Genomic DNA, 44,238 nt, shown 5'->3' on the forward strand with positions numbered 1-44,238 from the left:
GAGGGCGTCGCGGAACAGCGCCGCCAGATCGACGAGCGCGCGGTCGAGCACGTCACGCGAGACCCGGGTGGCCCGGGACTTCTGCTTGCGCTCGAGTTCCTTGAGCGCACCGGCGGTGCCGCGCGGCGGCCGCGCGGTGCCCTTACCCGTTCCGCCGGCGCCGAGCGCGGTCTTCATCTCCTCGGTCTCGGCCTCGTCGAGTTCGGCGCTGATCGCCTTGGCCGCAGCCTCGGCCGAGCGGACCAGTTCCTCGGCCGCCGCGTAGGCGGTGGCGTCCCGGGTCGCCGCACGGGCCAGGCCGAGCGCCTTCTCGCGTTGTGCCCGGGCGTCGGGATCGGTCGCGAGTCGTTTGGCCCGGCCGATGTGACCGCCGCACACCGACGCCGCCCACGCCGCATCCTCGGTTGACAGACCGTCACGCTCGACGAGCACCCGCTCGATGTCGGCGACCGACGGGGTGGTCAGCGCGACGTGCCGACAACGTGACCGCAGGGTCACCGAGATGTCCTCCGGATCCACCGACGGCGCGCACAACAGGAACACCGTCCGCGAGGGCGGTTCCTCGACGACCTTCAGCAACGCGTTGGCCGCCTGCTCGGTGAGCCGATCGGCGTCCTCGACGATGACGATCTGCCAGCGCCCGGTCCCCGGCCGGCGGGACGCCGTCTGCACGATCTCGCGCATCGAGTCCACCGACAGGCTCAGCCCCTGCGGCACGATGTGCCGGATGTCGGCATGCGTCTGCGCCATCGCCGTCACGCATGCCCGGCATTCGCCGCAGCCGACCTCGTCGTCGGAATGGCACTGCAGGGCCGCGGCAAAACAGGTCGCGGCGACCGACCGGCCGCTGCCCGGCGGCCCGGTGAACAGCCACGCGTGGGTCATGGCCGCCCGGGACTGTCCGTCCGGGGCGGCGCCGGTGTCGGCCGAGCCGTCCGAGAACATACTGAGCGAACCCATGTCGGCCTCATCGAGTCGCGCGGACACACCACGCGCGGCCCACGCCGCCGCGCGCAGCTCGTCGGCCACCGCCGACTGACCGATGAGGCGCTCGAAGACATTCGTCACATCGACACACTAACGCGCAGATCAGACATGTCCGGATGTCGCGCGTGTTTAACAATTGCAAGCAGCCAGCTATTTTAGAACGTGTGGTTGAACGTCGGTCCCGGTGGTCAAAGGCCCAGCACCTGGGTCGTTGGCTGGTGCACACCCCGTGGCCGATCCTTGCCCTCGACATGCTCCGCGCGAACGTCATCGGGGCCCTGTTCACCTTCGCGTTCCTCCGGTTCGGCATGCCACTCGAGGATTCGATCCGGTTCGACGAGATCACCGCACTCAACCAGGCGATCTTCGCGATCTACCTGGTGGTCGCGATGCTGGTCGGCGCCATCGCGTCGATCCAACTGTCGCTACCGGTGCTCATCTGGCATCGGCGACGGACCCGGCTCGACAACGAGACCGCCCGTCGCCGCGCACTGAAACTGCCGTACCTGCTGACCGTCGTGAACGCGGCGCTGTGGGTCATCGGCGGTGTGCTGTTCACCCTCGTCAACTTCGCGGTGTCACACAAGGACGCGTTCATCGTCGCGATGGCGTCGGCGATCGGTGCGCTGGTGACCTGTGTGCTCTCCTACATGCAGGCCGAGAAGGTCCTGCGGCCGATCACCGTCGCGGCGATGGCCAACGACCCCGATGCGGCCGTCGCGCCCGGCGTGACCACCCGTATCGCGGTGTTCTGGGTGATCAGTGTGGTGGCGCCGCTCGCGGTGATCATCGGGTTGATCACCATGCAGCGCCTCGGATGGATCGACACCGATGCCACCGGGCTGCAGCGTCCCATCCTGTGGATGTCGGCGTCGGCGCTGGCGTTCAGCCTCATCGCGATCGTGCGCGTGGTCGCGGCCATCAACGACCCGATCAAGCAGCTGCGTCGTGCGCAGAGCAAGGTCAGCGACGGCGACCTGAACGTCGCCGTGAAGATCTACGACGGCAGCGACCTCGGGCTGCTGCAGGCCGGCTTCAACGACATGGTCGCCGATCTCCGGGAGCGGCAGCAGCTGCGCAACCTGTTCGGCCGCTACGTCGGCGAGGACGTCGCCCGCCGCGCGATCGAGACGGGCACCGAGCTCGGCGGCGAGGAACGCTACGTCGGGGTCCTGTTCGTCGACATCGTCGGCTCGACACGGCTCGCGGTCAATCGGCCGCCACGCGAGGTCGTCGAATTGCTCAACGAGTTCTTCCGGGTCGTGGTGGCGGTCGTGGGCCGGCACGGCGGGTTCGTCAACAAGTTCCAGGGTGACGCGGCCCTGGCGATCTTCGGTGCGCCGCTGGACCTCGACGACTTCGCCGGCCGGGCCCTGGCGTCGGCACGCGAACTGCGCATCGAGCTGTACCGGACGCTCGGCGACACCGACATCGGCATCGGCGTCTCCGCCGGCAAGGCGATCGCCGGACACATCGGCTCCGAGCAGCGGCTGGAGTACACGGTCATCGGTGACCCGGTGAACGAGGCGGCCCGGCTGACCGAACTCGCCAAGGACGAGCCCACCCGGGTCCTCGGGTCGGCCCGTGCGGTGTTCCTGGCGTCACCGGAGGAAGCCGAGAACTGGGACATCGGCGAGGGTGTCGAGCTGCGCGGCCGCGGGATCGAGACCCTGCTGGCCCGCCCGCGGGTGGACCCGGTGGACACCAGCCCGATTCCGGTCACCGTGGCGAAGTAGCCGGGCATCCGGTTCGGACGCGCGCCGGCGGGCTGCTGAGATTGGCCCCGTCAGCCCGGTCCGAGGGGATATGCCCCCCGGTGGTCGCTCACGGCGCTGATCTCAGCCGCCGACGGGATTACTCCGATTCCGGTGCCGCCTTCTTCGCCGTTGTTTTCTTGGCCGCCGTCTTCTTGGCCGCCGTCTTCTTGGCCGCGGTCTTCTTGGCCGCCGCCTTCTTCGCGGGCGCCTTCTTCTTGGCGGCCTTCTTGACCGGGCCACGCGCGCGACGGTCGGCGAGCAGTTCCATCGCGCGTTCCGGCGTGATCGTCGCGACCTCGTCGCCCTTGCGCAGGCTGGCGTTGGTCTCACCGTCGGTCACGTACGGGCCGAAGCGTCCGTCCTTGATGACCATCGGCTTCTCGCTGACGGAATCGTTGCCCAGTTCGCGCAGCGGGGGTGCGGCGGCCTGCCGGCCGCGACGCTTGGGCTCGGAGTAGATCCTCAGCGCCTCCTCGAGCGTGATGTCGAAGAGTTGCTCCTCGCTCGTCAGCGACCGCGAGTCGGTGCCCTTCTTGAGGTAGGGACCGTAACGCCCGTTCTGCGCCGTGATCTCCTCGTTCGAAGCCGGATCGACGCCGACCACCCGCGGCAGCGACAGCAACTTGAGCGCGTCGTCGAGGGTGACCGTGGAGATGTCCATGGTCTTGAACAGCGATCCGGTGCGCGGCTTGGGACCGGTCTTCCGCCGTCCTGAGCCTGTCGAAGGGTTGGCAGCCTTCTTCGCGGTCTTCTTCGCCGTCTTGGTGGCCGTGCCACCAGCCGAGGGTTCGTCGTCGAGCGGCACCACCGCACCGTTCGCGCCGGCACCCCCGTCGGTCGGGGTCGGGCCCGCCGAGACGGTCGCCGGGGCCGAACCGTCGCCGTCGTCGTCGGACGGCAGGATCTCGGTCACGTACGGACCGAAGCGGCCCTCCTTGGCGACGATCTCATGTCCGGTCGCCGGATCGTGGCCGAGCGAACGGCCTTCCTGCGGCGTCGCGAAAAGCTTCTCCGCGACCGAGAGGGTGAGCTCGTCGGGGGTGATGTCGGCGGGCAGATTGGCCCGCTGCAGGTCCGGCTCGGCATCCGGCGACGCGACATTGCGCTCCAGATAGGGGCCGTACCGGCCCACCCGGACATACACGGGACGGCCGTCTTCGTCGTCGAAGAGGCGGATCGAGTTGACCTCGCGTGCGTCGATCTCCTCGAGGTTCACGCCGACGAGCTGCTTGAGGCCGCCGTGCTTGGCGATGTCGGAGCCGGCGATCTCGGAGTTGTGTTCGGCGTTGGGCGCGTCGTCGCCGAAGTAGAACTCGGTCAGCCACCGCGTGCGGTTCTCGCGGCCACTGGCGATCTGGTCCAGGTCGTCCTCGAGGGACGCGGTGAAGTCGTAGTCGACGAGGTTCTGGAAGTAGGCCTCCATCAGCCCGACGACGGCGAACGCGATCCACGACGGGACGAGGGCGTTGCCCTTCTTCACCACGTAGCCGCGGTCCTGGATCGTGCCGATGATCGACGCGTACGTCGACGGGCGGCCGATGCCGAGTTCTTCGAGCACCTTGACCAGCGACGCCTCGGTGTAGCGGGCGGGCGGGTTGGTGGAGTGACCGTCCGCGGTGACGTCGGTGGCGGTGAGTCGCTGACCCTCGGTCAGCTGCGGGAGGCGGTTCTCCTCGTCGTCGGCCTGGCCGCCGGTCTGCTCGTCGACGGTCTCCACGTACGCCGACAGGAAGCCGGGGAAGGTGATGGTCCGGCCCGACGCCGCGAAGGTGGCGCGCTCGCCCGTCGACGCGGTGCCGGCGATGCGCAGGCTCATGGTGGTGCCCTTGGCGTCGGCCATCTGGGAGGCGACGGTTCGCTGCCAGATCAGCTCGTACAGGCGGAACTCGTCGGCCTCGAGCTGACCGGCCACCTGACCCGGGGTACGGAAGCTCTCCCCGGCCGGACGGATCGCCTCGTGCGCTTCCTGCGCGTTCTTGACCTTGCGGTTGTACTGGCGCGGCGTCGGATGCACGAACGCGCCGCCGTACAGTTCGCGGGCCTGCGCGCGGGCGGCGTTGATGGCCGACTCGGACAGCGTCGTCGAGTCGGTACGCATGTAGGTGATGAAGCCGTTCTCGTAGAGCCGCTGCGCGATGCGCATGGTGCGGTCCGACGAGAAGCGCAGCTTGCGGCCGGCCTCCTGCTGCAGCGTCGAGGTCATGAACGGCGCGTACGGACGTCGGGTGTAGGGCTTCTCCTCCACCGACGTGACGGCCATGTCGGCGTTCTGCAGCGCCTCGGCCAGCCGGGTCGCGCGGGCGCCGTCGAGCACCACGACACCGTCGGACTTCTTGAGACCACCGCGGGCATCGAAGTCACGTCCGGTCGCGACGCGGGCGTCGTCGAGCGAGACGAGGCGCGCCCCGAACGTGGACGGCTTGACCGAGTCGCCCGCATCCATCGTGGCGGCGATGTCCCAGTAGTCGGCGGACACGAACGCCATCCGCTCGCGTTCCCGCTCGACGATGATCCGTGTCGCCACCGACTGCACGCGGCCCGCCGACAGCTTCGGCATGACCTTCTTCCACAGCACGGGCGACACCTCGTAGCCGTAGAGGCGGTCGAGGATGCGGCGCGTTTCCTGGGCGTCGACGAGGTCGATGTCGAGGTCGCGGGGATTCTCGGCGGCCGCACGGATCGCCGGCTCGGTGATCTCGTGGAACACCATTCGCTTGACCGGAATCCGGGGCTTGAGCGTCTCCAGGAGATGCCAGGCGATGGCCTCACCCTCACGGTCACCGTCGGTGGCGAGATAGAGCTCGTCGACGTCCTTCATCAACGACTTCAACTCGGAGACGGTCGACTTCTTGTCCGGGGACACGACGTAGAGCGGTTCGAAGTTGTCGTCGACGTTCACGCCGAGCCGCGCCCACGGTTCGCCCTTGTACTTGGCCGGTACGTCGGCCGCGCCGCGCGGCAGGTCGCGGATGTGGCCGCGCGAGGATTCCACCACGTAGTTCGACCCGAGGTATCCCGCGATCTTGCGGGCCTTGGTCGGGGACTCGACGATCACCAGTCGTCGGGTCGGGCTCCCAGTCCTGGGAGTGGCGGTGCTGGTCTCGGCCACCGGGCGTCCTTACGTCGCTTCGCTGCTCATTGAGCTACTCGTTGAGGTTTGTACCTTATATATAGGGCTGTTTGCACATCCGTATTCCGCGCAGATTATTCGCCGCCGGTCGGCGATGGCCACGGCGGAGGGCATCAGCGCAGGTCAGAGCCGCTGCGCCTGGGTCACGTTGCCGACTCCACGACGTGGGTGTTGCGACACATCCCGCGACTGCGGATGCCGAGCGTACCGGGCTCCCTTGTTCCCATGACGCTGCAGTATGCCGCACCGGTGACGTCGGGACTGGTCAAACGTCCAGGTTTGTGCGGAGGGCAACCGCTCAGAAGCCCGCGACCACTCAGAACCCCGCGACGATCGGCCAGTGTGCGAGCGCCTCGGCGTTCGCGGGTGGTTCACCGACGTACTCGATGAGATGCGTCAGTCGGCGCTTGCCGGCGATACGCAGGGCGGGCGACTGACCGCGGGTCCCGACAAGCGTCGGGGCGATCCCCACCCGCATGAGTGCCGTCGCGAGCGCCGCATGGGTCTCGGGGGCGTGCGGATCGAGGCCGAGGAGATATCGATCGCCCTCCCGATCGCCCGCGGCGATGGTCCACAGTCGCAGCGCGCGAGGCGTCGGCACCCAGCCGGCGGGCATCGCCTTGACCGCTCCCGCCGACCAGCGGCGGTGCAGCTCGTCGAGATCGTGGGTGTGCACGGTGCGGGCGATCGGGCTGCCCTCGTCGGTGGTCGACACCTCCGCATCAGCGCCCGTCTCGGCGATCTCCGCGACGAGAGCCCGTGCGCGCCAATCTTCGGCCACGACAATTGAGACCCGCGTACCGGTCTCGGAGCGGACCGCATGGCCATGCGCAGCCATCAATCCGGCGAGATCGTCGTACGCCGGTCGGTCGATCTGCGCCGAGAAGAACGACAACTGGCCCACACCCCGACATTACTGCGTCCAGAGTCCACAGTCGGGGCATGCGGCACGCGGGCCACGGCGTAAATGCACCGCTCCCGGCCACCATGCGGTGACCGGGAGCGGCGTTGCTCAAGCTCGCTGTGCAGCTTGTTGGGAGTGATTACTCCTTAGACGGCGCGGACGCCGGTGGCCTGCGGACCCTTGGTGCCCTGTCCCACCTCGAACTCGACGCGCTGGTTCTCCTCGAGGGTGCGGAAGCCCGAGCCCTGGATCTCGGAGTAGTGGACGAACACGTCATCGGACCCCTCGTCAGGCGCGATGAAGCCGAAGCCCTTTTCCGCGTTGAACCACTTCACAGTTCCCTGTGCCATTACTGCATTCCTTTTCATACATTCCAACTGACGCGACACGATGGTCTCGTGTCGTGGTCGGTTCCGACCGCCATACCTCGATGGACCCCGCGGAGAACCCGCAAACCAGCTTCAGTACCACGGCCACAACACGATCTCGCCTGACGACCGGGTCTCTCCGGAGTCTCACGAAAGCTGCGACCGCCACTAGTCAACCATGTCCGCGCCACATGCGATAGTCGCCCCAACCAAAGTGCACAAAAACCTGGTGAATCGCGGCGTGTCGGGGTCCGGCAGTACCATCAAAGTCCACATCGGCGAGCGCCGTCGATCGTTGAGTAAGCACCAATGCAGAGACACACATCGTTTGGCTCCGAACTCCTCGCCCGCAGCCTGGCCGGCACCGACAATGCCGCCGACTCGCTCACCCACCTCTCGGTAATCACCTCTCGGCCAGCATCTTTCGCCGACTGGCCGGAATGGGTGCCACCAGATCTGTTGGCTCTCTACCGTGAATCCGGAATCGAGAAACCCTGGATTCACCAAACGCTCTCCGCCGATCACGCTTTTCGCGGAAATCACGTCGCACTGTGCACCGGTACGGCCTCGGGAAAGTCATTGGCGTACCAGTTACCCATTCTGACCTCGATGATGAACGATCCGAATTCGACGGCGTTGTATCTTTCACCGACCAAGGCGCTCGGCGCCGACCAGATCCGTTCGGTGACTTCACTACTCACGGCACCGGGCCCGACACCACGCGGTCGTCCGTTGTTCACACATCTGCAACCTTGCGCCTACGACGGCGACACCGATCCGGAGATCCGGCAGTGGGCCCGCGCGCACTCCCGGTGGATCTTCACCAACCCCGACATGCTGCACATCGGCATCCTGTCGGGGCACGCGCGGTGGCGGCACTTCTTCCGGCACCTGCGATACATCGTCGTCGACGAATTCCACCACTATCGAGGCGTGTTCGGGTCGCATACCGCACTTGTATTGCGTCGCCTGTTGCGGATCGCACGGTCTGCCGGTGCCGATCCGGTCGTGATCGGCGCCAGTGCGACGATGGCCGAACCGGCGGCCGCGCTGACCCGGCTGATCGGTGAAACCGCGGTCGAGGTCACCGAAGACGGTTCGCCCCGGGGCGAACGGACCATCGCCCTCTGGGAGCCGGGTTTTCTCCCGGCCGTCACGGGCGAGAACGGAGCACCGGTGCGTCGCTCGGCGGGTGCCGAATCGGCCCGACTGCTGGCCGATTTCGTCGTCGAGGGTGCGCGCACCCTGTGCTTCGGCCGCAGCCGGCGCGGCGTCGAGGTGACCGCCCGACAGGCTCGACATCTGCTGTCGCAGACCGCGCCCGAACTGGTCGGCAAGGTCGCCGCCTACCGCGCCGGCTATCTCGCCGACGACCGGCGGCGACTCGAGCAGGCCATCACCGACGGCGACCTGGTCGGTGTCGCCACCACCAACGCCCTCGAACTCGGCGTCGACATCAGTGGCCTCGACGCGGTGATCGTCGGTGGCTATCCCGGGACCGTCGCGTCGTTCTGGCAACAGGCCGGGCGCGCGGGACGTCAACGCACATCGGGCGATTCCCTCGTGGTGCTCGTCGCGCGCGACGACCCGCTCGACACCTATCTCGTGCACCACCCCGAGGCGTTGCTGTCGCGCCCGATCGAGACGACGGTCACCGACCCCACCAACCCGCACATCCTCGCACCGCATCTGCTCTGCGCGGCAACCGAACTGCCCCTGCGCGACAGCGAGATCGAGGCCTGGGGCGCCGTCGATGCGGTCGCCGAGTTGGCCGCGGACGGAAAACTCAAGCACCGCAAGGCGGGCTGGTACGTGGCCGCCGGACTCGACCCGCACGCCGACATCGACATCCGCGGCGGCATCGGCGGTCAGGTCCTCATCGTCGACAGCACGTCGTCGCGGTTGCTGGGTACCGTCGACAGCGGTCGGGCACCGTCGACGGTGCATCCCGGCGCGCTGCACATCCACCAGGGCGAGTCCTATGTCGTCGACGAGCTCGACCTCACCGACGGTCTTGCCCTCGCACATCCGGAGGAACCGGACTGGACCACGTCGGCCCGCGAGATCACCGACATCACCATCACCGAGGTCGTGGAGCGCCGCGAGTGCGGCGCCATGGCGGTGGCACTTGTCGACGTCGACGTCACGCACCAGGTGATCGGCTACCTGCGCACCCTGCTCACCGGCGAGGTTCTCGACGCGGTGGAGCTCGACATGCCGCGGCAGACGCTGAGCACCCGTGCGGTGATGTACACGGTGCCGCCCGAGGCGCTCGATGCGGTCGGCGTGACGGCCGGTCTCGTCCCGGGGGCGCTGCACGCCGCCGAGCACGCGGCGATCGGCATGCTGGGCCTGGTGGCGTCCTGCGACCGCTGGGACATCGGCGGGCTGTCGACCAACATGCATCCCGACACCGGACTGCCGACGGTCTTCGTCTACGACGGCCACATGGGTGGCGCGGGTTTCGCCGATCGGGGCTTCGCCGCTTTCGAGATCTGGATGACGGCCACCCGCGACGCGATCTCGAGCTGCCGCTGTGACAGCGGCTGCCCATCGTGCGTGCAATCCCCGAAGTGCGGCAACGGGAACGACCCGCTCGACAAGCCGGGTGCGCTCGCGGTCCTCGGGCTCGTCGGCCGGGAGTCAATCGACCGGCCCGGCGCGCGCTGAGGCCACGGCCTGCCGCAACCCGAAGGGACCGAGCGCCACGCGGACTCCGGCGCGAACCACCACGTCCGCACCGACCGCCCCGCAGCTGACGAGCTCCGCGCCGGTCCGTTGTTCGGCGGCCACCGCCCGAGCCGTGGCGCACGGGTCCGCCGCCCCGTCGACATGGCGCATCGCCGCGGCGAGGGCGGCGAGATCGGCGGCCGACTGGGCCCGATGTCGGGCGAGGACGGCGGCGCCGAGATACAGCCCCGCGACGATGGCCGCCATGAGCGCCGCGATCGCGAATGCCCCGAGGACCGTCGCGACGCCCCGATCGTCTCGCCACACCGTCATGGCGCCGAGGGCTCCTTGATCGCGACGGCATGCGCCGACAACTCGACGGTCGGCAACACGGGCATCGACGCCCGTACGTCCACCGTGACGCGAGACCCGTCGTCGGCGACGAGAATCCGCGCGTCCGGTCCGGCGATGCGGACGCCGGCGTCACGGGCGCGTGCGTCGCCGGCCGCCGTCAGGCGGGCGATCTCCCGTGCCGCGTCGGTGCAGCGGATCTGCGTGGTCACCCCGATCACCGCACCGACGCCGAGGACCACCACCGCGACGACCGCCGCTATCGCGTAGGCGGCCTCGACGGTCACCATGCCGCGATCGTCGCACCAGATGCGGAACGGCGACAATCGCTTACGGACTCTGCCCACCGTCAGTTCACCGACGTGTTCAGCGCCTTGGTGATGATTCCGGTGAGCGCACTGACGACGTTGTCCCCCGACACGACGGTGTACAGAATCGCGCCGAAGGCGGCCGCCGCGATGGTGCCGATGGCGTATTCGGCCGTCGACATGCCCTCGTCGTCGGCGATCAACCGCCGGACCCCGTCGCCGAGGGTTGCGAAACGTGTACGGAAAGGGTTGTGCTGCACGATGTTCAACCTCCTCAGGCACCCTGTGCGCCTTGTACTGATTAGACGCACGAACTCCCCGATCGGCTCCATCGGAATGCGCCCCGGTTCACCCGAGGATGCCGCCCGCGAGTCCCACCACGACGGGCACGATCCCGAGGCACACGAACGCGGGCAGGAAGGAGAGCCCGAGCGGCCCGCTGATCGCGACGCCGGCACGTTCGGCGGCCGCGGTGGCGGCGTCGTGCGCGCGGCGCCGGGTCTGCTCGGCGAGTTCGACCAGGCCGTCCGACACCACCGATCCGGCACGAGCCGACCGGCGGGAAAGTGCGGACATCCGCTCGAACGTCTCTGCCGCCAAACCGGATTCCCCCGATACGGTGCCGACGGACGGACCCCAGGCCTGCTCGGCGTCCGCCCCGAGTTCCAGCAGTTCGGCCGTCCGGCTGAGACGCTCGGCCAATGGCGACGGCGCCGACGCGGCGGCGATGACCAGTGCGGTCGGCGTGGGCAGCCCGGCGCGCAGGCACACCGCGAAGAGGTCGATGGTGGCGGCCGTGGCGAAGTGGTCGTCGCGGGCGGCGCGAGGCCACAGCCGGTGGCGCACGCCGGACCGCGCCGACGGCATCGCGATCACCCGATGCAGCGACCATCGCGACGACGGCCACACCCACAGTGCACCCGCCAGCGCCGCCAGCATCATCGGCGAGACCGTCACACCGCGACCGCGCGATCGACGATCCGGTCCGACCACAGCAAACCCGTTGCGGTCAAGAATGTTCCGACGATCAGAAGCATGCCGCCCCACCCTCCGCCGAGCAGTACCGCGATCGGATGCGCTCCCATCAGCTGGCCCAGGACGATGCCCAGCAGCGGCAGACCGGCCAGTACCGCGGCCGTCGCCCGAGGTCCGGCGAGGGACGCGCGTGTCCGGTCGGCGAACCGACGCCGGGCATGAAGATCCGCGCGCACCGCCTCGAGCAGATCGACGAGAGGCAGCCCGTGCCGATCCGCGAGTTCCCACGCGCGCGCCACCCGGTCGCGGGCCTGCCCGGAGTCGCCGCCGCTCCCGATCTGCCCACCGAGTTCCGCGCGTGCCGCCATCGAGGCCAGATACTCTGCCACAGAATGATTCTCGAGAGCCGAGTCCCTCAACTCGGCAGCCGCCGACGAGCAGGCCCGGACCGGCGGTGCACCCACCGACAGTTCGGCGATCATCACCGACAAGCCCGACACGAGGGCAGCCGCTTCGGCCTCCAGCGCCCTCTCGGTCAGCCGACGGCGCCGCCGACGCACCATCAGGCCGACCGCCACAGCGGCCACCACGGCCGGAGCGATACCCGAAACCACCAGCGTGACAATCGGGATGGAGATCGCCACGGGCCATCCGGAGACACCCCGGTGTCGGCTCGACGTGGCCTGGAGCGATCGCAGGCGATGCTCTGCGCGCGTGGCCGGCCACCACAGGACACCGACCGCACACGCCAGCAGTACCAGGCTCATCGCGCCGCCGTCCGCGAGGCACACAACCGTTCGAAGTCGGCGAGCGCACCGGTGAACCCACCCGTCCGGGTCCACACCGGACGAATCGTCACCAGCGCATCGGCCCCACGCTCGACCACCCCGATCTCGGTCAGCCCGCGCACACCATCCGGCGATCGCGAAACCGCTAGCACCACATGGCAGGCCGCAGCGAGCTGACTGTGCAGGGCAGCCCGGTCCATCCCCCCGAGCGCGGCCAACGCCTCCATCCGGGCGGGGACCTCGGCCGACGAGTTCGCGTGCAGTGTGCCGGCCGAGCCGTCGTGACCGGTGTTGAGCGCGGTGAGGAGATCGATGACCTCGGCACCACGGACCTCGCCGACGATGATGCGGTCGGGCCGCATCCGCAATGCCTGCCGCACCAGGGCCCGGACCGGAACCTCGCCCGCCCCTTCGACATTGGCGGTACGCGCGACGAGTCGGACGACGTGCGGATGCGGCGGGTCGAGTTCTGCGGCGTCCTCCACACAGAGAATGCGCTCGGCCGGGTGCATCGCGCCGATGAGCGCCGCGAGCAGCGTGGTCTTGCCGGAGCCGGTGTTGCCGACGACGAGGAACGCGAGCCGCGCCGCGAGCAGCGCCGTCAGCAACCCGACCACCTCGTCCGGGATCGCTCCCAGCGCGACCAGATCGTCGAAATCCCGGGTGGCCGTGCGCAACACACGCAGCGAGATACACGTGCCGTCTGCGGCCACCGGAGGTATCACCGCGTGCAACCGGACCGCATACCCGTTGCGGCCGACATCGGCCAGTTGTCCGTCCACCCAGGGCTGGGCGTCGTCGAGGCGCTTCCCCGCGCCGAGCGCGAGTCGTGTGGCGAGCCGCCGGACCGAATCGTCGTCGTCGAAGGTGATCGACGTGCGTTGCAGACCGCGCCCCCGATCCACCCAGACATGATCGGCACCGACGACGAGGATGTCGGCGACGTCGGGTTCGGCCAGCAGATGCTCGAGCCGTCCGGCGCCGATCAGCTCGGTCTGCAGGAACCGCAGTGCGGCAAGCAGATCCGTGTCTCCCAGCACCCCGCCCGATTCGGCGCGAATGGCGTCGGCGATCACCTCGGCGGTGGGTTCGGCGGCATCGGCCGCCAGCCGGTCCCGGACGCGATCGAGCAGGTGGCGGTGGGCTGTGGTCATGCGGCGACCTGCTGCGCCGCGAAGATCCGACGGCAGACGACGTCGGCCGCTCGTGTGAGGCCCTGTCGTGGGCGCAGCCGCAGACGGCCCGATTCCAGCCGCCCGGGTAGTGACGGATCGGACCGATACGCCGTCAGCAGCGGCAGTCCGATGGCGGTGGCGACGTCGGCGCCGCGCAAGCCGCCGGGTGCGGGCCCCCGCACCACCACCTCGGTCGGGACGTCGGCGCCACACACACGCCCGGCGACGGCTCTCGAGGATGCCACTCCGTGGACGGTCGCGGTCGTCACCACGACCACGAGGTCGACGGATTCGATCACCTCGCGCACGGCCTGGGTGTCGCCGCGTGGCAGGTCGACGACGACGGTGTCACCCTCGGCACGGCCGGCATCCATCGCCGCCCGGATCGCCTCGGGTGTCACCGCGCTGTGCACATCCCGGCGCGGTGCCAGCACCGACAGCCGGTCGGCCACCTTGGGCAGCGCGTCGTGCAGTGTCTGACCCCGCACGGTCCCGCCCCGGATCGACAGATCCTGCCACCGGAGTCCCGGCTGCGTCTCGATGCCGAGGACCAGGTCGATGCCGGCACCGAGGTCGTCGATGTCGAGCAGCAGCACCCGCCGGGCATCGTCGACGCCGACCAGCGCCACGGCCGCCGCCAAGGTGGTCGCGCCCGCGCCGCCGTGCCCACCGATGATCCCCACCGCGCCGCCCGGGCGCCGCCGCGGTGCACGCATGCCGGTCAAGGTGCCGACGAGTGCGGTTTCGTCGGCGGGGAGACCGAACGCATCATGGGCGCCGAGGCCGAGTGCGAGTCGCCAGGTGTCGGGCCGGGGTTCGGTGGCGCTGACCACGATGAGCCGGTCGCGTCGCGGCGGATGCAGTACCGCCAGATCGGCGACCGCGTCCGGATCGACCGCCACCGCGGCCGCGCGGAGCCACTCGCGCCGACAGTCGGCGGGGTCGGACACCACCATGCGGTACCCGGCGGCCGCAGCGCAGCGCGCGAGTGCGTCGCGAAGGTCGGGATGGACCAGGGCGAGGAGCTCATCGGTCATGGATCCGATGGTCACCCCTTCGTCGCACACCGCGACGACCCGCGGTGCACGAGACGGGGAATCTGTGGAATGCGGTCAGTCTGTGGACAAGGTGTCACCCGGTGATCGGCGGCACGAACTCGCACGGCACCCGCACGGGATGGGCCGGGTCGAGCGCATTGAGGACCATGTACGCCGCCCGTCGCGAACCGGCGAGCGCCGCATGTTCGCTGTAGTCGATCGGGCACCCGTCTTGCACGACGATGTTGCGCACCTGGTCACCGGGACGCCCGGGAACCTGCCCGCTCGTGTACGGCAGCACCAGTTCGTCGTACCGAGTGGAGATGTTGGTGTAGCGGATGCCCTTGACGTACGGGCTTCCGCCGCGCCAGATGGCCCGGTTCATCTCGCTCCCGGCGAGCATCTGCGAGCAGGCCCCGCACAGCGGGAGACCGGCGTCGCCGAGCACCCGCTGCGTGATCGGGGTGATCGGTGAGTCCACGAAGGTGCCGCGCCAGAGCGGGGCCAGCGAGACATAGTTGGTGACCTTCTTCGCACCACCGAGGTACTTGACGTAGTAGGTCGGCATGTAGGTGCCCTGCGAATGCCCGACGATGTCGACGGACTGCGCGCCGGTCGCCGCGAGGACGCGGTCGACGAACCGGGACAGCTGCGCGGCACTGTCCTCGATCCGGCCCATCCCGCCGATTGCGGACACGGGCCAGGGCGCCCCCGGCAGTGCGCCGTAGGTCGGCGCGAAGACGCAGTAGCCGCGGTTGGCGAGGGTGGCGACATAGGCACCCCAGTTGGTCTGCCGGGATCCGCCCGTGCCGTGCACCAGGACGACCGGGCGCGGGTGGGCGGCGCTCGGCCGGCAGGAGAGATCGTTGGAGCCCGGCAGTGAGCCGCCCGGATGCGCGAGCTCTGCCGGGATACCGGAGAGGAAGCTGTAGGTCTCGGGCAGCGGCGCCGCCGGGGCCCGCCCGGTCCCGAGACTCACCACCCCGCCGATGACGACGACGATGGCAGCAGCCACCAGTGCCATCCGAGCCCGAACACGCCGATGCTGGAACATCATTGATTCCTCCCCCTGCTCGACCCTGAACCTAGCAAGTGCTTGGTCGGGTGTCCATGGTGTCGCACGCGCAGCATCGAGTACGGCTCCGGAAGAGCCGACGGCGAGGGGAAGAAGGAGAAATCGGGCCCAGAAAGAGGACGACCCCGGCCAGGGGGGGAGGAGGCCGGGGTCATCGCGTTTCAGCCCCGGGGGGTCGGGCTGAAAGGCACCGGTTATTAACCGGTTGAGCCGACTATACACACGGGGCTCTGATCATTGCAACTACAACAAACACCCACCCCAGATCACGTTTTCATATCGCTGCCTGGGCATTCACGCTGCAATGCCGTTGCATCAGGGACTGTCACACGGGCCACCGGAGGACGTAGGCTGAGGCCGATGACCGACATCGAGGGGACCGCATCCGACTCGGATCAACCGGAGTCCGCCAGTGATTCGACGACGCGGGTCGCCGCGTTCTTCGATCTCGACAAAACGGTCATCGCCAAGTCCAGCGCACTCGCCTTCTCGCGTCCGTTCTTCGACGAGGGACTGATCAATCGGCGCACGGTCCTCAAGTCCAGCTACGCCCAGTTCATGTTCCTGGTGACCGCCGCCGACCACGATCAGGTCGAGAACCTCCGCCGGCACGTCACCAGCATGTGCCGGGGCTGGGATGTGGAACAGGTCCGCGAGATCGTCGACGAGACCCTGCACGACGTCGTCAACCCTCTCGTGTTCGCCGAGGCCGCCGAACTCATCGCCTCCCATCGGGAGCGCGGCCATGCCATCGTCCTGATCTCGGCGTCGGGACGCGAGATGGTCGAACCCATCGGGGCGCTGCTCGGGGTCGACCACGTCGAGGCGAGCGACATGCAGGTGGTGGACGGGCACTACACCGGAGAGCTCGACTTCTATTGCTACGGAGAGAACAAGGCCGCCGCCATGGTCGCTCTCGCCGAACGGCTCGGCTACGACCTCGCCGCGAGTCACGCCTACTCCGACTCGATCTCCGATCTGCCCATGCTCGCCGCGGTGGGACATCCGGTGGCAGTGAACCCCGACCGACAGCTGCGCCGCCACGCCGCCGATGCCGGCTGGCCGATCCTGGGCTTCAATCGGCCCGTGCCATTGCGCCGCCGCATCCCCACACCGTCGGTGCGCATGGCCATCGCGATCGCGGTCGGCGTGGGAGTCGCCGCGGCCAGTGCGCTCGTCCTGCGCTCGATTTCGGTACGGCAGAACCACTTCCGCCGATAGCCGGGTGTTTGTTCGCGCACCGGCCCGGTCCGAACATCACCACTCGATATTGGTCCGAAAGACCCTTGATGTGACTGCGGTCACGGTGTACAAAAGGGGTACGGAATCTCGGAAGGCCAAGTCCGAACCGGAAGAGAAGGAGCGGACCCCCACGCCGAGCACTTCCCAAGCACGGGCGGCAAGCACCCACGCGGAGCACGCCGCATAGAGGCAAAAGTGTTGTGCGCCTGCGATATCGCAGTTGGCACGGATACAAACCAGTGAACCGGAACAGCGGGCCGTCAACGGAGTTCACGGAACTCCGGTAGGGAACATGAGGAGTTCCCGTCGAGCCGGACGAATCGATCTGGTCAACGACGCACCATCTGATGCGCCAGACAGAACGAATCGATCCCAACCAACGCTCGATTCGATTGCACGGCACCAGCATTCCGTCCGGCGCAACCACTGGGGAGGCCGAGTCAGCGGACGGTCCCTCGCCGAGGCGATCCCACAACCCACCAAGCACGCTTGGTAACTTGAGTCCGTGCTTCGCGGGCGGCAACCCTGACCGATGATGTCGGTCGAGGTGGCCGCCCGCAGTGCGTTATCTCCTTGTCGTGCAAGTCATCCCGCTCGCGCGGCGTCCGCGATCGAGCGTGCCTCGCCGGCTCCCGACTCCAGCGCCTCGCAGCAGAGCACGATCCACTCGCCGATTCCCTTCGCGTCGCCGGCGGCGAAACGTGTGGACAGCGCACGGTACTCGTCGACTCGGCGCAACCACGTCACCTCGGGCACACCCAGGTTGTGCGGGTCCAATCCACTCGAGGTACACACCAGCCGGGACGCGGCCCGTGCGACCACGCCGTTGGCCGTCGGGAATGCAACCAGCCCCAACAGTTCGCCGTGCACCACGGCAGCGAGTACCGGAGCCGGTGCCGAGGTGGCGCCGGTGATCAACTGCCCGAGCAGGTCGAGTCGCTCGGCCACCTCCGGCGACGATCTCGGCCGGCCGAGGTCGTCGCGGTCTGTCACCAGATCGGCGGCCGCGAGCATGTGCAGTCGGGCGAAGGCCTGGGCGGGTGCGCGCCGGAACACCGCCGTCATCTGCTCGAGCGAATCGCCGTCGAGCGCCTGGGCCACGCGCATCGCACCCGCGAGGACCGGATCGTCGAAATCACCGTCGCGGCGCAGTTCGACGCTGCCCCCGTCGATGGCCGCCGACGACCGACCGGCCCGCCACGAGGCCTCCGTCGCGGTCTTGTCCCAGCCGCGCAGATTGGTCGGATGCCGGTGGACCGCGCCAAGGGCATCGCGCGCCCGCTCGGCCGCGGCGGCGACCCCGGGCAGCTCCAGCAGCGGCGCCAACGGATCGGAGGGGTCTCGGGAGGTCACGACTTCACACGATAGACACCACCACCGACACCACTCGTCGCGCGCTGCCGACCACTCACCGCGCATACGCGGTCGATGGCCGGACAGGTACCTGCAACGGGGTTCCAACGTGACTACCCTCACAATGAGAACCCGGCATCAATGCTCGTCACTGCCGTCTGTCCATCGAACGCGAAAGGCCCCACGCCAACGATGTCTCCGTCACCGATGTCTCCCGCCACCACGTCGTCCGCAGCCGAGGGTTATCCGCCGTCGAAGGAGTTCGCCGATCAGGCCAACGCCGGCGCGGAACTCTACGATCGGGCGGACGCGGACCGTCTCGAGTTCTGGGCCGAGCAGGCCCGCCGCCTGGATTGGGCGACCGATTTCGACCAGGTCCTCGACTGGTCGGACGCCCCGTTCGCCAAGTGGTTCGTCGGGGGCAAGATCAATGTCGCCTACAACTGCGTCGACCGCCACGTCGCGGCCGGCAAGGGTGACCGGGTGGCCATCCACTGGGTCGGCGAACCGGGCGACTCCCGCGACATCACCTACGCCCAACTCAAGGACGAGGTGTCCAAGGCTGCGAACTACTTCTCCGCGATCGGCCTGACCGCGGGCGACCGCGTCGCCATCTACATGCCGATGGTGCCCGAGGCCCTGATCTCGATGCTCGCCTGCGCGCGGCTCGGCCTCACGCATTCCGTCGTCTTCGCCGGCTTCTCGGCCGGGGCCCTGCGCTCCCGCGTCGACGACGCCTCGGCCAAACTCGTCATCACCACCGACGGGCAGTACCGCCGCGGCAAGCCCGCCCCGCTCAAGACCGCCGTCGACGAAGCCCTGGGCACCGGCGACGACGCCGCGGAATCGGTGGAGAAGGTGCTGGTGGTGCGCCGCACCAACCACGACCCGAATCTGCCGTGGGTCGACGGACGTGACGTCTGGTGGGATGACACCGTCGGCGAACAGTCCCCGAACCACGAACCCGAGGCGTTCGACTCCGAGCACCCGCTGTTCCTGCTCTACACGTCGGGCACGACCGGCAAGCCGAAGGGCATCGTGCATTCCTCGGGCGGCTACCTGACCCAGGCCAGCTACACGTTCCACTACGTCTTCGACCACAAGGAAGGCCGCGACGTCTTCTGGTGCGGCGCCGACATCGGCTGGGTGACCGGCCACTCGTACCTCGTCTACGGACCGCTGTCGAACGGCGCCACCGAGGTCGTCTACGAGGGCACCCCCAATTCGCCTAACGAGCACCGGCATTTCGAGGTCATCGAGAAGTACGGCGTCACCATCTACTACATCGCCCCCACCCTGATCCGCACCTTCATGAAGTGGGGCCGCGAGATCCCCGACGCTCACGATCTGTCCTCGCTGCGGCTGCTCGGCAGCGTCGGTGAGCCGATCAACCCCGAGGCCTGGAAGTGGTACCGGGAGGTCATCGGCGGTAACAAGGCTCCGATCGTGGACACCTGGTGGCAGACCGAGACCGGCGCCATCATGATCTCCCCGTTGCCGGGCGTCACCGCCACCAAACCCGGCTCCGCGATGGCACCGCTGCCCGGCATCTCCGCCAACATCGTCGACGACAACGGCAAACCGGTCGGCGCCGGTGAACAGGGCTACCTGGTGCTCGATCAGCCGTGGCCGGCGATGCTGCGCGGCATCTGGGGCGACGACGAGCGTTTCAGGGAGACCTACTGGTCCCGGTTCGCCGAGCAGGGCTGGTACTTCGCCGGTGACGGCGCCCGCTACGACGACGACCACGCCCTCTGGGTGCTCGGCCGTGTCGACGATGTGATGAACGTGTCGGGGCACCGCATCTCCACCGCCGAGGTGGAATCGGCGCTCGTCGGACACTCCGGGGTCGCCGAAGCCGCCGTCATCGGCGCCATCGACGAGACCACCGGACAGGGCATCGTCGCGTTCGTCATCCTGCGTGAAGGCATCGAGAACACGGGCGACACGCTCATCGCCGAGTTGCGCGAACAGGTCTCCATCGAGATCTCGCCGATCGCCAAGCCCCGCGAGATCAACGTCGTGCCCGAGTTGCCCAAGACCCGCTCGGGCAAGATCATGCGCCGCCTCCTCAAGGATGTCGCCGAGGGCCGCGATCTCGGTGACACCTCCACCCTGGTCGATCCGTCGGTCTTCGAGGCGATCCGGCAGCGCAAGGCCTAACCGTATAGACAGAGGCTCGCCAAAGACTGGAAGCCTCACCACCCAACCCACGCCACGAAGGTCGAGTGGGCGCTGTTTTCCGTCGAGTGGGCGCCGCCATCACGCGGACGTACCCAGTCATCGAAAGTCGGCGCCCACTCGACGGAAAACAGCGCCCACTCGACCCGATTCGACTCACCCGCTATCCGCCAGATGGCACGCGGCATGGCAACATGACTCGAGACACCGCGATCGGAGGATGCTGTGAGCCGAAACGAGCCCGGCCTGCCCACACGAGGCACCGGATCGGTCCCGTCGATTCCGTTGTCGGATCCGAATCTCGGCCGCGACGGTGAACCGACCATCGGGAACCTGGTCAAGGACGCCACGGCGAGCGTGTCCACGCTCTTCCGGTCCGAGGTCGCGCTGGCCAAGGCCGAACTCGTCGTCGAGGCGAAGAAGGCCGGTGCCGGCACCGGCCTCCTGATCGCCGCCGGTGTGATGGCGCTGTACTCCAGCTTCTTCTTTTTCTTCTTCCTCGCGGAGCTGCTGGACAACTGGATGCCCCGTTGGCTGGCGTTCCTCATCGTCTTCCTGCTGCTCGTGCTCATCACGGTCGTGATGGCGCTCGTCGGTTACCTGTTGTTCCGCAAGGTCCGGGGACCGAAGAAGACGATCGAGAGCGTCAAGGAAGTACAGACGGTGCTCCCCGGCAAGCACCCCTCGACCGTGCCGGCCTACACCCGGACCGGAGTCCCGGCCCCACCTGCACCGGCCACGAAGGCCGACACCTCCTCGGCTCCCCCGGCGGCGAGTACCCGGACCGACTCGCCCGACACGGCAGCCGAGACCGTCGCGGCGCCCACCACCACCGAGCACCCGGAGATTCCACACGCCCACGACCCCGAGCGGGGGTGAGCGTTGGCGGGGCCGCCCGATCCGTCGAGCGTCCGGATACCCGGTGATTGGCGTCATTTCGATGTCCGTGCCAACGGGCTGCGATTTCATGCGGTAGAGGCCGACCGCGGGTGGCTCGGCGACCGTCCGCTCGTGCTGCTGCTGCACGGTTTCGGCGAGTTCTGGTGGAGCTGGCGGCATCAGATCGGTGCGCTCAGCGACGCCGGCGTCCGCGCGGTGGCGGTGGATCTGCGAGGGTACGGCGACAGCGACAAACCGCCACGGGGCTACGACGGCTGGACGCTGGCCGGCGACACGAACGGCCTGATCCGTGCGCTCGGGCATACCGACGCGACCCTCGTCGGGCATGCCGACGGGGGTCTGGTCTGCTGGGCCACCGCCACCCTGCACCCGCGGGTGGTGAACCGGATCGCGGTCATCGCGTCTCCGCATCCGCGCGCCCTGCGGCGCGAGGTGCTCCGCAACGGCGGGCAACGGTCCGCCTTTCTCGGCGGATTCCTGCGCAATCAGCTGCCGCGGACGGGTGAACGCCACCTGACCCGCGGCGACGGCGCCTTCGTAGAGCAGTACTTCCGCGAACGGGCGTCGACGACGTGGCAGGGTACCGACGACTTCGCCGAAGCCGTCCGGCGCAACCGGTCGGCGATCCAGATCCCGTATGTCGCCCACTGCAGCCTGGAATACCAGCGGTGGGCGTTCCGCTCCCAGTTCCGGCCCGACGGAATGCGGTTCATGGATCTGATGAACAAGCGTCTGCACATCCCGGTGCTCGCGTTACGCGGCCACGACGACCCGTACATCCTCGATCACCTGATGGCGGCGAGTGATCATTGGGCCGATCACATGACCTATCAGCAGGTCGAGGGCGCGGGGCACTTCGTGCACGAAGAGCGGCCGCAACAGGTCACCAAGCAACTCGTCGAACTGGTGACCGCCGGCTGAGACCGGCGCGTCACGCGTGCACGCAGGACTCGGTACTCACCCGCGCCGACCGGCGTTCGGAGTCGACGAAGTTGGTCTGCACCTGCTTGGCGGTCAGCACGAATCCCGTCTCGTCGGCGGTGTCCTCGGCGGCACCGAACACCACCCCGAGGACCTCACCGTCGGAATCGACCATCGGACCACCCGAGTTACCCTGCCGGATCACGCCGCGGACCGTGTACACCTGGCGCAGGATCTGGCCGGTCCGGTAGATGTCCGGGCCGGACAGGTTGATCACCTCGCGCACCCGCACGGGACTGATGTTGAACGGTCCCGCCTCCGGATAGCCGAGCACCAGGGCGTCGTCGCCGGTGCGTGCCGGTTTGTCGGCGAATCTCAGTGCGGGAGCGGTCAACCCGGGGACGTCGAGGACGGCGATGTCATTGGTGGCGTCGAACAGCACCACCCGGGCGGGCAGCTGTTGCCCGGCCGGTGACGTCACGACGAGACGCCGGGTGCCGGCGACCACATGTGCGTTCGTCATCACCCGCTCGGGCGAGACGACGAATCCGCTGCCCTCCAACGCCTGCCGGCAGCTCGGCGCGGTGCCCTCGATCTTCATCACGCTGGGCTCCACCTGCCGCACCACCGGAAGCTGCGCCAGCGCGGCATCCGGTGGGCCGACGTTGGTCACCGGGGTCCGGCTGAACGGGCCGATCACGTCCGGCAGGCCCGAATTGTCCAGCAGCGCACTGAAATCGCTCGGCAGATCGCGCAGCCACTGGGGCGCCACCGAATCCACCCCGGAGAGCACCTTGGAGTCGCGCACCGACGTCGCGAGTTGCGTCTCGGAGGAACTGCTCAGCGGGATCGCGAGCAACCAGGCGGCGGCCAGGACCGCGCACACCTGCAGCACCGAACCGATGGCGCTGTCGACGCGGCGCACTCCCCGCGATCGGATTCCGCCACGCGCCGCGCGGCCGAGGACCATCCCCGAGACCTCGCCGACGACGATCAACCCGATCAGCAGCACGACGCCGACCAGCAGACGGGTGGTTCGGTCGTCGACATGTGAAATGACATGCGGGGCAAGGAGAATTCCGGCGACAGCACCGAGAATCACCCCGAGGAAGGCGAGCGCGGAGGCGACCGCGCCCTGCCGGTACCCGCTCACCGCGGCGAACAGCGCGACACCGAGCACGATCAGGTCGACCCACCCGGATCCGCTCACCGGGCGGCCTCCCCCGAGGTCGGGTCGTCGGCCCGCGGGCGCATCGAGGGCGGCAGGACCGCCGACATCCCGATGTGCTGGCGGCTGCCGGACGCCTTGATCGCCTCGTCGAGTTCTCGCACGTCGTCGTGGTCCCAGGGGACGTCCCATCCCGACGCCTCGGTGATCGCCGCGATCAGGCCTCCGGTGAAACCCCACACGAACAGGCCGTCGACCTGGAAGGCGGGGCCGCGGTAGGCGCCGACGCCGAGCACCGAGCGCTGCACCTGGAAGCGGTTCTCCGGCGCGAGCAGGCTCCGCAGGTTGACCCGCGCCACCCGCGCGGTCTCCGCGGTGTCGACCACGCGGACCGGGCCGGGACGAGACCAGTGCGCCAGCACCGGGCTGACGTCGAAACCGGACACCGGCACCGGGAACGACGGCAGATTCGCGAGCACGTCGACCCCGTCGGCGATCAGTCCGGTCTCCTCGGCGGCCTCACGCAACGCGGTACCCACGGGGTAGTCGTCGTCGGGATCCATCGCGCCGCCGGGGAACGCGACCTGCCCACTGTGCTGCCGCAGCGTCGGAGCCCGCTCGGTGAGCAGGATCTCGGCGTCGGCCGGGAGCCCACCGGGATGATCGTGGGCCGCCTCCCAGCTGCCGGCGATCAGGACCAGCACTGCCGCCTCGCGCTTGTTCCGCCCGATCAGCGACGCCCACCGCGTCCGGTCCCCACCCCGGTTGAGCACCGAGTCGGTGACCGCCGCGACATTGCCGGTGAGCTGCCGCATCCACGGCGGGATCTGCTCGCTCGGCACCAGCGGCCCGACGTGCGGGGAGAAGTCGTCGTCCGGGTTCATGTCCGCACCCCCAGATACTCGTCGACGGCCGCGGCGATCTCGTCGGGATTCTCGAACACCTGCGGCAGCACCTTGGCCACGGTGCCGTCGGGCCGGACCAGGATGGTCGACGGGAACACGCGCGGGGCCGCCAGCGCGGTGGCCACCTGACCGCGGGTGTCGAGGACCGTGGCGAGCCGCACGTTGTTCTCGATGAGGAACTGCAGCGCGAGATACGGATTCTGCGCACCCTCCTGGGCGTGCACGGCCAGCACGGTCACCCGATCGCCGGCACGCCGCGCAAAGTCGGCCACCACCGGGAGTTCCCGCCGGCACGGCAGGCACCAGACGGCCCACATATTGACCACCAGGGGTTTTCCGGCGGTCCCGGCGCCCACATCGTAGGTGCTGCCGTCTGCCAGACAGGACGCCCGAACGCCGGCAAGGGCGGCGTCGCGCCCGATCGCCAGGCCGGTCGTCGGGCAGGCGGGCAGCGCGGCTTCGCGACGTGCGGCGGCTAACTGTGCGTCGGAGACCTGGGCGTCCATCGAGTTCGGCCCCGACGGGGCAGCCGCGGTGACCGCGCTGTCGGGGACGTCGTCGCCCGAACCGCGCGGCCAGATGGCCACGATCAGCGCGATCATCACCACGACGAACACCAGCGTCCACCGCAATGCCGACGGGAAGCGGCTGCGTCGCCGGGCGTTCGGGGGGACACCGGGATCGGTGTTCGCCGGATTCTCGCCGGCGCTGGTCGGGGTGTGGTTCACGTCGCCGGCAGTCCCGCCAGGTCCAACAGGTGCGCGGTCTCCGGGCCCTTCACCAGCTTCGCGGCCTCTTCCTTGTCCATCGGACCCGTCCCGACCGACGGGCAGTCCTTGGCCAGGATGCAGACGCCGCACGCCGGTTTGCGGGCGTGGCAGACGCGCCGTCCGTGGAAGATCACCCGGTGGGACAGATCGGTCCACTCCTTGCGCTCGATGAGTTCGCCGACCGCGTGCTCCACCTTGACCGGATCGGTCTCCTCGGTCCATTCCCAGCGCCGGACGAGCCGGCCGAAATGGGTGTCGACGGTGATCCCGGGGATGCCGAATGCGTTGCCGAGGACGACGTTGGCCGTCTTACGGCCGAATCCCGGCAGCGTGACCAGGTCTTTCAGCCGGTTGGGGACCTCGCCGTCGTAGCGTTCCACCAATGCCTGGCCGAGTCCGATGATCGAGTTCGCCTTGTTCCGGTAGAAGCCGGTCGACCGGATCATCTCCTCGAGTTCGGTTCGGTTGGCCTCGGCGTAGGACTTCGCGGTCGGGTAGGCGGCGAACAGGGCCGGCGTCACCTGGTTCACGCGCACATCGGTGCACTGCGCCGACAGGATCGTCGCGACCGACAGTTCGAGCGGCGTGGTGAAGTCCAGTTCGCAGTAGACATGCGGGAAGGCGATCATCAGCTCGCGATTCATCCGGCGAGCACGGCGCACGAGACCGAGGTGGGTCTCCGGCTTGCGTGGACGCCGAACCGACGACGGTGCCGGTGCGTCGGTGGACTTGCGTGCGCTCACCTGATTCAGGTTAGCGATGGAATGCTGCACACCCACCTCGCGCACCCCCGGACCAGCCCTCGGGGTGATCTAACGCATAGGTAACAAGTCAGTGAAGGGACCCGTTCTGGCTAGGTGTGCCGAAGCCCGATTGTGTTTACTGTTCCCCATGCAAGGTCTCGCCGCGCTTCTGTTCCCGGCTGTCCTGATGCTTTTCGCACTGGCGATGGAGAAGGTTCAGGCCCGGATCGACCGCCACACCGTTTCTCGCGATCACGTCGAGGAGTTCCTCGAATCGGCCGACGCACATCAAGTGGACACGCTGGTCAAGGAGGGTTTCCCGGCGGCACTCGACGAGTTCCGCAGCCGCCGCACGCGCAGTGCCACGACAGTTGCAGCGCCGGAAGCGGTGCTCGACACCCCACAACGGGCCAGTTGAGGGCGGGCGCCCCCGGCGCCGCACCCGACTCGCGCAATGAACGGCCAGTGACCCATCCAACACTTATGCTGGGGGCGAGGGTAGCGTTGCACAGGGCAACACGGCACCCCAGCCACCACCTCTGAGCACGCCAAATCGGAGGTCGGCAGTTGTTCCGGGAGTGCGTATTGGACAAGAAAGGTTCCTAGGTGGAGGAAGTACTGGCGCGGGCGGGCATATTCCAGGGTGTCGAGCCCTCGGCGGTCGCGGCGCTGACCAAACAACTTCAACCGGCCGATTTCCCGCGCGGACACGTGATCTTCCACGAGGGTGAGCCCGGTGACCGGCTCTACATCATCCTGTCCGGCAAGGTGAAGGTCGGCCGTCGCTCTCCCGACGGTCGCGAGAATCTGCTGACGATCATGGGTCCGTCGGACATGTTCGGTGAACTGTCGATCTTCGACCCCGGACCCCGCACGTCGTCGGCGACGACGGTGACCGAGGTGCGTGCGGTCTCGATGGACCGGGACGCGCTGCGCGCGTGGATCAAGGATCGCCCGGAGATCGCCGAGCAGTTGCTGCGGGTGCTCGCCCGTCGTCTGCGTCGCACCAACAACAACCTGGCCGACCTGATCTTCACCGACGTGCCCGGTCGTGTGGCCAAGCAGCTGCTGCAGCTCGCGCAGCGCTTCGGCACCCAGGAGGGCGGCGCGCTGCGCGTCACCCACGACCTCACCCAGGAAGAGATCGCGCAGCTCGTCGGCGCGTCCCGCGAGACGGTGAACAAGGCGCTGGCCGACTTCGCCCAGCGCGGCTGGCTGCGCCTCGAGGGCAAGAGCGTGCTGATCGCCGACTCCGAGCGACTGGCCCGCCGCGCACGCTGAGCGTCAGGCTGCCGAGGGGTCTCGATACGCTCAGCTGTTGTGCCGCAGGTACTCCAGCTGGGCCTTCACCGACATCCGCGCGGCCGGCCACAGCTTCTTGTCGACGTCGGAGTAGACACGTTTGACCACCTTCATCGGCTTCGCTTCGTGCGGGGTGGCACCCATGTCGGCGAGCGCGGCGCGGATCTGATCGATGCGTTCCTCCCGGTGAGCCTTGTAGAAGCGGGCCACCGGGATGAGCGCGGGATGATCGGGGCCGTGGGCCGGCAGCATCGCGCAGTCGTCCCCTTCGACGATGAGCCGGTTCAGCGAGTTCATGTAATCGTTCAGGCTGCCGTCGGACGGATCGAGCACGGTGGTGCCCCGGCCGAGGATGGTGTCGCCGGTGATCATCGCCCGCTGACCGTTGCAGTCGACCAGGAAGCTGACCGAGTCGCCGGTATGGCCCGGCGTGAACAGCACGGTGATGCGTAGCCCGGCGACGTCGATGATCTCGCGATCGTGCAGGGGACGCGCCCGATGCGTGAACTTGCCCGCGCGGGCCCGGACCGGCGCGCCGGTCCGCTTGTGGAGACGTTTGATGCCGCCGGTGTGATCGAAGTGTCGATGCGTGACCAGGATCAGCGAGATGTCGTTGTCGTCGGCGAGTTTTGCGATGTGCTTCTTGTGCTTGGGCGGACCGGGATCGACGATGACGCAATCCGGACTGTCGGGGGCACGCAGAATCCAGGTGTTGGTGCCGTCGAGTTCCATCACCCCGGGGTTGTTGCACAGCAGCACCGAGGCGAACGGCGTGACCTCACGCACGACTCCGTACGCGGGATGGGTGGGCGGGGCGGCCTGGTGCTCACCTGCGTTGTCGCTCATGGCATCCGACACTACCCACCACCCCGCACAGCGTCGTGGTACCGGGGCCGGTCACCCGCGGTCGACCGCCGGCTACGCCGATCGGCCGATGTCGTCGCCGATCTCCTCGACGACCTTCGGAGAGAACTCGCTCTGCAGACTCTTGAGCAACGCGGCGCCCTGGGTCACCACACCGGTCATCACCTCGTTCACTCCTTCGGCACCGTTGAACACGGTCAGGTTCGACGACCCGAGCCCCTTCGCGATCTCGCCCACCAGCGCGGGCAGCTGTTCGATGATCTGCTGATCGAGCGCGATGCGGTTGTTCTTGGCCGCGGCGGCAGACCGGATCTCGACGGCCTGCGCGTCGGCCTCGGCGATGATCTGGGTGCGGCGGGCCTCGGCCTCCGCCGGCTTGATGACCTCGTACATCAACTGCTGTTCGCGCAGTTCGGCCTGCGCCTGAGCCAGGACCGACTGCTCGCGGATGATCTCCTGGTTCACACGCGCCTCTGCGAGCGGGCCCGCCTGGGCCGCCTCGGCGTTCGCCTTGTCGGTCTCGGCCCTGATCTGGGCGCGTCTGATCGCCGTCTCACGCTCGTAGCCGGCCTGGTTGCGCAGCGACTCCTGCTGCGCCATGGCCGATTCCTGATCCGCGCGGGCCCGCTCGACCGCGGCCTCCCGCTGCACCTTGGCGATGTTCGGTGCGGCGAGTGCGCTGATGTAGCCCGACTTCATGTCGTCGATGGACTGGATCTGGAAGGAGTCGACGACCAGACCGATCGATCCCATCTCACGCTTGGAGGCCTCGAGCACCTGCCGGGCCAGCGTGTCGCGTTCCCGGATGATCTCCTCCACCGTCATCGAACCGACGATCGAGCGCAGGTGGCCGGAGAAGACCTGCCCCGTCAGCTGATTCATCTCGGCCTCCTGCTCGGAGATGAACCGCTGTCCGGCGTTCACGATGGAAGCCGTGTCGCCGCCGACCTTGTGGGCGATCACCGCGCGCACGTCGAGCTGGATGCCCTGGGTGGTCACACAGACCTCACGGATCGACGCCTCGTGCATCGCCATCGAGAGGTAGCGCACCTTCCGGAACACCGGCATGACCCATCTGCCGTGCCCGACGACGACCTCGAACGGCGCTCCGCTTTCGCCGGGCTTCTTGCCCGAGATCAGCATCGCCTCGTCGGGTTCTGGAACGTGGTATCCGAGCATGTGCCGCCTCCTCACAGGTTGAGTCGCACGCTCCGGTCGTGGATGCGACCCCAGGTCACGCGATTGCGCCACATGCTATCGGGTTGGTCTGACGTGCCATTCGGACGCATCATTCGGATGTTCGACGGTTCCTGCGGCCGTCGACACGGGACGGTTCACCATGTCATCGCGGTCCAGCGCTCCACTTCGACGACGCGGCCCGGTCGAACACCGACGACGAGGACCGTCTCGTCCACGCCGATCGGCTCGGCGGCCGCGGCCAGGTAACGCTCGCTGCCGCCCGACAGACTTAACTCGACCTCACCGAGGGAGCCCCGGCCACCGATGGGGAGGGTGACCACGCCCGTCGTCCCGATCACGCCGACCCCTCTCACAGTTCCCGATGATGCTCAGGTCACACGGTAGGCCGTGTGCCGCACCGCAGTCATCACCCGTCAGTCGACCAGCAAGCCGTAGCCCAGCTTCGCCACCATCACGACGACCACCGCGAGCAACACCCACCGTACGAATGCACTGCCCCGCCCCAGCGCCATGTGCGCTCCCAGTTGGGCGCCCGCAACATTGGCCACCGCCAGTCCGATCCCCAAGAGCCACAGGACGTTTCCCTGCCACGCGAACACCGCCAGGGCGCCCAGATTGGTGCCGGTGTTGATCACCTTCGCCATCGCCGAGCTCTCCAGGAACCCGGTGCCCACCAAGGCGGTCAGCGTGATGATGAGGAAGGTGCCGGTGCCCGGACCCATCACCCCGTCGTAGAACGCGATGACCACCCCGGCGATCACCAAGCCGAGGATCACCGACCATCGGGGCCGGGAAACCGCTGCACCCGAACCGAATCCGGGATTGAGCGCGACGAACACCCCGACCGCCACCAGCAGACACAACACGATCGGCGTGAACACCGCGGCGGGCAGGCGGCTGGCCACATAGGCGCCGAGGCCCGAGAACACCAGTGCCGCAAGGAATACCGGCAGCAGTCGGCGCGCGTCGAGGGGGATCCGACGGGCGTAGGCCACCGCGGCCGACGACGTCCCGAACACCGCGGCGAGCTTGTTGGTGCCCAGCGCCGCGGCCGGCGCGAGACCCGGGTAGGCGATCAGCAGCGCCGGGATCAGGACGAGCCCACCCCCGCCGACCACCGCGTCGACCCACCCCGCCGAAGCGGCAGCAGCGATGAGCAGCGCGACATCCACCGTCGGGTCAGGCGACCTCGACGATCAGCTCTACCTCGACCGGCGCGCCCAACGGCAGTTCGGCGACACCGACCGCGGACCGCGCGTGCACTCCGGCGTCACCGAAGATCTCCCCGAGCAGGTCCGACGCCCCGTTGATCACCGCCGGCTGGCCGGTGAAGCCGTGTGCCGACGCGACGAAACCGACCACCTTGACGATGCGCACGATCGAGTCGATACCGACCAGCGAGTCGACGGCGGCAATCGCGTTGAGCGCGCACTGCCGGGCCGCGGCCGTCGCCGCCTCGGGCTTGACGACTCCTTCGGCGCCCTCGTGGACCTTGCCGGTCACCTCGAGCTTGCCGTTGACGATGGGCAACTGACCCGCGGTGTAGACGAGGTTGCCGGTCCGCACGGCCGGGACGTAGCTGGCCACCGGCGTGACCACCGGGGGAAGGGTGATTCCGAGGTCGGCGAGTCGCCCGGACCACGTCGTTGACATGCGGATCTATCCCTTCGGTCGCTTCAGGTAGGCGACGTGTTGTTCACCGGTCGGCCCGGGCAGCACGCTCACCAGTTCCCAACCGTCGGCACCCCATTGATCGAGAATCTGCTTGGTCGCATGCGTCAGCAACGGCACCGTCACGTACTCCCACGCGGTCACTTCAGTCATGGACCCACCCTAGCCGGTCGCCCTGAGTCGATATGGTGTTGCCGTGGGGACTGATACGCCGACGGCCGACGAGATCGCGCACGTCAACGAATGGCCGGAGACGGCAGCTGCGGCACGACTGCATTTCGTGTCCGGCAAAGGGGGAACCGGCAAGACCACGATCGCCGCCGCGTTGGCGCTCGCGCTGGCCGCGGACGGCAAGAAGGTCCTGCTCGTCGAGTGTGAGGGCCGACAGGGCATCGCCCAGCTCTTCGACATTCCGCCGCTGCCGCCGACCGACACCAAGATCGCGACGGCATCCGGCGGCGGTGAGGTGTCGGCGCTGGCCATCGACATCGAGCACGCGCTGCTCGAATACCTGGACATGTTCTACAACCTGGGCTTCGCGGGCCGCGCGATGAAGCGCATCGGTGCGATCGACTTCGTCACCACCGTCGCCCCGGGTCTGCGTGACGTCCTGATCACCGGAAAGATCAAGGAACGCATCATCCACACCGACAAACAGGGCCACCGGGTCTACGACGCGGTCGTCGTCGACGCCCCACCCACAGGGCGGATCGGCAGCTTCCTGGACGTCACCAAGGCCATGGCCGACCTGGCCAAGAGCGGACCCATCCGCAACCAGAGCGACGGTGTGGTCAGGTTGCTGCACTCGTCGGAGACGGTCGTGCATCTGGTCACCCTGCTCGAGGCGATGCCGATCCAGGAGACGGTCGAGGCCGTCGACGAACTGCACTCGAAGAACCTGACGATCGGCACCCTCATCATCAATCGGGTCAGCCCGACGCATCTGCCCGCCGGCAGCATCGACGACATCGCCGAGGGGAAGATCGACGCGCCGCGCATCCTCGAACACCTGACCGCCGCCGGGCTCGACGTCTCCGAGCAGGATCTGGCCGGCCTGCTCACCGAGACGATCGAGCACGCGACGCGACTGCAGGCGCAACAGGTCGCGAAGGCGCAGCTCGACGACGTCGAACTGCCGACCCTGGAACTGCCCGCGCTCGGCGACGGCATCGACCTCGGGTCGATCTACGAGCTGGCCACCCTCTTGCAGAAGGCAGGTGCCTGAGTCATGGCGCGAGATCTCAAGATGGGATCCATCCTCACCGACCCGGCAACCCGCGTGGTGATCTGTTGCGGCGCCGGTGGTGTCGGCAAGACCACCACCGCGGCCGCGATGGCGCTGTACGCCGCCGAGCAGGGCCGGACCGTCGCGGTGCTCACCATCGACCCGGCGAAGCGCCTCGCGCAGTCGCTCGGGATGAACGAGCTGACGAACGATCCGCAGCCGGTGCAGACCGAAGGCGCCGGAACGCTGGACGCGATGATGCTGGACATGCGACGCACGTTCGACGAGATGGTCGTCGAGCATTCGACGCCGGAACGCGCCGCCGCGATCATGGACAACTCCTTCTACCAGACGATGGCGTCGTCGTTCTCCGGCACGCAGGAGTACATGGCGATGGAGAAGCTCGGCAAGCTGCTCGAGCAGAACCGGTGGGATCTGATCATCGTCGACACCCCGCCGTCGCGAAACGCGCTCGATTTCCTCGACGCACCGCAGCGGCTCGGCTCATTCCTGTCGGGCCGCCTGATGAAGGTGCTCGTCGGCGGCGGACGCGGAGTCGGCCGGATGGTCACCGGCGCGGTCAGCCTGGCCATGCGCGGCGTCTCGACGATCATCGGCGGTGACATGCTGCGCGACGTCGCGGCCTTCGTGCAGTCCCTCGACTCGATGTTCGGCGGCTTCCAGGAACGGGCGCTCAAGACGTACGAACTGCTCAAGCAGCCGGGCACGCAGTTCGCCGTCGTCGCCGCGGCCGAGCCGGACGCACTGCGCGAGGCGGCGTTCTTCGTCGACCGGCTCTCCGAGGAGTCGATGCCGCTGGCCGGCCTGATCCTCAACCGCACGCATCCGAACCTCACGTCGATCTCCGAGTCGTCGGCGCTGGCCGCCCTCGAACACGTCGACGACGAACTGACCAGCGGCGTGCTGCAGGTCCACGCCGAGCGGGCGACCACCGGCAAGCGGGAACTCCATCTGCTGCAACGGTTCACCGCGGCCCACCCGGCGGTCCCGATCGTGGGCGTACCGTCGCTGCCGTTCGAGGTGGCCGACATGGTCGCCCTGCAGGCGGTGGCCGAGCAGATCACCAGCCGCGGCTAGCGCCGACCCGGAACACGCCGAACGGCCGAGCCCATCGGGCTTCGGCCGTTCGTCGGATGTTCTGTTCGGTGAGGGGAGATCACATGGCGTCGGCACGATGCCGACGCCGCTGGGCGTCGAAAAACTGTGCCCACGAGGTGACCTCGGGATGCTGCCGGAGCAGGGCACGCCGCTGACGCTCGGTCATGCCGCCCCACACCCCGAACTCCACACGGTTGTCCAGGGCATCGGCACCACACTCGAGCTGCACGGGGCAATGCCGGCAGATCGTCGCGGCCTTACGTTGCGCCGCCCCTCGAACGAACAGGTCGTCGGGATTTCCTCCCCGGCATCGAGCTTGTGACACCCACATCAACCGAGCATCATCTCCGGTGGAAACTGCCGCCATCGCCATCCGCCGACCCCTGTCTGTCGTTGTCATCGTCGGTCGTTCTGCATTACTGCAAGGCCCCGACAACCTGTGACCGATGAATGCGATCCGCTGCGCCACCCGACTCGAAATCGACTCCGGATTGTTAAGTGAGTCACATTCTGCACTCAATCTAAGGATCTGTGCATATTGGCGCAACCCCTGAACGGAAGAAAATGGCACCATCGTGCAAAGCGCGCATGTCGCCGCAGGTCAATCCGGTTGTTGCCGGATCGAGACAACGCAACTGCGATGCAACGGCCACGCCGGGCGGCCGACGCCGAAACCACACGTATCCTGTGCACGTGCCGATCTCGAAGAAACTGTGGCCGCTGGCCGGAGCGTGCGTGCTCGCCGGCGTCCTGGTCGCAGGATTGCTGTATCCGGTGGCCAGCGGCGTGGGCGTGATGTCCAACCGCGCCGCGTCCGCCGTCGAAAACGTCTCGTCGGAGCTGCTGAACGGAACCCTGCCGGAGGTCACGACGATGACCGACGCGTCGGGTAAGCCGATCGCGCTGCTTTACGACCAGTACCGCTATCAGGTCGGCTACAACGACATCTCGCCCGACATGATCCGGGCGATCATCTCCATCGAGGACCGACGTTTCCTCGAGCACGACGGCGTGGACTGGAAGGGCACCATCCGTGCGGCCCTGAAGAACTCGTCGTCCGGCGAGGTGCAGCAGGGCGCATCGACGCTCGATCAGCAGTACATCAAGAACTATCAGCTCCTGGTCCTGGCACGGACCGAGGCCGATCGGCAGGCGGCCATCGAGACCACCCCCGCACGCAAGCTCCGCGAGGTGCGGATGGCGTTGACGATGGAGCAGTCGCTGGAGGACCAGGCCAAGCGGGACAAGGGTCTCGACGACGCGCAGGCCAAGCAGGAAGCCAAGAAACAGATCGTCACGCGCTACCTGAACGTGGTCCCGTTCGGCAACAACTCCTACGGTGTCGAAGCCGCCGCGCAGACCTATTTCGGCCGCCACGCCAAGGACCTCACCGTCGAGCAGGCCGCGTTGCTGGCCGGCATGGTCCAGTCGAGTTCCGCGCTGAATCCGTACACCAACCCCGAGGCCGCTCTCGCGCGCCGCAACACGGTGCTCGACACCATGATCGAGAACTTCCCGCGTCGCGCGGAGGAGTTGATCAGGGCCAAGTCGACGCCACTCGGCGTCGTCCCGAATCCGCGGACGCCCACCCAGGGCTGTATCGCCGCGCAGGGCAACGGCTTCTTCTGCGACTACGCGCTGCAGTTCCTCGCCGAGAACGGCATGTCCCGCGACTCGGTGCTGCGGGGCGGGTACATCATCCGCACCACCCTCGATCCCGACGTGCAGCGCTCGACGTTGCACGCGGTGCGGACCCAGGCCGATCCCGACGCCGACGGCGTCGCCGACGTGATGAGCGCGATCCGGCCGGGCAAGACCTCCCACGACATCCTGGCGATGGCGTCGAGCCGCGACTACGGCCTGAACCAGAAGGCCAATCAGACCGTTCAGCCGCAACCGTTCTCGATGGTCGGCGACGGCGCCGGATCGGTGTTCAAGATCTTCACCACCGCGGCGGCCATGGAGAAGGGCCTCGGCATCGCGTCGAACATCGAGGTGCCCGGTTTCGTCGCCGTGTACGGGATGGGCAACAGCGACGGCGCCAACGGGTGTCCGGTCAACGCCTACTGCGTCAAGAACGACGGCAAGTACCCGGGATCGATGTCGGTCACCCAGGCACTGGCCCAATCCCCGAACACGGCGTTCGTGAAACTGCTGCAGCAGGTCGGCGTGAAGCCGGCGGTCGACATGGCCGTGCGCCTGGGTCTGCGCTCCTACAACGCACCAGGGTCGTCGGGCTACGGCGACAAGAGCATGGCCCAGTACGTGAAGGACGGGAACTTCGGCTCGTTCACCCTCGGTCCGCTGCCGATCAACGGACTCGAACTGTCCAACGTCGCGGCGACGCTGGCGTCGGGCGGAACGTGGTGCCCGCCCAACCCGATCGCGTCGATCAGCCGGATCAAGCGCGACCAGTACGGCAACCCCGTGATGGGGCAGAACGGCCAGATCGCGCTGACCACGGTGCCGTTCAACGCACCCAAGTGCGAGCAGGTCGTCGAGGCCGGTCTGGCCAACTCTCTCGCCAACGGGCTCAGCCAGGACGACAAGGGCGGCGGCACGTCGGCCGGCGCGGCAGGCTCGCAGGGATGGACGCTGCCGGTGTCGGGCAAGACCGGCACCACCGAGTCGCACCGCTCGTCGGCGTTCGTCGGGTTCACCAACAACATCGCGGGCGCGGCCTACGTCTACAACGACGGCCCGAATCCCACCGGTATCTGCAGCAGTCCGCTGCGACAGTGCTACGACGGCGACCTGTACGGCGGTATGGAACCCGCCCGGACCTGGTACCAGGCGGTCAAGCCGGTGGCCACCAAGTTCGGTCCGGTGCAACTTCCGCCGACCGATCCGCGCTACATGTCCGGAAATGACCGCGGGCGGATCCCGAATGTCAGCGGGCTGCCCGCGAGCGCCGCCACCTCCCGGCTGCAGGCCGCCGGTTTCAAGGTCAACCAGCTCGAGGTGAACAGCAGCCGCCCGCAGGGCACCGTCGTGTTCACCGCGCCGTCGGATGCCGCGATGCCGGGCAGCGTCGTGACGATCTACGTCAGCAACGGGCGACGCAACGACAGCAGCGGCGACGACAGTCCGGGACCCACCCAGACCACCGTGCAGGTGCCCGGCGTCGGGCCGGTGGTGATCCAGCTGCCCGGCTGACCGATCGGGCGTGACGATGCCGCCGCCGATCGCGGGTGGAAAGCATCAGCGGTCGGCGGCGGCGTCTGCGTATCCTGGTTGGATGACTCGCCTCGACAGCTCCGTTCGCCGGGTGATGCCCAGCGGTCTGACCTCCGCGACCGCCGTGCGGTCGATCGCCGGCCTCGCCGGGATGGCGGCCGCGGGTCTGTTCTATTCGACGGTGATCGAACGCAACGCTTTCACGTTGCGGCACAGCACCCTCGCGGTCCTCGAACCCGGTTCGACGCCACTGCGGGTGCTCCACATCAGTGACCTGCACATGACCCCCGCTCAGCACCTGAAGCAGGCGTGGGTGTCCGAACTCGAGTCCCTCGAGCCGGACCTGGTGATCAACACCGGCGACAACCTCGCACACCCGCAGGCCGTGCCGGCGGTGGTCCAGTCCCTCGGCGGGCTGCTCTCCCGTCCGGGGTTGTTCGTGTTCGGGTCCAACGACTACTTCGGCCCACGGCTGAAGAACCCCCTCCAGTACTTCAAGTCCGATCACACCCGGACGTTCGGCGAGCCGCTGCCGTGGCAGGATCTGCGCGCCGCGTTCACCGAACGCGGCTGGCTCGACGCCACGCACACCGTGCGGGAACTCGAGGTGGGTGGGGTGCGGGTGGTCGCCGCCGGAGTCGACGATCCGCACATCGAACGCGACCGCTACGACACCGTCGCCGGACGGCCCAACCCGCTCGCCCACCTGCGCCTCGGCCTCACCCACTCCCCCGAACCGCGGGTCCTCGACCGGTTCGCCGCCGACGGATACGACCTCGTGCTCGCCGGGCATACCCACGGCGGACAGCTGTGCCTGCCGTTCTTCGGGGCGCTGGTGACCAACTGCGAGATCGACCGATCACGCGTCAAGGGTGTTTCCAGCTGGGGTTCGACGATGAAACTGCACGTCAGCGCCGGTCTGGGGACATCGCCGTTCGCCCCGGCCCGATTCTGCTGCCGCCCGGAGGCGACGCTGCTCACGCTCACGCCGGTGTCCCACGGCGACGCCGATTTCGACGAGGAGCACTCACTGCCACAGCTGGCGAACGAGCTGGGCTGACGCGTGGGGACGGGCGTCGAGGTCCTCGCCTTCGACACCTTCGGTACGGTCACCGACTGGTTCACCGGCATCACGGGCGCGGTCCGCACCGAGGTCCCCGGCGTCGACGCCGCGACGTTCGCCCGCGCGTGGCGTGCTCGCTACGGTCCGATTCTGGCCCGCGTCGAAGCCGGCGAGCTGCCCTGGCGTCGACTCGACGACCTGCAGACCGAGACGCTGCACGACACCGCCGACCAGTTCGGCGTCACCATCGACGACGACCACGCGCGACGGCTCGTCCACGCGTGGCGCACGATTCCCGGCTGGCCCGACGCGGCACCCGGGATACGGAGGCTCCGAAGCAGATTCATCGTCTGCGCACTCAGCAATGGCACCGTGGCGCTGCTGACCGACATGGCCAAGCACAACGGGTTCGACTGGGACGTGATCGGCGGCTCGGACCTGTGGCGCCACTACAAGCCGGCTCGCGAAACGTATTGCGGGCTGGCCGAGTTGCTCGAGCGGCGGCCCGATCAGGTGATGATGGTGGCCACGCATCAGGGTGATCTCGACGCCGCACGCGGATTCGGTCTGCGGAGCGCATTCGTCGAACGGCCGATGGAGTGGGGCGGGGCGCCGAAGGACGACACCGGCTCACCCCACAACGACGTCCACGCGACGGATCTCCTCCACCTGGCCGACCAGCTCGGCGTCGCCTGACCTGCGCCTGATTCCCTGAGAGTTCTTCCGCCTGTTCCTGGTTCGTCGGCCCCGTGCAGGGGGCGGACGAACCCAGGAACACACGGACGAACTCGGCATTGCGCACAATCATCCTTTCCGGACGAGGCGATGCGTGACGTCGGGGCACGACAATTGCGTCAGGTGGCCTTTACGGCCGCCCCTCACGAAAGGGCACACGATCATGAGTACGTACCGCGACGAACACCCCGTGAAGGAGGGGATCGCCGGTGGCGCAACGTTGGGGGCCGCAGCGCTGCTCCTCGTCGCCGGAATCGTCGGACTCCTGCAAGGCATCTCGGCTGTGGCCAACGACGACCTGTTCGTCGCCGGTCCGCAGTACATCTACAAACTCGACCTGACGAGCTGGGGCTGGATCCACATCTTGCTCGGTGTCATCGCCATCGTGGTCGCGTTCGGCATGTTCGCCGCCGCGACCTGGGCCCGGGTCGCCGCGATCCTGATCGCATCGCTGTCGATCATCGCGAACTTCCTGTGGCTGCCGTACTACCCGTGGTGGTCGGTCCTGCTGATCGCCCTTGACATCCTGATCATCTGGGCGGTCGCAACCTGGCGCACCGCCTGACCTGACACCGGAAGCGATCGGCGGCATGACCTTCGGGGGCATGCCGCCGATTGTCATGGCGGCCTGTTGTCGGCCCGGATGGTCAGGCGCCGACGGTCATGGCGCCGACTGATGATCATCCGCGCCGTGCCGTCCCGCGCCGCGCGCGAATCGTGTTGCGCCCTCAACCGTATCGACCTCCAGCGAGGCCAGCCCGTGGCGGAGTTCGTTGGCCATCGCCGCAGATTCGTCGAGTCCTGCCTGCTCGAGGACCGACATCCGGTCGTTGCGCAGGCAGGCCTGCGGCAGCGCGGCGAGTTCGTGCGCGAGCGCGATGGCCGCATCGAGCGAGGTGCCCGACGGCACAACGCGATTCGCCAGCCCGATGCGAAGCGCCTCGTCGGCGTCGACGGCCCGCCCGGTGAGGATCAGATCCAGGGCACGCCCCTCCCCGATCAGTCGCGGCAACCGCACGGTGCCGCCGTCGATCAGCGGCACACCCCACCGCCGGCAGTACACCCCGAACACGGCGTCGTCGTCGGCCACCCGCAGATCCGCCCAGAGCGCCAGCTCCAGTCCACCGGCCACCGCATGACCGGACACGGCCGCGATGACCGGTTTCGACAACCGCAGCCGCGTCGGACCCATCGGCCCGTCGCCGTCCTCCGCGACACGATTCGGATCGCCGGCCGATATCGCCTTCAGATCCGCTCCGGCGCAGAAGGTTCCGCCCTCGCCGTGCAGCACTGCCACCGAGGCGGAGGGATCGGCGTCGAACCGCCGGAAGGCATCGGCCAACGCGTCGGCGGTCGCCCGGTCGACCGCGTTGCGCACAGAGGGCCGATTGATGCCGACAATCCGTACCGCCCCGTCGGATCGCTCGATCACGCTGTCGGTCACCACCGACCTCCTTCGATTGACGAATTACTCAGCGACGCAACACGGCCGACGGTGTGACGCCGTATCGCCGCCGAAACGCGGCGGCGAACCTGCTCGGATTGCTGAACCCCCACCGCGCGGCCGCCGCCGCGACCGTCACGTCACCGTTTTCCAATTCCACACGCGCACGCTCGAGCCGGATGTCGGTCAGCGCGCGGGTCGGCGTCGTCTCCACGTACTCGGCGAACGCCTCCTGCAGGCGTCGGACGCTGGTCCCGCCGAGCGCCGCCATCTCGGCGAGCGTCCACAGCCGGCCGGGGTCGTCGTTGAGTGCATCGAGCACCCGCTTGACCATCCCGGGCCGCAGATGTCCGTCGACCTCGGCCTCGCCGGGCACCGCGGCCAGCAGGAAGGCGCTGGTCACCGCACTCGCCAGCTGCGGCCCGACCAGCGGATTCGCCAGCAGATCGACTGGCTCCCGCATCTGCGCGGACAACGCCTTGACCAGCCCGAACCACGACGCCCCGTGGTCGGTGCCGACATCGATCTGATCCGGCAGCGACAGCCGCCGGCGGATGGGCGCCAGATGAATCCGGTCGGCTTCCCGCTCGAGTTGTTCGGCGTCGAACTTCACGCCGATCACCTGACAGTCGGCGGTCCAGTTGGTGATCAGCGACGGATGATCGGCGCGGAAGATCGTACCGAGACCCGGGGTGGAGACCACCTCGTCGTCGTCCGATCGTGAATGCAGGCGCCCGGTGAGCGGGATGTTCACCTCGTAGGCGCCGGGATACTCGCACGCGATGGACACCGACGCGCCCCAGCTCATCCGGCCGATCGTGACACCACCGAGTTCGACCGTGCGCAGCTGGAGATCGATGTGTTCGCGTCCGTCGAGCGCGATGAGCTCATGCGGAAAGTAGACGTCGGCAACCGCCCGGTGCGCCGCCTCCCAGTCATGGGTGTCGACGACCTGCTGCGATGCGGGCTGCGTCGTTTTCATGATGTCTGTGTTGTACCGCATCTGCCGCACTCAAAGCGATACGCATCACATAGTTCTCGCGCGATCCGTATCGGCGGCGCGCGAATCGTATCGATCGGCGCGCGGCCAGGTCCTAGCGTGATCCGGCATCGACCCCCGAACCGATGAAGGAGTTGCCATGACCGCCACCGTCTCCTGGCGCGACGAGATCACCATGACCGAGCTCGAACGCAATCCGTACCCGATCTACGAGCGGCTGCGCACCGAATCGCCGCTGGCCTACGTCCCGGTCCTCGGCTCGTACGTGGCGAGCACCGCGGAGATCTGCCGTGAGATCGCCACCAGTCCCGATTTCGAGGCGATCATCACCAAGGCCGGTGGCCGCACCTTCGGCCACCCCGCGGTGATCGGTGTCAACGGACCCATCCACGAGGACCTGCGGTCGATGGTCGATCCGGCGCTGCAGCCGCAGGAGGTCGACCGCTGGATCGACGACCTCGTGCGCCCGATCGCCCGCCGTTATCTCGAGAGCTTCGAGGACGACGGCCACGCCGAACTCGTCGCGCAGTACTGCGAACCGGTCTCCGTGCGGGCGCTCGGCGACCTGTTGGGTCTGCACGACGTGAGCTCGGACAAGCTGCGCGACTGGTTCCACAAGTTGTCGCGGTCGTTCACCAATGCCGGCGTCGACGAGAACGGCGAGTTCACCAACCCCGGCGGCTTCGACGAGGGTGACGAGGCGAAGGCGGAGATCCGCGCGATCGTCGACCCGAAGATCGACCACTGGATCTCCCACCCCGACGACAGCGCGATCAGCCACTGGCTGCACGACGGTATGGCCGACGGCCAGACCCGCGACCGTGACTACATCTATCCCACGCTGTACGTGTACCTGCTCGGCGCGATGCAGGAACCGGGCCACGCCATGGCCTCCACTCTGGTTGGCCTGTTCACGCGGCCGGATCAGCTCGAACAGGTCGTCGACGAACCGGGATTGATCCCGCGGGCGATCTCCGAGGGCATGCGGTGGACGTCGCCGATCTGGTCGGCCACGGCCCGGGTGAGCACGAGTGACGTCGAGGTCGCCGGGGTGTCGCTGCCCGAGGGCTCGGTGGTGCTGCTGTCCTACGGATCGGCCAACCACGATCACGCGCTGTACGACGCGCCATCGGCCTACGACCTGTCGCGGCCGCCGCTTCCGCACCTCGCGTTCGGGGCGGGCAATCATGCCTGTGCGGGAATCTACTTCGCGAATCATGTCTGTCGCATCGGTCTGGAGGAGCTGTTCGAGTCCATCCCGAACCTGGAGCGGGACACCAGCGCCGGTGTCGAGTTCTGGGGCTGGGGATTCCGCGGACCGACGTCGCTGAACGTGACATGGGAGGTGTGAGGCGATGAATGGCTCGCACTCGGTGCAGGTGGTCGGCGCCACGACGCAGGGCGTGGAATGCCATGACGGGCAACGACTTCTCGATGCATTCCTGCGTAACGGGGTGTACCTGCCCAACTCCTGCAACCAGGGCACGTGCGGTACGTGCAAGGTGAAGGTGTTGAGCGGGATCGTCGATCAGCCCACGCCGTCGGAGACCGTGCTGTCCGGCGGCGACCAGCGCGAGGGCTATGTCCTGGCCTGCCAATCGACTCCGCGATCCGACGCGCGCATCGAGGTACCACTCGACACCGCATCCGGACCGCGACATCCGCTCCGCGACCTCGTCGGCACGGTCCGCGAGATCCGGACGGTCGCCGACGAGACGGTGGCGGTCCACGTCGAACTCGACGCCCCGCTGGAGTTCTCGGCAGGCCAGTACATCGAGTTCGCCGTACCGGGAACCGTTGAGACACGCCAGTATTCGATGGCCAACCCGCCGTCGAGCGGCGAGGTCCTGGAGTTCCATGTCCGTCGCGTCGCCGGCGGTCTGGCCACCGACAGCTGGATCTTCGGCTCCCTGGCGGCCGGGCACCCGATCGAGATGCGCGGTCCGTGGGGCGATTTCGTCCACGACCCCGACACCTCGGGCCCGATGATCCTGCTGGCCGGCGGTACGGGTCTGGCCCCGCTGAAATCGATTGCGCTCCAGGCATTGACGCTCGACCCGAGCCGGGAGATCCACCTGTACCACGGCGTCCGGCACCGCGTCGATCTGTACGACGTGGACTTCTGGGAGTCATTGTCGGACAGGTATTCCGGCGTTCACTACACGCCGTGTCTGAGCCGCGAGGACGGCCACGGCCGACGGGGTTACGTCGGCGACATCCTGACCGACGACTTCGACACGCTGCGCGGCTACTCCGCGTACCTGTGCGGGCCGCCGGCGATGGTCGACGCGGGCGTCAAGGCGTGCAAACGGCGGCGAATGGCCGGACGCAACATCCACCGTGAGAAGTACACCCCCGCGCCGGTCGCGGAGTCCGTGCCCGCCTGATCCCTCTACCGGCCCGCCTCGGCGATCGACGTCAGCACCGTCACCCGGCCGTCGACCGCGGGCGAGTCCTGCTCGCCGGGCATGAACTGGTCGAGTTTGGCCCAGATCGATGATGAACGCGGTGCTGTGCAGACCCGGAAACGAGGAGGCCCTGACCGCATCTCTGCGGGTCAGGGCCTCTTCTGCTATCTCAGCCTAGCGTCGGGGTGGCGGGATTCGAACCCACGACCTCTTCGTCCCGAATGCCATCACCTATAGGCGTTTGTGATCGTTAACGCTGTTGAACAAATCGATAAATTGCCAGGTCATGGTGTTGTCGCCGTTGTCGAGCAACTTCCCCGTGCCGAGATTACCGAGGACCGTCTGCGGACGGACCCACGCAAGCGATGATGCGCAGGCTAGTTTTCCTTATCGCGGTCAGCCTTGCTTGACACGAATCCGAAGCGTGGCCGACGAGTCTTCCGAACGAACTCTTCCGGATCGGTTTCGAGCAGTTCGACGACCGCGGGCTGCAAAGCATCCTCGACAGACCCTCGAACGGATTTGACGGTCTTGCGCTCGCTCATGGTTGCGTATCCCCTCTCGGTACCCGAACTCTACCGCTACTTCGTCCGTGGTTTGGTGTAAGCCTCGCACGCGTATGTGACACCAATCATCGCGGCGAAAACATTCATGAGCGGAACATCTCTGCGCTCGACCAATTGGCCTGTCCTCTCTGCGTCAACGGTCAGAACCCCCCAGATAGTTCCGTCAGCCGAGCCAACGGGAACGGTCGCAAACGTCTCATACCTGAGGGTTGACGCCTCCTCGGCGCCGAGTTCCTCCGTCGCATTAGCAATGAACCGTGAGTCGCCAGCGAGCGTAGCGATCGTAGTTTCGTCCTCGGGTGCGAACACACGCGTCGATTCTCCGTAACTGAGGTTGACCCCGTTTCGTGGACATCCTGATGGCCAGCTTTGCGCTGGCAGGAGAGGATGTAGTGGTGGGTGCACAGCGTAAGAGCTACAAGCCGGCTTATCGGCAGGAGGCAGCTCATCTGGTGATTGATACCGGGCGCACGATCGCCGAGGTGGCGCGTGAGATCGGTGTCGGGGAGCAGTTGTTGGGTAAGTGGGTCGCGATCGAACGGTCGCGGATGGCCGATCCGCCGCCGGCGGTCGATGCCGACGAACGCGCCGAGTTGGAGCGGCTGCGACGTGAGGTGGCCGAGTTGCGGATGGATCGGGAGTTCCTGAAAAAAGCGGCGGCTTATGTGGGTGATCGGTGTCAAGAGGATGTGTCGTCGAGCCGTTTGAGCAGGTTGTCGTAGACGTCGCGGCGGCCGGTTTGGCCTTTGGCGTCGG

44 protein-coding genes and 1 pseudogene (1 of these 45 only partly in view) are annotated in these 44,238 nt (G+C 67.9%); 17 read left to right on the plus strand and 28 right to left on the minus strand.

Features of this window, described 5'->3' with window-relative positions:
* Positions 1–1,068, minus strand: partial view of a DNA polymerase III subunit delta' gene (locus ACWDTI_RS18655; protein ID WP_449739594.1) — the 5' portion only. Its footprint begins 225 nt before the window's first position; the window shows 1,068 of its 1,293 coding nt (coding positions 1–1,068); the start codon lies at positions 1,066–1,068; the stop codon falls past the left edge of the window.
* A gap of 170 nt (positions 1,069–1,238) precedes the next feature.
* Here ACWDTI_RS18655 and ACWDTI_RS18660 point away from each other — a divergent pair, with 170 nt between their 5' ends.
* Entirely contained in the window at positions 1,239–2,723 is a 1,485-nt protein-coding gene (locus ACWDTI_RS18660) for an adenylate/guanylate cyclase domain-containing protein (protein ID WP_449739641.1), read from the plus strand.
* 118 nt (positions 2,724–2,841) lie between these two features.
* Here the strand turns inward: ACWDTI_RS18660 and topA are convergent, their stop codons facing one another.
* The 3 genes from topA to ACWDTI_RS18675 form a co-directional block, all read right to left on the minus strand.
* The gene (gene topA / locus ACWDTI_RS18665) at positions 2,842–5,853 is read right to left on the minus strand and encodes a type I DNA topoisomerase (protein WP_449739595.1); all 3,012 of its coding nucleotides are present in this window, start codon (positions 5,851–5,853) and stop codon (positions 2,842–2,844) included.
* 337 nt (positions 5,854–6,190) lie between these two features.
* Entirely contained in the window at positions 6,191–6,778 is a 588-nt protein-coding gene (locus ACWDTI_RS18670) for a hypothetical protein (RefSeq protein WP_449739596.1), read from the minus strand.
* 146 nt (positions 6,779–6,924) lie between these two features.
* Positions 6,925–7,128, minus strand: coding sequence for a cold-shock protein (locus tag ACWDTI_RS18675; protein WP_004022110.1), 204 nt, complete (start codon positions 7,126–7,128; stop codon positions 6,925–6,927).
* 327 nt (positions 7,129–7,455) lie between these two features.
* On the opposite strand from ACWDTI_RS18675, the gene ACWDTI_RS18680 reads away from it, so the two are divergent.
* Positions 7,456–9,816 carry a DEAD/DEAH box helicase gene (locus tag ACWDTI_RS18680; RefSeq protein ID WP_449739597.1) on the plus strand — a complete coding sequence of 787 codons (2,361 nt, stop codon included), beginning with the start codon at positions 7,456–7,458 and terminating at the stop codon, positions 9,814–9,816.
* Here the strand turns inward: ACWDTI_RS18680 and ACWDTI_RS18685 are convergent.
* From ACWDTI_RS18685 to ACWDTI_RS18720, 8 genes are all read right to left on the minus strand, one after another.
* Entirely contained in the window at positions 9,790–10,149 is a 360-nt protein-coding gene (locus ACWDTI_RS18685; protein WP_449739598.1) for an Rv3654c family TadE-like protein, read from the minus strand. The genes ACWDTI_RS18680 and ACWDTI_RS18685 overlap by 27 nt on opposite strands.
* Positions 10,146–10,457 (minus strand): TadE family type IV pilus minor pilin, encoded by a 312-nt coding sequence (locus tag ACWDTI_RS18690; RefSeq protein WP_449739599.1) that lies wholly within the window; start codon positions 10,455–10,457, stop codon positions 10,146–10,148. The genes ACWDTI_RS18685 and ACWDTI_RS18690 overlap by 4 nt, the downstream gene beginning before the upstream one ends.
* Positions 10,458–10,516: 59 nt before the next feature.
* Positions 10,517–10,735, minus strand: coding sequence for a DUF4244 domain-containing protein (locus ACWDTI_RS18695; protein WP_449739600.1), 219 nt, complete (start codon positions 10,733–10,735; stop codon positions 10,517–10,519).
* 88 nt (positions 10,736–10,823) lie between these two features.
* Positions 10,824–11,432: a type II secretion system F family protein gene (locus ACWDTI_RS18700; RefSeq protein ID WP_449739601.1), complete on the minus strand. Its 609-nt coding sequence runs from the start codon at positions 11,430–11,432 to the stop codon at positions 10,824–10,826.
* The gene (locus ACWDTI_RS18705) at positions 11,429–12,217 is read right to left on the minus strand and encodes a type II secretion system F family protein (protein ID WP_449739602.1); all 789 of its coding nucleotides are present in this window, start codon (positions 12,215–12,217) and stop codon (positions 11,429–11,431) included. Before ACWDTI_RS18705 ends, ACWDTI_RS18700 begins: the two co-directional genes overlap by 4 nt.
* The gene (locus ACWDTI_RS18710) at positions 12,214–13,392 is read right to left on the minus strand and encodes a TadA family conjugal transfer-associated ATPase (RefSeq protein ID WP_449739603.1); all 1,179 of its coding nucleotides are present in this window, start codon (positions 13,390–13,392) and stop codon (positions 12,214–12,216) included. The genes ACWDTI_RS18705 and ACWDTI_RS18710 overlap by 4 nt, the downstream gene beginning before the upstream one ends.
* Positions 13,389–14,450 carry a septum site-determining protein Ssd gene (gene ssd, locus ACWDTI_RS18715; protein WP_449739604.1) on the minus strand — a complete coding sequence of 354 codons (1,062 nt, stop codon included), beginning with the start codon at positions 14,448–14,450 and terminating at the stop codon, positions 13,389–13,391. The genes ACWDTI_RS18710 and ssd overlap by 4 nt, the downstream gene beginning before the upstream one ends.
* Positions 14,451–14,544: 94 nt before the next feature.
* Positions 14,545–15,468 (minus strand): esterase/lipase family protein, encoded by a 924-nt coding sequence (locus ACWDTI_RS18720; protein ID WP_449739642.1) that lies wholly within the window; start codon positions 15,466–15,468, stop codon positions 14,545–14,547.
* 417 nt (positions 15,469–15,885) lie between these two features.
* On the opposite strand from ACWDTI_RS18720, the gene ACWDTI_RS18725 reads away from it, so the two are divergent.
* Positions 15,886–16,746: an HAD family hydrolase gene (locus ACWDTI_RS18725; RefSeq protein WP_449739605.1), complete on the plus strand. Its 861-nt coding sequence runs from the start codon at positions 15,886–15,888 to the stop codon at positions 16,744–16,746.
* Between the two features lie 606 nt (positions 16,747–17,352).
* Here ACWDTI_RS18725 and ACWDTI_RS18730 read toward each other — a convergent pair.
* The gene (locus tag ACWDTI_RS18730) at positions 17,353–18,120 is read right to left on the minus strand and encodes an oxidoreductase (protein ID WP_449739606.1); all 768 of its coding nucleotides are present in this window, start codon (positions 18,118–18,120) and stop codon (positions 17,353–17,355) included.
* A 207-nt stretch (positions 18,121–18,327) separates the two neighbouring features.
* Between ACWDTI_RS18730 and acs the strand changes: the two genes are divergently transcribed.
* The 3 genes and pseudogenes from acs (at position 18,328) to ACWDTI_RS18745 (ending at position 22,122) form a co-directional block, all read left to right on the plus strand.
* Positions 18,328–20,283, plus strand: a complete 1,956-nt coding sequence (gene acs / locus ACWDTI_RS18735; protein ID WP_449739607.1) for an acetate--CoA ligase — start codon at positions 18,328–18,330, stop codon at positions 20,281–20,283.
* Between the two features lie 243 nt (positions 20,284–20,526).
* Positions 20,527–21,033, plus strand: a pseudogene (locus tag ACWDTI_RS18740) (phage holin family protein); the annotation flags it as partial.
* A gap of 150 nt (positions 21,034–21,183) precedes the next feature.
* Positions 21,184–22,122, plus strand: coding sequence for an alpha/beta fold hydrolase (locus ACWDTI_RS18745; protein ID WP_449739608.1), 939 nt, complete (start codon positions 21,184–21,186; stop codon positions 22,120–22,122).
* Between the two features lie 10 nt (positions 22,123–22,132).
* Here ACWDTI_RS18745 and ACWDTI_RS18750 read toward each other — a convergent pair whose 3' ends face one another.
* Genes ACWDTI_RS18750 through nth form a run of 4 tightly spaced genes read right to left on the minus strand, consistent with a single transcriptional unit; the run spans position 22,133 to position 25,717 of the window.
* On the minus strand, positions 22,133–23,332 hold the full coding sequence (locus ACWDTI_RS18750) for a MarP family serine protease (protein WP_449739609.1): 1,200 nt from the start codon (positions 23,330–23,332) through the stop codon (positions 22,133–22,135).
* Entirely contained in the window at positions 23,329–24,174 is an 846-nt protein-coding gene (locus ACWDTI_RS18755) for an NUDIX hydrolase (RefSeq protein ID WP_449739610.1), read from the minus strand. Before ACWDTI_RS18755 ends, ACWDTI_RS18750 begins: the two co-directional genes overlap by 4 nt.
* On the minus strand, positions 24,171–24,923 hold the full coding sequence (locus tag ACWDTI_RS18760; protein WP_449739611.1) for a TlpA family protein disulfide reductase: 753 nt from the start codon (positions 24,921–24,923) through the stop codon (positions 24,171–24,173). Before ACWDTI_RS18760 ends, ACWDTI_RS18755 begins: the two co-directional genes overlap by 4 nt.
* Positions 24,920–25,717, minus strand: a complete 798-nt coding sequence (nth, locus tag ACWDTI_RS18765) for an endonuclease III (RefSeq protein WP_449739643.1) — start codon at positions 25,715–25,717, stop codon at positions 24,920–24,922. The genes ACWDTI_RS18760 and nth overlap by 4 nt, the downstream gene beginning before the upstream one ends.
* Before the next feature lie 139 nt (positions 25,718–25,856).
* On the opposite strand from nth, the gene ACWDTI_RS18770 reads away from it, so the two are divergent.
* On the plus strand, positions 25,857–26,126 hold the full coding sequence (locus tag ACWDTI_RS18770; RefSeq protein WP_449739612.1) for a hypothetical protein: 270 nt from the start codon (positions 25,857–25,859) through the stop codon (positions 26,124–26,126).
* A 188-nt stretch (positions 26,127–26,314) separates the two neighbouring features.
* Complete coding sequence (locus tag ACWDTI_RS18775) at positions 26,315–26,989, plus strand: Crp/Fnr family transcriptional regulator (RefSeq protein WP_449739613.1); 675 nt, start codon at positions 26,315–26,317, stop codon at positions 26,987–26,989.
* 30 nt (positions 26,990–27,019) lie between these two features.
* On the opposite strand, the gene ACWDTI_RS18780 is transcribed toward ACWDTI_RS18775, so the two are convergent.
* The 6 genes from ACWDTI_RS18780 to ACWDTI_RS18805 all read right to left on the minus strand — a co-directional run bounded on the left by ACWDTI_RS18780 (position 27,020) and on the right by ACWDTI_RS18805 (position 30,898).
* Positions 27,020–27,856, minus strand: coding sequence for an MBL fold metallo-hydrolase (locus tag ACWDTI_RS18780; RefSeq protein WP_449739614.1), 837 nt, complete (start codon positions 27,854–27,856; stop codon positions 27,020–27,022).
* A 72-nt stretch (positions 27,857–27,928) separates the two neighbouring features.
* Positions 27,929–29,053, minus strand: a complete 1,125-nt coding sequence (locus ACWDTI_RS18785; RefSeq protein WP_449739615.1) for an SPFH domain-containing protein — start codon at positions 29,051–29,053, stop codon at positions 27,929–27,931.
* A 155-nt stretch (positions 29,054–29,208) separates the two neighbouring features.
* Positions 29,209–29,412, minus strand: coding sequence for a hypothetical protein (locus tag ACWDTI_RS18790; protein ID WP_449739616.1), 204 nt, complete (start codon positions 29,410–29,412; stop codon positions 29,209–29,211).
* Positions 29,413–29,487: 75 nt separating this feature from the next.
* Complete coding sequence (locus tag ACWDTI_RS18795) at positions 29,488–30,246, minus strand: TSUP family transporter (protein WP_449739617.1); 759 nt, start codon at positions 30,244–30,246, stop codon at positions 29,488–29,490.
* Positions 30,247–30,253: 7 nt separating this feature from the next.
* Positions 30,254–30,727, minus strand: a complete 474-nt coding sequence (locus ACWDTI_RS18800; protein ID WP_449739618.1) for a RidA family protein — start codon at positions 30,725–30,727, stop codon at positions 30,254–30,256.
* A gap of 6 nt (positions 30,728–30,733) precedes the next feature.
* Positions 30,734–30,898, minus strand: coding sequence for a DUF4177 domain-containing protein (locus ACWDTI_RS18805; RefSeq protein WP_006338906.1), 165 nt, complete (start codon positions 30,896–30,898; stop codon positions 30,734–30,736).
* A gap of 43 nt (positions 30,899–30,941) precedes the next feature.
* Here ACWDTI_RS18805 and ACWDTI_RS18810 point away from each other — a divergent pair, with 43 nt between their 5' ends.
* Both ACWDTI_RS18810 and ACWDTI_RS18815 read left to right on the plus strand, forming a co-directional pair.
* Positions 30,942–31,970, plus strand: a complete 1,029-nt coding sequence (locus tag ACWDTI_RS18810; RefSeq protein WP_449739619.1) for an ArsA family ATPase — start codon at positions 30,942–30,944, stop codon at positions 31,968–31,970.
* Positions 31,971–31,973: 3 nt separating this feature from the next.
* A complete protein-coding gene (locus tag ACWDTI_RS18815; protein ID WP_449739620.1) occupies positions 31,974–33,068 on the plus strand; it encodes an ArsA family ATPase in 1,095 nt (364 codons plus the stop codon).
* A gap of 79 nt (positions 33,069–33,147) precedes the next feature.
* Here the strand turns inward: ACWDTI_RS18815 and ACWDTI_RS18820 are convergent, their stop codons facing one another.
* Positions 33,148–33,462 carry a WhiB family transcriptional regulator gene (locus tag ACWDTI_RS18820; protein WP_449739644.1) on the minus strand — a complete coding sequence of 105 codons (315 nt, stop codon included), beginning with the start codon at positions 33,460–33,462 and terminating at the stop codon, positions 33,148–33,150.
* Between the two features lie 326 nt (positions 33,463–33,788).
* Between ACWDTI_RS18820 and ACWDTI_RS18825 the strand changes: the two genes are divergently transcribed.
* The 4 genes from ACWDTI_RS18825 (at position 33,789) to ACWDTI_RS18840 (ending at position 38,629) form a co-directional block, all read left to right on the plus strand.
* Entirely contained in the window at positions 33,789–36,245 is a 2,457-nt protein-coding gene (locus tag ACWDTI_RS18825) for a penicillin-binding protein (protein WP_449739645.1), read from the plus strand.
* A gap of 115 nt (positions 36,246–36,360) precedes the next feature.
* The gene (locus ACWDTI_RS18830; RefSeq protein ID WP_449739646.1) at positions 36,361–37,326 is read left to right on the plus strand and encodes a metallophosphoesterase; all 966 of its coding nucleotides are present in this window, start codon (positions 36,361–36,363) and stop codon (positions 37,324–37,326) included.
* 3 nt (positions 37,327–37,329) lie between these two features.
* Positions 37,330–38,025, plus strand: a complete 696-nt coding sequence (locus ACWDTI_RS18835) for a haloacid dehalogenase type II (protein ID WP_449739621.1) — start codon at positions 37,330–37,332, stop codon at positions 38,023–38,025.
* Between the two features lie 202 nt (positions 38,026–38,227).
* Positions 38,228–38,629, plus strand: a complete 402-nt coding sequence (locus ACWDTI_RS18840) for a DUF7144 family membrane protein (RefSeq protein WP_449739622.1) — start codon at positions 38,228–38,230, stop codon at positions 38,627–38,629.
* A 96-nt stretch (positions 38,630–38,725) separates the two neighbouring features.
* Here ACWDTI_RS18840 and ACWDTI_RS18845 read toward each other — a convergent pair whose 3' ends face one another.
* Positions 38,726–39,508 (minus strand): crotonase/enoyl-CoA hydratase family protein, encoded by a 783-nt coding sequence (locus ACWDTI_RS18845; protein WP_449739623.1) that lies wholly within the window; start codon positions 39,506–39,508, stop codon positions 38,726–38,728.
* A gap of 28 nt (positions 39,509–39,536) precedes the next feature.
* Positions 39,537–40,511: an AraC family transcriptional regulator gene (locus ACWDTI_RS18850; protein WP_449739624.1), complete on the minus strand. Its 975-nt coding sequence runs from the start codon at positions 40,509–40,511 to the stop codon at positions 39,537–39,539.
* A 136-nt stretch (positions 40,512–40,647) separates the two neighbouring features.
* Between ACWDTI_RS18850 and ACWDTI_RS18855 the strand changes: the two genes are divergently transcribed.
* Positions 40,648–41,859 carry a cytochrome P450 gene (locus ACWDTI_RS18855; RefSeq protein ID WP_449739625.1) on the plus strand — a complete coding sequence of 404 codons (1,212 nt, stop codon included), beginning with the start codon at positions 40,648–40,650 and terminating at the stop codon, positions 41,857–41,859.
* A 4-nt stretch (positions 41,860–41,863) separates the two neighbouring features.
* Positions 41,864–42,895 carry a 2Fe-2S iron-sulfur cluster-binding protein gene (locus tag ACWDTI_RS18860; protein WP_449739626.1) on the plus strand — a complete coding sequence of 344 codons (1,032 nt, stop codon included), beginning with the start codon at positions 41,864–41,866 and terminating at the stop codon, positions 42,893–42,895.
* A 398-nt stretch (positions 42,896–43,293) separates the two neighbouring features.
* Here the strand turns inward: ACWDTI_RS18860 and ACWDTI_RS18865 are convergent, their stop codons facing one another.
* Both ACWDTI_RS18865 and ACWDTI_RS18870 read right to left on the minus strand, forming a co-directional pair.
* Positions 43,294–43,461 (minus strand): hypothetical protein, encoded by a 168-nt coding sequence (locus ACWDTI_RS18865; RefSeq protein WP_449739627.1) that lies wholly within the window; start codon positions 43,459–43,461, stop codon positions 43,294–43,296.
* Between the two features lie 36 nt (positions 43,462–43,497).
* Positions 43,498–43,887: a GAF domain-containing protein gene (locus tag ACWDTI_RS18870; RefSeq protein WP_449739628.1), complete on the minus strand. Its 390-nt coding sequence runs from the start codon at positions 43,885–43,887 to the stop codon at positions 43,498–43,500.
* Between ACWDTI_RS18870 and ACWDTI_RS18875 the strand changes: the two genes are divergently transcribed.
* Positions 43,830–44,204, plus strand: a complete 375-nt coding sequence (locus tag ACWDTI_RS18875) for a transposase (protein ID WP_449739629.1) — start codon at positions 43,830–43,832, stop codon at positions 44,202–44,204. The genes ACWDTI_RS18870 and ACWDTI_RS18875 overlap by 58 nt on opposite strands.
* Positions 44,205–44,238 lie beyond the last annotated feature (34 nt).

This window comes from Gordonia sp. NPDC003424, from assembly GCF_053588655.1.

Coding starts and splice junctions, on each gene's coding strand:
- ACWDTI_RS18660 (WP_449739641.1), top strand. CDS start 1,239: ATGCTCCGCGCGAACGTCATCGGGGCCCTGTTCACCTTCGCGTTCCTC.
- ACWDTI_RS18675 (WP_004022110.1), bottom strand. CDS start 7,128: ATGGCACAGGGAACTGTGAAGTGGTTCAACGCGGAAAAGGGCTTCGGC.
- ACWDTI_RS18680 (WP_449739597.1), top strand. CDS start 7,456: ATGCAGAGACACACATCGTTTGGCTCCGAACTCCTCGCCCGCAGCCTG.
- ACWDTI_RS18685 (WP_449739598.1), bottom strand. CDS start 10,149: ATGACGGTGTGGCGAGACGATCGGGGCGTCGCGACGGTCCTCGGGGCA.
- ACWDTI_RS18690 (WP_449739599.1), bottom strand. CDS start 10,457: ATGGTGACCGTCGAGGCCGCCTACGCGATAGCGGCGGTCGTCGCGGTG.
- ACWDTI_RS18705 (WP_449739602.1), bottom strand. CDS start 12,217: ATGAGCCTGGTACTGCTGGCGTGTGCGGTCGGTGTCCTGTGGTGGCCG.
- ACWDTI_RS18710 (WP_449739603.1), bottom strand. CDS start 13,392: ATGACCACAGCCCACCGCCACCTGCTCGATCGCGTCCGGGACCGGCTG.
- ssd (WP_449739604.1), bottom strand. CDS start 14,450: ATGACCGATGAGCTCCTCGCCCTGGTCCATCCCGACCTTCGCGACGCA.
- ACWDTI_RS18725 (WP_449739605.1), top strand. CDS start 15,886: ATGACCGACATCGAGGGGACCGCATCCGACTCGGATCAACCGGAGTCC.
- acs (WP_449739607.1), top strand. CDS start 18,328: ATGTCTCCCGCCACCACGTCGTCCGCAGCCGAGGGTTATCCGCCGTCG.
- ACWDTI_RS18755 (WP_449739610.1), bottom strand. CDS start 24,174: ATGAACCCGGACGACGACTTCTCCCCGCACGTCGGGCCGCTGGTGCCG.
- ACWDTI_RS18770 (WP_449739612.1), top strand. CDS start 25,857: ATGCAAGGTCTCGCCGCGCTTCTGTTCCCGGCTGTCCTGATGCTTTTC.
- ACWDTI_RS18780 (WP_449739614.1), bottom strand. CDS start 27,856: ATGAGCGACAACGCAGGTGAGCACCAGGCCGCCCCGCCCACCCATCCC.
- ACWDTI_RS18785 (WP_449739615.1), bottom strand. CDS start 29,053: ATGCTCGGATACCACGTTCCAGAACCCGACGAGGCGATGCTGATCTCG.
- ACWDTI_RS18800 (WP_449739618.1), bottom strand. CDS start 30,727: ATGTCAACGACGTGGTCCGGGCGACTCGCCGACCTCGGAATCACCCTT.
- ACWDTI_RS18805 (WP_006338906.1), bottom strand. CDS start 30,898: ATGACTGAAGTGACCGCGTGGGAGTACGTGACGGTGCCGTTGCTGACG.
- ACWDTI_RS18815 (WP_449739620.1), top strand. CDS start 31,974: ATGGCGCGAGATCTCAAGATGGGATCCATCCTCACCGACCCGGCAACC.
- ACWDTI_RS18820 (WP_449739644.1), bottom strand. CDS start 33,462: ATGGCGATGGCGGCAGTTTCCACCGGAGATGATGCTCGGTTGATGTGG.
- ACWDTI_RS18830 (WP_449739646.1), top strand. CDS start 36,361: ATGCCCAGCGGTCTGACCTCCGCGACCGCCGTGCGGTCGATCGCCGGC.
- ACWDTI_RS18840 (WP_449739622.1), top strand. CDS start 38,228: ATGAGTACGTACCGCGACGAACACCCCGTGAAGGAGGGGATCGCCGGT.
- ACWDTI_RS18850 (WP_449739624.1), bottom strand. CDS start 40,511: ATGCGGTACAACACAGACATCATGAAAACGACGCAGCCCGCATCGCAG.
- ACWDTI_RS18855 (WP_449739625.1), top strand. CDS start 40,648: ATGACCGCCACCGTCTCCTGGCGCGACGAGATCACCATGACCGAGCTC.
- ACWDTI_RS18860 (WP_449739626.1), top strand. CDS start 41,864: ATGAATGGCTCGCACTCGGTGCAGGTGGTCGGCGCCACGACGCAGGGC.
- ACWDTI_RS18865 (WP_449739627.1), bottom strand. CDS start 43,461: ATGAGCGAGCGCAAGACCGTCAAATCCGTTCGAGGGTCTGTCGAGGAT.